30 protein-coding genes are annotated in these 40,585 nt (G+C 63.1%); 20 read left to right on the plus strand and 10 right to left on the minus strand.

Annotation, left to right across the window (positions count from 1 at the left end; all coding sequences use genetic code 11):
- Positions 1-212 precede the first annotated feature (212 nt).
- The 4 genes from PMI02_RS25805 to rpoD all read right to left on the minus strand — a co-directional run bounded on the left by PMI02_RS25805 (position 213) and on the right by rpoD (position 7,527).
- Positions 213-422: a hypothetical protein gene (locus tag PMI02_RS25805; RefSeq protein ID WP_007680759.1), complete on the minus strand. Its 210-nt coding sequence runs from the start codon at positions 420-422 to the stop codon at positions 213-215.
- 690 nt (positions 423-1,112) lie between these two features.
- A complete protein-coding gene (locus PMI02_RS07060; protein ID WP_007680762.1) occupies positions 1,113-3,734 on the minus strand; it encodes an AAA family ATPase in 2,622 nt (873 codons plus the stop codon).
- Positions 3,731-4,864 carry a DNA repair exonuclease gene (locus PMI02_RS07065; protein WP_007680764.1) on the minus strand — a complete coding sequence of 378 codons (1,134 nt, stop codon included), beginning with the start codon at positions 4,862-4,864 and terminating at the stop codon, positions 3,731-3,733. The genes PMI02_RS07060 and PMI02_RS07065 overlap by 4 nt, the downstream gene beginning before the upstream one ends.
- Before the next feature lie 635 nt (positions 4,865-5,499).
- The gene (rpoD, locus tag PMI02_RS07070; RefSeq protein WP_036502726.1) at positions 5,500-7,527 is read right to left on the minus strand and encodes an RNA polymerase sigma factor RpoD; all 2,028 of its coding nucleotides are present in this window, start codon (positions 7,525-7,527) and stop codon (positions 5,500-5,502) included.
- Between the two features lie 452 nt (positions 7,528-7,979).
- Here rpoD and PMI02_RS07075 point away from each other — a divergent pair, with 452 nt between their 5' ends.
- Positions 7,980-8,393, plus strand: coding sequence for a hypothetical protein (locus PMI02_RS07075; protein ID WP_007680772.1), 414 nt, complete (start codon positions 7,980-7,982; stop codon positions 8,391-8,393).
- A gap of 1,108 nt (positions 8,394-9,501) precedes the next feature.
- Here PMI02_RS07075 and PMI02_RS26975 read toward each other — a convergent pair.
- Positions 9,502-9,675, minus strand: a complete 174-nt coding sequence (locus PMI02_RS26975) for a hypothetical protein (RefSeq protein WP_007680773.1) — start codon at positions 9,673-9,675, stop codon at positions 9,502-9,504.
- A gap of 129 nt (positions 9,676-9,804) precedes the next feature.
- Entirely contained in the window at positions 9,805-9,960 is a 156-nt protein-coding gene (locus tag PMI02_RS26980) for a hypothetical protein (protein WP_157222415.1), read from the minus strand.
- A gap of 432 nt (positions 9,961-10,392) precedes the next feature.
- On the opposite strand from PMI02_RS26980, the gene PMI02_RS07080 reads away from it, so the two are divergent.
- The 4 genes from PMI02_RS07080 to PMI02_RS07095 all read left to right on the plus strand — a co-directional run bounded on the left by PMI02_RS07080 (position 10,393) and on the right by PMI02_RS07095 (position 16,496).
- A complete protein-coding gene (locus tag PMI02_RS07080) occupies positions 10,393-11,703 on the plus strand; it encodes a surface lipoprotein assembly modifier (protein WP_007680777.1) in 1,311 nt (436 codons plus the stop codon).
- 305 nt (positions 11,704-12,008) lie between these two features.
- Positions 12,009-13,598, plus strand: coding sequence for a transferrin-binding protein-like solute binding protein (locus PMI02_RS07085; RefSeq protein ID WP_007680780.1), 1,590 nt, complete (start codon positions 12,009-12,011; stop codon positions 13,596-13,598).
- Between the two features lie 576 nt (positions 13,599-14,174).
- Positions 14,175-16,001 (plus strand): bifunctional diguanylate cyclase/phosphodiesterase, encoded by a 1,827-nt coding sequence (locus PMI02_RS07090; protein WP_007680781.1) that lies wholly within the window; start codon positions 14,175-14,177, stop codon positions 15,999-16,001.
- A gap of 255 nt (positions 16,002-16,256) precedes the next feature.
- Positions 16,257-16,496, plus strand: a complete 240-nt coding sequence (locus PMI02_RS07095) for a hypothetical protein (protein ID WP_007680783.1) — start codon at positions 16,257-16,259, stop codon at positions 16,494-16,496.
- Positions 16,497-16,869: 373 nt separating this feature from the next.
- Here PMI02_RS07095 and PMI02_RS26985 read toward each other — a convergent pair whose 3' ends face one another.
- A complete protein-coding gene (locus PMI02_RS26985) occupies positions 16,870-17,013 on the minus strand; it encodes a hypothetical protein (protein WP_157222416.1) in 144 nt (47 codons plus the stop codon).
- Between the two features lie 69 nt (positions 17,014-17,082).
- Between PMI02_RS26985 and PMI02_RS07100 the strand changes: the two genes are divergently transcribed.
- Positions 17,083-17,328: a BrnT family toxin gene (locus PMI02_RS07100; RefSeq protein ID WP_036502731.1), complete on the plus strand. Its 246-nt coding sequence runs from the start codon at positions 17,083-17,085 to the stop codon at positions 17,326-17,328.
- A gap of 360 nt (positions 17,329-17,688) precedes the next feature.
- Here PMI02_RS07100 and PMI02_RS07110 read toward each other — a convergent pair whose 3' ends face one another.
- Together PMI02_RS07110 and PMI02_RS07115 are read right to left on the minus strand one after the other, a co-directional pair.
- On the minus strand, positions 17,689-18,411 hold the full coding sequence (locus PMI02_RS07110) for a Crp/Fnr family transcriptional regulator (protein WP_036502734.1): 723 nt from the start codon (positions 18,409-18,411) through the stop codon (positions 17,689-17,691).
- Between the two features lie 1,745 nt (positions 18,412-20,156).
- The gene (locus PMI02_RS07115; RefSeq protein ID WP_081496646.1) at positions 20,157-20,732 is read right to left on the minus strand and encodes a hypothetical protein; all 576 of its coding nucleotides are present in this window, start codon (positions 20,730-20,732) and stop codon (positions 20,157-20,159) included.
- A gap of 841 nt (positions 20,733-21,573) precedes the next feature.
- Between PMI02_RS07115 and PMI02_RS07120 the strand changes: the two genes are divergently transcribed.
- The 13 genes from PMI02_RS07120 (at position 21,574) to PMI02_RS07180 (ending at position 38,111) form a co-directional block, all read left to right on the plus strand.
- Positions 21,574-22,617, plus strand: a complete 1,044-nt coding sequence (locus PMI02_RS07120; RefSeq protein ID WP_007680794.1) for a mannose-1-phosphate guanylyltransferase — start codon at positions 21,574-21,576, stop codon at positions 22,615-22,617.
- A gap of 9 nt (positions 22,618-22,626) precedes the next feature.
- Entirely contained in the window at positions 22,627-23,448 is an 822-nt protein-coding gene (locus PMI02_RS07125; RefSeq protein ID WP_007680796.1) for a class I mannose-6-phosphate isomerase, read from the plus strand.
- 1,660 nt (positions 23,449-25,108) lie between these two features.
- Positions 25,109-26,275: a nucleotide sugar dehydrogenase gene (locus PMI02_RS07135; protein WP_007680803.1), complete on the plus strand. Its 1,167-nt coding sequence runs from the start codon at positions 25,109-25,111 to the stop codon at positions 26,273-26,275.
- A 40-nt stretch (positions 26,276-26,315) separates the two neighbouring features.
- Complete coding sequence (gene gmd / locus PMI02_RS07140; RefSeq protein WP_007680805.1) at positions 26,316-27,443, plus strand: GDP-mannose 4,6-dehydratase; 1,128 nt, start codon at positions 26,316-26,318, stop codon at positions 27,441-27,443.
- 15 nt (positions 27,444-27,458) lie between these two features.
- Positions 27,459-28,430 (plus strand): GDP-L-fucose synthase, encoded by a 972-nt coding sequence (locus PMI02_RS07145; RefSeq protein ID WP_007680807.1) that lies wholly within the window; start codon positions 27,459-27,461, stop codon positions 28,428-28,430.
- Positions 28,431-28,445: 15 nt separating this feature from the next.
- Positions 28,446-29,672 carry a WcaI family glycosyltransferase gene (locus PMI02_RS26285; RefSeq protein WP_081496647.1) on the plus strand — a complete coding sequence of 409 codons (1,227 nt, stop codon included), beginning with the start codon at positions 28,446-28,448 and terminating at the stop codon, positions 29,670-29,672.
- A 296-nt stretch (positions 29,673-29,968) separates the two neighbouring features.
- Positions 29,969-31,027, plus strand: a complete 1,059-nt coding sequence (locus tag PMI02_RS07150; protein WP_036502756.1) for a glycosyltransferase family 4 protein — start codon at positions 29,969-29,971, stop codon at positions 31,025-31,027.
- 5 nt (positions 31,028-31,032) lie between these two features.
- Positions 31,033-32,226, plus strand: coding sequence for a glycosyltransferase (locus PMI02_RS07155; RefSeq protein ID WP_007680813.1), 1,194 nt, complete (start codon positions 31,033-31,035; stop codon positions 32,224-32,226).
- Positions 32,226-32,810 carry an acetyltransferase gene (locus PMI02_RS07160; RefSeq protein ID WP_007680815.1) on the plus strand — a complete coding sequence of 195 codons (585 nt, stop codon included), beginning with the start codon at positions 32,226-32,228 and terminating at the stop codon, positions 32,808-32,810. The genes PMI02_RS07155 and PMI02_RS07160 overlap by 1 nt, the downstream gene beginning before the upstream one ends.
- Positions 32,811-32,903: 93 nt before the next feature.
- The gene (locus tag PMI02_RS07165; RefSeq protein ID WP_007680817.1) at positions 32,904-34,268 is read left to right on the plus strand and encodes a hypothetical protein; all 1,365 of its coding nucleotides are present in this window, start codon (positions 32,904-32,906) and stop codon (positions 34,266-34,268) included.
- Positions 34,269-34,279: 11 nt separating this feature from the next.
- Complete coding sequence (locus PMI02_RS07170; RefSeq protein ID WP_007680819.1) at positions 34,280-35,626, plus strand: lipopolysaccharide biosynthesis protein; 1,347 nt, start codon at positions 34,280-34,282, stop codon at positions 35,624-35,626.
- Positions 35,626-37,197: an FAD-dependent oxidoreductase gene (locus tag PMI02_RS07175; protein ID WP_007680821.1), complete on the plus strand. Its 1,572-nt coding sequence runs from the start codon at positions 35,626-35,628 to the stop codon at positions 37,195-37,197. The genes PMI02_RS07170 and PMI02_RS07175 overlap by 1 nt, the downstream gene beginning before the upstream one ends.
- An 11-nt stretch (positions 37,198-37,208) precedes the next feature.
- Positions 37,209-38,111 (plus strand): aldo/keto reductase, encoded by a 903-nt coding sequence (locus tag PMI02_RS07180; protein WP_255348708.1) that lies wholly within the window; start codon positions 37,209-37,211, stop codon positions 38,109-38,111.
- Between the two features lie 7 nt (positions 38,112-38,118).
- Here the strand turns inward: PMI02_RS07180 and PMI02_RS26990 are convergent, their stop codons facing one another.
- A complete protein-coding gene (locus PMI02_RS26990; RefSeq protein ID WP_157222418.1) occupies positions 38,119-39,429 on the minus strand; it encodes a hypothetical protein in 1,311 nt (436 codons plus the stop codon).
- 680 nt (positions 39,430-40,109) lie between these two features.
- On the opposite strand from PMI02_RS26990, the gene PMI02_RS27895 reads away from it, so the two are divergent.
- Positions 40,110-40,292 (plus strand): replication initiator protein A, encoded by a 183-nt coding sequence (locus PMI02_RS27895; protein ID WP_238539015.1) that lies wholly within the window; start codon positions 40,110-40,112, stop codon positions 40,290-40,292.
- The last annotated feature ends 293 nt before the right edge of the window (positions 40,293-40,585 follow it).

Consider the following 40,585-nt stretch of genomic DNA (forward strand, 5'->3'; position numbering starts at 1 on the left):
ACCTGGGCGACGAGGTTCGCGCCATGGCCAAGAAGATGCTGGGCTGATGTTGCTGACGGCTGTTCGCAGAACCGGCCGACAATACCGACGGGTAGTGGCGCGACAATGCGGTTCTCATCCGCGTCGTGCCACCGCTTGCGGCGATAGCGGACCACGCCAACGCTGATCCGAAGATTCCGAACCAGAACGTTTTCATAACCTTTGAAACGTGATCAGCCGGGAGGCGCTGCCTTGAGCGTCACTTCCCGGCCCATCGTCAGCTTCGACTTTACCGCACCTCGCGTGCGTTTGCGCCGCGTTTTGCCACTCGGCGCGGTAGCCTTCTTCATCCCGGACGGCTTCGTCTTGTTGAACTTTGGCCTGGGCGGGTGCCCTTTGAGCTGGGCAATCTTGACCTTCAGCGCCTGGTTCTCGCGCTTCAAAGCCGCATTCTCGGCAGTGAGGTATTCGACTTTTTCCTCAAGTCAGTCACAGCGCTCGACCAGCGCCGCCACAACACGGCGCAGATCCAAATCCGCCATCTCAGCGCTGATGTCGTCGCCTTGTGCCACCCGTAGCGTGAATCACACTGCTGCGACTTTGCATAGCCTGACCGCCCGGGAGTTTCCCTCGGTTACCATTCTCGTCCCTAGGATCGATCAGCGGCCGGACTTTTCCCGTTGTGCTAGCAGGGCGCATTGCCTTGGCTTGGGAATCTGCCCCGACGTGAGCACGTGAACACGTGAGCAACGCATCGTCCGCCGCCGCCTTTCGATCGGCGGCACCGCTCGTTTTGATCGGGTCCCCCGCCGGTAAGACGCACCAAGGCGCAGCATATGCGCGGGATCTCAAGAGGGCGACGACCACGCGACTGCTCATAATCACCCACACGGTTGCGGCGTGCGGTGTCTTCGCCACGCGCACCGCGGCTCCCGGCCGGCATGTGGAAATTTGCAAGATGGACAGCGGGATTGCGCAGATCGGCGCGGCCTAGCATGGCGGCCTCGGCCTCCCAGCTGACATTGCGACCTGGCCCCGGCGCCCGAAGGATAGCCACAAAATCCTGGCGACCGGCCAAAGGTCGTCTACCGATTTTCCGTCGAGTAGCAGCATCTTCCGGCAGCCGGCTGCGCTTACAGCCTGATGCGGTTCCCCTCCACGTGCCGGAACGCCCGTTCCCGGCAGGTCAGCAGGATCACCTGCATGCGCTCCGAAGCTTCGGCGATGAGGTCGATCATGGCGTCGAGGCGGATGTCGTCGGCGTAGACGAGCGGGTCATCGAGGATCAGCGAGACGGGGCGGCCTTCTTCCAGCAGCATGTCGGCGAAGGCGAGGCGGGTCAGGACGGCGAGCTGTTCCTGGGTGCCGCGCGAGAGGTGTTCGCAGGCTTCCTCGAGGCCGCCGCGACGGATCGAGGCGAGGCCGAGGTCTTCCCCGAAGGCGGGCTCGGCGCCGTGGAGAATGCGGCCCACGTATCGGGCCGCTCGGGTGGCGACGGGACCGGTGATGGTGCGCGCGGTCTCGGCCTGGGCTTGCGACAGGGTAGTGCGCAGCAGGCGCAGCGTTTCGCCTTCCTCCTCGATGCGCATGAGCGCGGTCTGCGCTGCTGCCGCTTCGTCCCGCGCGGCTTCGGCGTGCTCGGCCAGGCCCTTGCCGCCTTCGCTCTCCACCCGCGCCTCCAGTCCGGCGATGCGCAAGGTGACGTCGGAGCGGGCCTGTTCGGCGGCCTTTCGCCTAGCATCGAGGGTGGCGATTTGGCGGCGCAAGGCTTCCTCGTTGAACGCGGCGACGGCGGTGCGCGCCTCCTCCAGCGCGACGGTGCCGGCGGCGGCCTGTTCTCGAGCAGCGGGTAGGGCGGCAGCGAGGTCGGCGAAGTCGGCGTGGGCGGCGAGGCGCTCCAGGTCCTGCGCGAGGCTGGCGCAGTCGTTAGCGGCGGTCTGCTCGGCGACCGCGAGCGGGGTGTCGGCCTTCTCCGCCTCGCGCAGGTCCGCGGCCGCCTGCGCGTGGACAGCTTCGGCGCGGGCGAAGGCGGTTTCTGCTTCCTCGCGCTGTGCTTCAATTTGCGCGATCGGCAAGGTTTCCTCGGCGGCGACCGGGGCAAGGGGATTAATGGCGACGAAGGCTTTCAGCGCGTCGGCGCCGGCTGCCAGGGCGAGATCGCGGTCGGCGGGAGCGGCAGCGAGGATGTGCGCGGCGAGCGTGTCGGCCTGGCGCTGGGCCTCGCGCGCGGCTTCGTTGCGGGCGCGCGCTTCAGCGGGGCTAGCGAGGGCCCACTCGTCGAGCAGCGCAGCGCGGCGGGCACTGGCGGCGTCGAGCGCGGCCTTGGCGCCGGCGATGGCCAGGGGCGGGCGCAGCACGAGTTCGCCGCCACCGGGCAGGCCGATGCGGGTCTCGCGGGTCAGCGTCCATGCGCCGGGGGCGAGGGGGGCGCCGTCGCGGGTCAGGTCAGCGGCGCCGATGAGTTCGACGCGGGTGCCGTCGGCTTCCAGCAAGGTGCGGTGGCGCACCACTTCGCGCTCGGCGGCGTCAAGGTCATCGAGGACCTGCGCCGGTACGCTGCGCGCGGCCTCGGCGGCGAGGGCTTCGCGCCGGATTTCGAGGGCGAGGACTTCGGTGTGGCGGCTGTGAGCGGCGGCGACGCCTTCGTGGCGGCGGCGCGCGGTCTCGCGCTCATGGGCGGCGGCGAGGGCGGTGCGGGCGGCGTCGCGCTCGGTCCGCGCGGTGTCGAGGCGCTGCGCCGCGTCGGCGACCTTGGTGCGCGCGGTGTCGAGAGTGTCCGCCAGCGCGGCCCGTTCGGCCCGGGCGGCATCGCGCCGCGCTTCCGCCCCGCTGCGCCGTTCCAGCGTCTGCGCGTGGCGGTCGGACAGGTCTTGCAGGCCCGAGAGCCGGCCCGCAGCGCCCGCCGCCTCGGCCTGGCGGCGGGCGAGGATCTGCGCGGCGCCGCGCGCGGTTTCCAGCCTCTTCTCGAGGTCGGCGCGGGTCTCGGCGTCGTGGTCGTCGTCGAGGTCCCGGCGCAGGGTTGCCAGCTGGCGGCGGGCTTGGTCGAGATCGGCAAAAGCGGCTTCCAGGGCCCGCTCGCGGCTCTCGGCCTCGGCCAGCGCCTCGGTGGCGGCGGCGAGGCGCTGCTGCGCGAGGCCGAGGCGGCCCAGCTTAGCGACCTGGCCTTTGTCGGTGAAGAACTGGCGGAACTGGCCTTCGACGCGGCCTTGCACCCGCTCGAACGCGGCGCTGCCAAGGATCGTCCCGGCCTCGCCCTCGAGCGTCGCGCCGATAAGGTCGCGCACGCGCCCGCCCGGCGCGGTGACCGACAGGCCGTCGGCCTGCGCCACCCATAGCATGCCGAGCACGCCGGCGAGGTCGGTATCGAAATTGCGGCCCTGCGCCTCGAAGCCGAGCAGGCGCTGCAGGCGCTCCTCGGCCTCGGCGTTCTGGCTGCGCCCGTCGGGGCCGGAAAGCTCCGCCATGGCGCGGCCGATGAAGCGCTTCTTCAAGGAGTACTCCGCGCCGCCGACCGCGAAATCGAGCTCGACTTCAGGCGCCACCTCGTCGCCGTGGGGCTGGAACGAGGAGATGAGCTGGGTCTTCGAACCGTACTTGAGGAACAGCGCGGCGCGCACCGCCTCGAGCATGGTGGACTTGCCCGCCTCGTTGCACTCGATGACGATGTTGAGGCCGGAGGTCAGCCCGGCGATCTCGCGGCGCTCGCGGAACTTGCGGAAGTTCTCGAGCGCGATGCGGCGGATGAGCAGGCTCATGCGGCGGACTCCCCCCCAATGCTGTTATGGCGAAGGACTTCGACGAAGAGGCGCTCCAGCGCGCGGCGGGCGCGGGGGGCATCGGGGCCGTCGGCGTCGATCTTGGCCCGCAGCAGGGCGCCGGCGCGGCCGATCATGCCTTCGGTGGAAAGCGCGGCGAGGTCTTCCTCGGTGGGTTTGGCGACCACGTCGGCGTCGCGGACGTCGAGGTTGCGCAGGCGGTGCGCCATGTCGTCCTCGGTGCGGCTCAGGATCGCGACGCGGTCGGTCAGCGGGACGATGCCCGAGAGGCTGAGGCGCAGCAGCGTGGCGGCGGGCTCGCAGGCGGCGAGGAGGTCGTCGCAGAGCGCCGCAAAGCCCTCAGCATCGGCGATCGGCCAGTCGCGCTGGAGCCACTGGTAGCGCCCGGTGCGCAGCGGGGTGACGACGGGCAGGACGTCGGGCTCGAGGTCGACGATCAGGCACTGGCCCGGCAGGTCGCGCCCGGCCTGGAAACCGTCGGTCTCGGGCGTGCCGGAGTACCAGGTGCGCGCATCGACCGAGAGCGTGCCGTGCCAGTCGCCGAGCGCCAGGTAGTCAAGCTTTGACAGCTGCGCGCGGCCCGGCGGGATGAGATTGGGCGCCTCGCCCTGCGACCCGAAATCGCGGATCGATCCATGCGCGAGGCCGATCCGCAGCCGCGCGCCGGGGGTCTCCATGCGCTCGAAGGCTTCGGTCGGATCGTCGCGCGTGTGGCGGTGGAGCAGGGGGGCGGGGAGCAGCCAGACGCCGTCCTCGATCTCGCGGGGCGTGGGCTCGGCCAGCACCGCGACGCGCGGCCCCGCGCGCCGCCGCACACGGTCCCAAAGCCCGCCGTTGCGCGCGAAATCATGGTTGCCGGGCAGCAGCCACCAGCGGCAGCCATGGCGCTCCATGCGGGTGACCGCCTGGACGACAGTGCGCTCGTCCGGCCCCTCGGTGTCGAACACATCGCCGGCTACCAGCACATGGCCGGCGCCGTGCTCGGCGGCGGCCCGCCCTAACGCGTCGATCGCATCGAAGCGCGCTTCGGTAAGCGCGGTGCGGGTGGCGGCCTCGAAGCGGCCGAAGGGCTTGCCGAGCTGCCAGTCGGCGGTGTGGATGAAGCGCATGGCTACGGCCTTAGCAGGTGAGGGGACTTGGGTGCGAGAGCCCGAGGGAAGGATGTGTAATTTGGGAGTGGTAACTGCACCGCTTGCCGCGCAAATGATCCCCGGAGACACACCTGCGGGCGGAGTATCGACCATGCTGCGCGGCACTTAAACGTCGCGCCAGCCAGGCATTTTGGGGGGATCGATAGATCGCGCGGTGCCCATTGCCTGTGTTCCCGGTTAGCCGGGCGCCCTTGCAGACCTGCGCGAGGCGGCAAGATATCCGATCGAAGCGTCTCACCGTGACAGTCCCGGTACGTCCAGTGCGCGCTTGAGCGACAAACTGGACGATGCGCGAGGGATTGGAAGGCGGGCCTGGCTGCAAGGCACAGCCGTCTGCCCATGTCAGCCATCCGTGTGCCGGGCGAGCGTCGGGGTGCCGGGTCTCGATGACAGCCCCTATCGCCGCGGTGGACCCGCGGGCGAGTTGGGCTTCTCGCAATCATCGGCATGTTCGATGAAACGCTGTCGCTGTTCCTTGGCTATCCGCAGTCCCCCGCGGGTCACATCCCATTCGCAATCAACAGTATTGCAGCGCATTGCATTCTACCGGCGCGCCGGATGATAGGTTGCGCGCGCGGATCCCGGCTTGATGCCTAGTCCAGGAATGCGCGCATGGCCCGCGACCGGCTCGGATGCTTGAGTTTCCTCAGCGCCTTGGCTTCGATCTGGCGGATACGTTCGCGGGTAACCGAGAACTGCTGGCCGACTTCCTCGAGGGTGTGGTCGGTGTTCATGCCGATACCGAAACGCATGCGCAGCACGCGCTCTTCACGCGGGGTCAGCGAGGCCAGCGTGCGAGTGATCATTTCCTTGAGGTTCGACTGGATCGCCGCGTCGACGGGAATGACGGCATTCGCGTCCTGGATGAAATCGCCAAGGTGGCTATCGTCTTCATCGCCAACGGGGGATTCCAGAGAGATCGGTTCCTTGGCGATCTTCAGGACCCGTTTAACCTTCTCCAGCGGCATCGACAGGCTCTCTGCCATTTCCTCGGGCGTGGGCTCGCGGCCGTGATCATGAAGGAAGCGACGGTTGGTGCGGACCAGCTTGTTGATCGTCTCGATCATGTGGACGGGGATACGGATCGTGCGGGCCTGGTCGGCGATTGAGCGGGTGATCGCCTGCCTGATCCACCAGGTGGCGTACGTCGAGAACTTGTAGCCGCGGCGGTACTCGAACTTGTCGACGGCCTTCATCAGGCCGATGTTGCCCTCCTGGATGAGATCCAGGAACTGCAGGCCGCGGTTCGTGTACTTCTTGGCGATCGAGATCACCAGGCGCAGGTTCGCCTCGACCATCTCCTTCTTGGCGATGCGCGCCTCGCGCTCCGCCTTCTGGACCATGTTCACGATACGGCGAAATTCGGGCAGCGCCATGCCGGCGGCCGCGGCGATGTCCGAGACTTCGAGGCGGATGCGCTCGGCCGGATCGGCCTCGGCTTCGGCGAAGGCCGCCCACTTCTTGTCCGTCCCGGCCATTTGCGCCAGCCACGCGTCGTCCAGCTCGCGTCCGACATAGCTATCGAGGAAGTCCGCGCGCTTGACCTTGTGACGCTCGGCCAGACGCAGCATCTGCCCGCCCAGCGCGGTCAGCCGGCGGTTGAAGGCATAGAGGTTGTCGACCAGGTATTCGATCTTGGCCGCGTGGAATTTGACCGATTCCATCTGCGCGGTGAGTTCCTCGCGAAGCTGCTGGTACTGCTCTTCCTTGGCGGCCGGGAAATCGATGCTCAGCGCCAGCGCGTCTAGGCGCTCGGACTGCAGGCGCTCGAAGGTCCGGAACAGCTCGGTGATCAGCCGGAACTTCTCGAGCGCTTCGGGCTTCAGCGCGGCTTCCAGCTGCGCGATGCTGATGGTGTTGTCTTCTTCCTCGTCGACGGCCACCCGCCTGGTGACCGGGTTGCCGTCCTCGTCGAGCTCTTCGGAATTGTCTTCCTCGACGTCGTCCTCGTCCTTGAACGAGGGGCCGGCAGTCTTCTCGCTGATCTCGCCCGCATCGCCCTCGCCGTCTTCACCGAGAGCTTCCGGCGCAGGCTCCTTCGAGACCATCGCGTCGAGATCGAGGATCTCGCGCAGTTGCATCTCGCCGGCATTGAGCGCTTCGGACCACTGGATGATGGCGTGGAAGGTGAGCGGGCTTTCGCACAGGCCCTGGATCATCATGTCCCGGCCTGCTTCGATGCGCTTGGAAATGGCCGCTTCGCCTTCGCGGCTGAGCATTTCTACAGCGCCCATCTCGCGCAGGTACATGCGCACAGGATCATCGGTACGGCCGAGACTGTCCGCGTTGCGGCTGTCGGTCGTCCGCCGCGGGGACGCTTCGCCGTCATCGTCAACTGCAGCCTGACGGTCGTCATCGTCTTCGGTCTGCGTGTCAGCTTCGTCTTGCGCGTCCTCAGCGTCCTCGTCGTTTTCGACGATGTTGATGCCCATCTCCGACATTGCGGACATGATGTCCTCGATCTGGTCGGTGGTCATCTGGTCCTGCGGCAAAGCCGCGTTCAGTTCGCTGACGGTCACGACGCCGCGGCGCTTTGCGCGCGCGATGAACTGTGCCACCGAGCCTTTGTTGGCCCCCATCAACGGTTCGTCGATATCCGCGCTGTGTTCGATGTTGCTCATACTTCCGCCGTTTTCCGTGTGTCGAGGCGGCGACCGCACCGTCATGACATTTACCTGGAGTGGTGGGCGCCCTTGCCCGACAACGTCGATGAGTGCCAGTGGTCTTGTGGTCTCACGTCTGGTTGAGATCGGGCGGGCCGGGCACGCGATGAACTCAACGATCAGCGTAAGCAGGATCGCCTGATTGACAACAAAGACGGTCTGCAGTCGGTGAGCGCGAGACGGATCATGCCTGGCAGCGGCCAAACGGAGCCTTCGTCCCGTTTCTACGCCGCAACGCGTGGTCCGGGTTTCGGCGGGAGAAATTTCGGACACGCGTGCTATTTTCACGAGCCGGCCGGCGGCGGCGCCGAGCCGCGTACGCTAAAAAGGGCGATCATCCGGGAAACCCGGCTGCGCTTGCCGGCGTTTCCCCGGTCATGACTTACCAGCCATCGACCCGGAGAATTGCAATGCGCACCATACCGACCTTGGCGGCAGTGCTTGCTGCCATCGCCATCGCATCGCCCGCCGTTTCCAGCGCCGAGGCGCCGCAGCAGCCCGAAGCGGCAGCAAGGTCCAGCGTTCCCGAGCCGGGCGATCCCGAGGCCCGCCGCCAGATGCTCAATGCCCAGCAGGCACAAGCCGCGCGTAAGCAGGTCGAGGCCAATAGCGCCAGCGAAGCCCATCACGATGCCGCCGTCGCGCTGAATGAAATGGCAACACAGCACAACGATGTGCTCTACTCCGATGCGCTGACGCGCAACTCCGAGGCCCGGCAGGACTACCGCGCCGAGCGCAAGGAGTGGGAGCGTACCAATCCCTATTGCTGGGACGGCGACGCGGCGAAGTGCCCGGCCGATCCGGTCGCGCCCCCCGCGTACTGACGGACAGGATCGCCGTGCGATGCGCGGGCGGAACCCGGTCACGGCGGCATGAATCGCGTGCTCGCCCGCCCGCCGCGCTATTGAAAGCGCCGCGCCAATCTGTGCCGCTGCGGCCTTATTATTGGCGCGGTGTGGCGCTCCAGTTGTGCCGCGACCGCCGGCGAATGTTGGCTCGGCAGCAACGGCAGTTCGCCACATAGCCGTGATCGCCTCGAGCGATCGTGCTGTTCGATGGAGCATGCCAGCCCAATCGGCATCGGATGATTTGAGGCAGGAAAATGAACATGGAGAGGGGCCCGATCCTCGGCTGCGCGGCGGGCATATTTTCAGCACCGCTTAGCTGTAGAGAAGCAGTCCGCGGGATTAACTTTCCGTCATTTGCTTCGGCAAAGTGGCGGGAAGTTGGCAGCGGCGGTCGGCGTTAAGGGGAAGAAGGGCCGAGCTGAACACCTTCGCGGTACCAGCCTTGAGGCTAAGAGGTCCTTTCAAGGACGGGCGCATTGCGGGACGGTGTCATGACGCGGGCACCCGCGTAACCTGGGCGGGCGCTATACGTGACCTTCTGGTTTCGGCAGGGAAAGAGGCGGGCGGTGACAGCCTGGCAGACCTCACTGGCGGCACGACTGCGCGGATCAGGCCGTCGCTTGCGCGCCAACCGTTCGCGGGACAGGTAACGGGGTTCGTGGGGCCGGTTTCCCGAACTGACCGGGTCGGCGGACTGCTACGACGCCGGGCAGGAGAAAGGGCAGGTTAGAGCTGGCCGTCGCTGCGATTTTCCGGAATGTCGCCGTTCGGGCCTGCTCATGCTCGGCGCAGCCGTGCGCAAGGCCGCGTGCAACCAGGACGCAAGGGCCGGAGAGGCGCCTTTGTCCCTGGTCCCGGAGGATTCTGGAGCGAATGCCTCGGAGAGCGTGCTGCCAAAGGATGCGGGCGTCGTTGCTGCCGCGACTGCGGCAGATGCCGGCAAGGAAACGCGTGTCCCAGAGATGAACGATTCTCATCGCGCTGACAGTGACAGGTCATCGGCCGGCCCCCGAACTGGTTGCCGATGAAGCGTTGTTACCAGCGAGAAGGCTTTATCTATGGTTGGGCTGTTTGGGTGCATGGATCAGCCGCGGACCTTTGCTGCGTCTTCGTGCAGGGGATGCGGCTCTCGCCCGCCCAGGTTGATCAATGCTGGTCGATACCGCGCCGTGAAAAAGCCACCCGCGATGAGGGCCCAGATGAGCAGGACAAATCCTACCGCCAAACTCATTTTCGTGGAATAGAACACGTCGGGCATCACAGACCTCCGGACCCATTTTGCGCTTAGCGGTTTTGACCACAATCCAGATTTCCATGCCGTAGAAAACGGGTGGCGGCGACTTCCTTCCGGTTCTTCGAGAAAGCAGTTGCCCCTCGCTGCGGGCAGTTATGCGATCAGGGCGACCAGGCAGGTCGTTGCGACACCGAGCGCAAGTCGGTCGACCATCGTTCGCTCCTCGTAATCCTGCGAGCGATGGCGCGGCCTCTCATAAATCAAATATTTGCCCCATGGTGATCCATAGAAAGGTGCCTCATCGATCATGCGTTGGAACTGGCAACTTGCCGATTGGCTTAGTTGTGACTTCAACCCGGCTCGCCTGCGAGCAGCCGGGGAGCGGTTCCTGAGAGGCTCATCGGCCGTGGACGGCAGGTGTGGAAACGCACAATTGGAACCGTCGTTGATTTAAGAATCTTGACTTTGTCATCTGCCAAAATCAGCCGCAGCAAGACATTCGCGCCGACCGTGTCTTATTTATATTGGGTGTCATCGCTGCCTTGTGGCGTGGCGTCATGACGTATCCACTCGATCGAGCAGAGCGGGCATATCACTGGGAGATTGGCACGCTGCTGCAATCGTCGATTAATTTATTGAAACAAGGTGTACGATCCATCTAGACATTGATTGCATCTCTACGATAATCCGGTGTGCAAACGGGGGCATGCCATTTTCATTCTTCGACTGCTGGTTGCGGCGATGCTGGCCGGCATCGCGGCCGGTGCGGGTGCGCAGGATCAGGGGGTCCCGCCTGCGCCGGTTCCCGCGCAAATTAAACTCTCGGCCGCGCAGATCTTTGCGTTGGCCGAGCAAGCGGGTCGGGCAGGCGATTTCGCCACCGCCGAGACCGCCTATCGGGCCCTCACACGGGACGCCGACCTCGAGGTTCGCACCGAGGCCCGGTTCCGTCTCGGCCTGATGCTGGCCGACGATCTCAAGCGCTACAGCGATGCCGCGCTCGAGTTTCGCCGTATCCTCGACGACAAGCCCGGCGCCGCGCGGGTGCGCTTGGAACTAGCGCGCATGCAAGCAATGCTCGGCAACATGGCCGGCGCCCGCAAGGAACTACGCGCGGCGCAGGCCGCGGGGCTTCCTTCGTCTGTGGAACAGCTGGTGCGCTTCTATTCGCGCTCGCTCAATGCCCGCAAGCCGCTGGGCGGCTCGATCGAAGTGGCGCTTGCGCCGGACAGCAACATCAATCGCGCCACCCGTTCGGATACGCTGGGCACGGTGATCGGCGACTTCTCGCTCGACGACGATGCCCGCGCCAAATCGGGTGTAGGCCTCGACCTGCAGGGACAGGGCTATTTTCGCCTTGGCATCGAGCCGGGGACCGACCTCCTGGTGCGTGCCTCGACCGACGCGACGCTCTACCGCGAGAAGGATTTCAGCGACATCAGCTTGGCGCTCCAGGCCGGGCCGCAATACACTTGGGGCGGCAACCAGCTGACCTTCTCGGCAGGCCCGGCGCGTCGCTGGTACGGCGGCCGACTGTTCAGCACCACCATGGGGGGCGGGGTGAGTTGGCAGCGACCGGTGGGCAAGCGGGGGCAGGTGCGCCTCGACGGCAACATCGCCCATGTGACCAACCGGCGCAATGCGCTGCAGACGGCGGATGACTTCACGCTCTCCGCCAGCTTCGATCGGGCTTTCAGCGCGCGTTTCGGCGGCGGCGTGCAGGCTTTCGGTTTCCGCGAAGCAGCACGCGACCCGGGTTACTCGCTGGCGATGGGCGGAACGTCCGCCTACCTTTTCCTCGAACTGGGTCGCACCACGCTGGTGGGTACTGTCGGTTACAGCCACCTCGAAGCGGATGCCCGCCTGTTCCTCTACCCGAACCGCCGCATCGAAGACCGCTACAGTGCCAGCATGGCAGCGACTTTGCGCGCGTTGCACCTGGGCAGCTTCGCGCCGCTGGTGCGCCTCAAGTGGGAGCGTAACCGTTCCTCAATCGAGATTTACGACTACCGCCGCGTCGTCGCCGAGTTCGGCGTCACGTCGGCATTCTGAATGGGGGAATGTTCATGACTTCGATGCGTATTGCACGACTTTCGGTCAGCGCCTCGCTGATGGCGCTCGGCCTCGCGCTGTCGGCCTGTGGCGGCGGCGGGGGCAGCACCAACAGCACGCCGGTGCCTCCTGCACCGACACCAACGCCGGCCCCGAGCCCTTCGCCGACGCCTACGCCTACGCCTACGCCTACGCCGGCCCCTACCCCTTCGCCCACTCCAACACCCACTCCAACGCCAACGCCAACGCCAACGCCCACTCCTCCCCCTACTCCTACTCCCTCACCGCCAGCGGGGAATACTTCGTTGATCAATCCGAGCATCAGCGAAGTCTTCACCGCCGACGCCGGAACCGTTTCGGCGCTCTATCCCGGCGGGGGCACGAGCCCGGAGGTCGAGGGACGCACCACCCTGACGATCGCCTACGATGCGACCAACGGCAGCTATACGATCACGGCTCCGCAGGCCTCTCAGGTCTTCCGGGCGGCGGATAGGGATACCGCCAGCAGCGATCGAAGAATAACGCGTTACGTGCGAACGCAAGGGACCGTCACAGATAGTCTCGTCCTCACCAAGGCAGGTGAGAGCGGCATCTTGACCAATCGCTATGTCGGCGGTGGCATTCAGCGACGCACCGACACGGCGGGGGGAATCCAGAACAATCGCCTGAACGTGTTCACCTATGGCGTACAGACAGCCAATGGCGCGGTTCCGATCACGGGAACCGGGACCTTCGCTTTCGGCATCATCGGCATGGAGGCAGGGGACGACGTCCTCGCCGATTTCGATGGCCGCGGGACCATGCAAGTAAACTTCGCGTCTGCCACGCTGACAGGGGTGGGGTTGAAGATAACGCGCCGCTTCAACGATAACGGCTACGCGGCATTAGACCAGTCGGTCTTCACGCTCGAGGGCGTTTTGGGAGTGGGTGGAAACGCCTTGTCCGGTTCGATCCGCTTCAGCGATGCTGCTGCTACCTTGGAAGGCCGCTTCTATGGTTCCGCTGCGGAAGAGGTCGGCGCCACGTTCTACGGCGCCAATACGCGCAACCAGATGATTTCCGGTGTACTGCTCGGTCGCTCACGCAGCACACCTGGATATGAAACGCTCACCGATCTGGTGATGCCTATCGAACTCCAGGCCTATACGGCGGCGATTTTCGCCACACGCAATGCCGGCACGAACGACTACGGCGACACCTCTCTGGGCAGTGGGGGGCAGACGTCATTTCTTGTCGCCACCGATCCTCGTTCGTACAAGTACTTCTACGACTTGAACGACGGCAACCGCGTAGCAGCGCAATCGGATAGCCGTTTCACGACGTATGTGCCGGCGTCTGGACAGATGTATCGTATCTACAATCCCGGGCCGGGTAACGACGAACTCGCGCTCACGTACACAGGCTTCGGTCTCAGGGAAATGCGCGTAGCGGGAGCCCGTGCAATGAACGAGACCTTCGTGTTCGGCCTCGAAACAGGCTTCTCACAGTTACCCCTTAGTGGCCAGGCCAGCTACCGGGGAGTGGTCTACGGCAGCGCCATAGGGGCCGGCAGCAACGCCGACCTCTTCGCGCTGCATGGCTCTGCTGCCTTCGACTTCGATTTCGGTCGTAATGCATTCACCGGATCCATGCAGCCCGCAGCCACGAATACGCGTACCCAGGTCACGACCGACCTTGGCACTTTGACCTTCATCAACCCATGGATGCCAGGGGCAGCTATGATGACGAGCGCCTTCGCCGCCGACATCGGCGGTCCGTCTGGCACAACGGGCCGCATAACTGGCCGGTTCTACGGGCCCCAGGGGCAGGAAGTGGGAGGAAGCTTCTCGCTGGTTACCCCGGCCGCTGGAACCGTTCTGACTGGGGTCGGGGTTGTGGCCGCCGTTCGGAGATAGTCCGCCGCCCAACCCCCTCATAGCAGGGAAACTCCCTTTCGACCCGATTGCAAACGGCTGCTCGTTCCGGGGCAGTCGTTTGTGCACCATGTGCGGCATGGTTTGAACTGCAAGCGCTGTTTTCAGGCCATGGCGCTTCAGAGTATAAGCTGGCCGGCGGCTGCCTCTCGGACTCCAACATGTGGTCTGCGAATTCACACCGCCCCAATCCACGCAAGGCCGGTTTTCGTCGGCACTTACGTTGATTCCATGCGATTTGCTTGAGCGTCAGAATAGAGAACTGGCGCATTTCCCCAAGGAGAGCATGCCCTGCTCACCGAAGGTCAGCGGGCGTAGTGGACATACGACCCCCCTCATGCCGCCCCTTTGCAGTTGCAGGTTCACCCGGACCGGCTGCCCTGGCGGTCGGCGCAGCGGCGATGATGCGGGCCCCGGTCCTCTCGGGCCATTTGACGGCGGCTTTTTTTGGGGCCACTTACAGTCGATCAGGTTCTTTCTCCGGGCCCGGCGGCCGCGCGCTTATGGGTTTGTTAGGCGGGATCCGTAAATACTGGGGGCCACCATGAGAGAAGCCCCGTGACGCAACTGCAGAACATCATACTCGAGATGATCGCCAGAGGGGAACCGCTGGCCGATACGGTGGGCCGTCTCTGCCAGGAGGTCGAAAGCCTTGTTCCGGGGGCGATCTGTTCGGTGCTGGGCGTCGACGCGGCGGGGCACTTGCGCTCGCTGGCGGCGCCGAGCCTGCCGGCGCAGTACTGCGATGCGATCGACGGCCTGGCGATCGGCCCCGGCGTGGGCGCCTGCGGAACGGCGGCCTATCTGGGCCGTGAGGTCGTCTCGAGCGACGTGGCAACCGATCCGTTATGGGATGACTTCAGGCACCTGGTCCTGGCGCTGGGCCTGCAGGCGTGCTGGTCGAGCCCGGTCCTGGACTCTGAGGGCCGGGTGATCGCGACTTTCGCGTTCTATTACCAGGAAAAGCGGGGCCCGTCGGCGCTCGAACGCGACATCGTGGCCCAGTGCGTCAACCTGTGCACGATTGCCTTCGACAGGGAGCGCCGGGTGACCGAATACGAACGGCGGGCCAACACCGACGGGCTGACCGGCCTGCCGAACCGCGCGGCATTCGAAACCGAACTGGCGGGGCTCAGCTGCGCGGTTCCCGGGGCATGGGCGCTGTGCATGATCGACCTCGACAATCTCAAGGTCGCGAACGACACCTTCGGCCACGCTGCGGGGGACGCGCTGCTGCGACAGGTCGGGATGCGCCTGGGCACGGCGGCGGCGCCTGACCGGGTGTTTCGTTTGGGCGGCGACGAATTTGCCGTCGTCATGACCTCCGGCGCGGCGCTGGCCGATCCGGACGCTGCGGCGGGCCGCTACCTCGATGTTCTGGTTCCGCCACTCGAGGGAGACGACTGGGTCATCGTGCCTAGGGCGACGCTGGGTTTCGCTGTCCTTTCGCCCGGCGACTGCACATCGCAGCGGGTGCGCCAGAACGCGGATTTCGCGCTCTATCATGCGAAGGAGACCGCGCGGGGAAGCGCAGTGCGTTATTGGCCCGGCATCGGCACGCGCATGACCCGCCGCCTGACAGCGATCCGCGAAGTGGACGCGGCGCTGAGGGAAGGCCGCATGGAAGCCCACTACCAGCCGATCTTCAAGCTGGAGACCGGAGAAATCATCGGCCTGGAGGCCCTGTCGCGCATGCGCCTCGGCGCTTCGCTGGTGCCGGCCTCGTCATTTTACGAGGCGACCACGGATGCGAGTGTGGCGGGCGCGCTCACAGAGCGGATGATTGCCCAGGTCGCCCGCGACCTGCGCGGCTGGCTCGACATGGGGATCCCGTTCCAGCATGTCGGGATCAACGTCTCGTCCACTGATTTTCGCAAAGGAAACCTCTTCGCAGTCTTGTCGCAGGCGTTCGGCGAGGCAGGCGTTCCGCTTGGGCATGTCGTGCTGGAAGTCACCGAATCGGTCTATATGGACGACGATGCAGGCTTTGTGCGCGACGCGATCGCGGGCCTGCGCGCCAGCGGGCTGAAAATCGCGCTCGATGATTTCGGGACCGGGTTCGCGTCGCTGACGCACCTGCTGACGGTCCCGGTCGACATCATCAAGATCGACAAGTCGTTCGTCGACGGCGTGGGCGCTGCGGGCGCCAGCGACGTGATCGTCGGCGGCCTTATGAGGATCGCGGCGGAGCTTGGCGTGAAAGTCGTTGCCGAGGGGATCGAGACCGCGGTCCAGGTGGCAGGCCTCAGGAGCCTGGGCTGCAACCTGGGACAGGGCTTTTTCTTTTCGAAAGCGATCAGTGCCCGCGAGGCCGGCGTCATGATGCTCGGACGCGCGCAGGGTCTCGCCGCCGGCGCCGACTGGCCGGGACGGGCCAGAGCGTAGCGCCAGAGCCCAGTTCCAGGGTCCGGCACCGGCGAAAAGCGCCACAGGGCAATGACGGCGCTGCAGGTTCGGCTCGGCCCACCTTGGCGGAGCGCCTCGCTTGTCTGGCCGATTAATCCGGGCTGGATGCGGCCCGAAATCGGCCCGCCGGCCCCGCAGAGCGGCTTATAGTACTCCCGGCACCGAAACATGACCCATGTTAAGGTTTATCTTCGCCAGGTCGGTCATGGGAAGGGGGCACAAGGGGGTAACAGGATGCGGCGTAACCCGGCGGACCGGAGAAAAATGCGGCTGCGCGGCGGTGAAGCGCATGTCGAGTGGCCGACGTACCGCGCGGCGCGCGAGGAGGCGATCAGATATGCCGGCGAGATGATGCAGTCGCGGCCCGAGGTGCTGAACGATGGCCAGGATTTTCGTGTCACCGTCACCGATGACAACAATCAACCCCTGTTCAGCGTGATCTGCATCGCGCTGGAAACCGGCAGGCTGCACTAGGCCGCATGGTGGGTGCCTTCAGCGCCGGCGGCCTCCCCGCGCCGCCGGCGGCGCGAAGACTTAGCTGCGGGACTGCGCGGACCGGGGCGGATGCGGCGGCCGGAACGCCCGGCGCCGCAGGCAGCCGATCCCCGGCCCGGGCGGCCTTACCTGCGGCGCGCAGCATCGCCGCCTCGCGGTCAGGGGTGGGCCACTGCCGGGATAATCACGGCGGGCCGGACCGGCGCTTAAACACAGGATGGCTGGCGCCGTCATTTGCGGGAATGCCCGCGCCTCGCCAGAGAGCTCCTATCTTCATGCGGCGCACCCTCCTCCACGCTTCGGTCGGCATCGACGCGCGCGGTCCGCAAGGGGTCAAAGCCGTGCGCTGGGATCAGGCGAAGGCAGCGTTCATCGGCGCTGCGTTGCCGTGCAACCGATTGTCGCTGCGCAGACAGCCCGGCAAGATGACCGCGCAGGCTTTACCGAAAAGGCTAGCGGTATCCGGCGCAAAGCCGTCTTGGCGCAGATGGTTCATGGCGCGTTCGGCAGGCGTGGCACCAAGTTACCTGGTCCGCACGCGCTTGGGCGGTAACTCCCGCCGGCCATGAAAATCCTTTGGGACGAGCAGCGCAGGCTTGCCAATATCCACGAGCACGACGTGGATTTCGCTCGGGTTGGCGAGAGATACTTCTCGGCGGCGCTGGTCAGGCGATCGCGGTGCGGGGCCTGGGCTGTCATTGGCTGGGTCGACGGCTTTGTCGCGGTGATTGTGATGACGTGCAGCGACGAGAGCGTGACTATCGTCTCGGCGCGTGCGGCCACCTGTAACGAGCGAAAGCTGTTCGAATGACCTGGCCCGGCAGGACGCCAGCTGACAGGACGCCGCCTGACAGGACGCAGGATGACTGGACAATGGAGGATTTCGCCGAAGCGGTGCCTTTCGCTGTCGCGTTTCCGCGCTTGGCCCGGACCCTGGCGGATCGCTGCGGGCGGGAAGCCGAGAACGTTGGTGCTGGGGCTCCCTGACCCCAGCGGGGTGCGCGCGGGAGCGCCTGCTCCGGCGGCGGCGAGGCTGGTTCCGTGGTCCTGCGGTACTCACTGGAGCCGTCTGTGATCCTGGTTTCGCGGCGTTCCGCAGCATCGCTCCGTCCAGGCGGATGGCGCCCGCAGGGCCGGTCAGCAGAAACGGCGACATCCGGCGAGCGGCAGGTCACAGGTGGATGGCGGGCTGGCTCTGGTCCAGATGGAGGTACAGAGCATTGAAATCGCCGATGCCGGCCATGGCGTCCCAGTCGGAGAAGCTGACATAGCGGCGGTTGCGATGGACGACGCCTTCTTTCTGCAGCGCCTTCAGGGTCCGGTTCACATGGACCGGCGTCAGACCGACGACATCGGCGAGCTGTTCCTGGGTCAGGGGAAGCTCGAACCCGTCCTCGACCGGGTAGCCGGCGGCTTTCATGCGGAGCCACACTTCGCACAGGACGTGGGCTATGCGCGCGCGGGCGTCGCGCCGGCCCACGTTCATGACCCATTCGCGGTAGATCGACGAGTCGACCAGCGCGTCGATCCACATCGCGCGGCCCACAGCAGGGCGATCGAGTGCGAGCGCCTGAAGCGCCTCGCGCTCGATCGCTACCACCTTGAGTTCGGTCAGCGCCTGGACGTTGTGATCGGCGATGTTGAGGAAGAGGCTCTGCAGGTCGATGAAATCGCCCTGCAGGTGGATCGAAACAATCTGCCTGGCGCCATTGGCGGTCAATTTCTGGCGGTATGCGAAGCCCGTCTGGATGAAATCGCAGTGGCGGCGCGGCGGCTCTCCCTCCCTGACGGCGTAAGCGGCGGCATGATAGGTGCGCAGGAGATAGGGCAGTCCACGGATGGCGCGGTGATCGCTCTCGCTCAGGGTAGTCCTGGTGCCGAGTTTGCGAATCATCAAATTCAGAGGCGAGTCTGCCACGTGTCACTCCCATCAGGCGGGAGCACGCTCATCTCTCAGTCGCCGAGAGCCCTTATAGAGTAGTGGCGATCGGTCACCTTAACATGACCCGTCGCAAGATACCCAACCTATCATACAACAAACCGCATAACATAAGTCAATTCAGGCATGGTGGGCGCGGTAGTCGGGGCGCGCGCGCGAGATGCGAGCACGGCCGCCGTGCCCTGAAAAGGCGGGCAGGGCCCCGGGGGGAAGGTCTCTGTCCGCTCTGGTTTCAGCGGCGAGGCTGCAGGATCCTGAAGGCCTGGCGAATTCTCGATGCGCGTAGGAGGCGCTGCTATCGCGGCGCGCGGCGACTTCGTAGTCCAGGTCCCTCAAAGCACATGGCGAGAAAGATCTCGCGTAACAGGGGCGTCATCGTGCGCAGCGCCTTGCGGCCCCGGCGCATGGAGCTGCGGCGCCGACGGGGGCGCATGACGCCCCCTGCCAGCCAGGAGCCGAGATCAGCGCCGCCGCACCGATGCGGCGTCCGCCTGACCGGGCCGAGCGCTGCGCGGGAGAGCGTGAGCGATCGTAGCGGCTTTGCCGACGAGACGGCGCAAGGCGGCTCGGCCGCTGCGCAGGCTGCGGCGAAGCGCAGCCATGGGTGCAAAGCCTGGCACGCTCCTGCAAATGCTCACGGGTTCACCATCCGTCATTTCCGGCCCTCTTAATCAGCGCAAGGACACAGGAGACACATGAAGACGGGCAGACTGAAGCCGGCCAACCGGTCCCGGCACGGGGCCGGTTGGCCGACCCCCAGGGTGGGCGGGTGGGTCTCCCCTCTACCGCCTTTCCCTTCTTCCTTCCTTCCTTCCTTCCTTTCTTCCTTTCTTCCTTCTCTCCCTCCTGAGGGGCAGGCGGCCGGGTCCTTGTTTCCCCTTCCCGCGCTTTTCCTGCGGGCTTCCTTCTGCGGCTCCAGCCCGTGGCCCACTGGCCGGACGCCGGCTGGCAGCGGGAAGACAAATCCCTTTTGCGGTGCGCAGAGGCGCCGGCGCGGGGGGACCCGGCGGTAGCCGCGCGCCGCCGGAAAAACCGCACCGGCGGCTACGTGGCCGCGGCGCGAGCCGACGCGGCGATGCCCTGACCGCTGGGCATGATTGTGCACTTCTGTTATGCGGAGTCCAGAACATCGGGTGAGCGGAAAGGCCTATGATGGACCGAAAAAACTCCAGTGCATCACCGACTTCGCGGCAAAACCGTGCCTTCCACCATCAGCGAAAATGCAGCCATCATAGTCGTAGCGACATCGCAGCCATGGATTCCAGGGACTCTGTCCGGGTATCCTGCCAGCTTCGCCGCGGGCCAACCAGGAGCCAGGCATCGATTTCGAAGATCTGGGCCTCGCTCTCCTCATATTCGAGCTTGTAGTCCTTGCCCTCGGTCCGCACCCAGCTCGGGTCGGCGTCCGTCAGGGGACGCTTGACCTGTCACAACTCGATGCGGCGCTGAAACTCAATCTTCGCCCGGCCAAGTGCGACGGCAAGGTCTCGCTTTGCCGAGCAGCACGGCATCAGCGGGGCGGAAGTGATGGAGCACTTCGCGCAAACGCTGCTGATCCTGTCACGCGACCGTGGCCGACGCCCAGCCATGGCTGCGCCATTTTTGGCCGGGGTGACTTTCCTGCCGACCATTGCCCCGGCATCTGTCGGCAGGTCTTGGACCAACTGCGGCGCTGCCGGGCGGGCAGCGCCGCATCTCCTTCACGCCGCCGAGGGGGCGTGGCCAGTCACGTGATAAACATGCTCCATCAGATTGAGCAGGATCACTTCGATTTCACGGGCGGTGAACCCGCCATCGTCGGGACAGGGATTATCAAACAGGCTGCGCTTGTTCCATTTCCAGTAGGGGCTCAGCACCTGCGCCAGGCGGGCCGTCTCGGCGCACCCATAACCGAAACCGGTTGCGTTGGCATAGGCCAGCGATCGGCCCACCTGGTACCCCACGTGCCGGGCACACCAGTCGTCCGGAAAACCGACATCGAGCAGATGGGACGATAAGGCGAGCTGGGCGGTGATGCCGGCAGAGTAGAGCACGTTCGGAAGGCCGCCCAGCGCATCGGGATCGCAGCAGGGCATGAACTCCTCAGCCCCCCGGCAGCGTTCGCGGCTGAGCTCGCGCCCTTCGCGTGTGCGCACGAGCAGGACAGGCTCTGCGCCATGACTTCGCCACAGGGCTGCCAGCGTTTGAGTTGGAGAGGCGCTTGCCGACCGGGCAAGCGATCGCGCTGTGACGCCCGCGGGAGCGCGCGGCGGAGTGACAGGGGCAAAGTTATCCATAAGCACCTCCGATCCGCATCGATGCGGTTGTACGGAAGGAACGAGACGGATGCGGAAAAAAGAGGTCCCGAACTCCCGCACGCTAGCGCGCGGGAGCCGCCGGAGCTGGTAACACGCAAACACATGCGCCGCCGCCTTTCACCCGAAGGTTTGGACATGCGCGACGGCACCCCGGAAAACCGCGTTTTCCGAGTTATTTTGTTTGCAGGATTACCAGTCCCGGCGCCGCCTTTTGCGCAGCGCAACGGGTTTGTAGCACAAGCGGATGTGGCCTCCAAGGACCGGCAACGGGGTGGCCTTGCTCGAAGCGGCCTAGGGCGATCCTTTTCCATGGTGTGATCGCGAGGCGCAGGCGGTGTTTGGCCACGGAAGGCATCGAAGTGCTGTCTGGGCCATTGATAGCCACCAGGAGCGGTGTGAGGTGCACCTCGAGGGTCCGCAGCCTGTTTTAGCGCGTGGGGCTGGTCGACCTCATGGCCGGAGAATCCCTGCCGGAAGCCCGTGGCCTTTCCGGGTACAATCATTGCGCGGCAAGGACAACATGGGAGGGGTATCGAATGATACACACCCGACGCACCCTTTGCCCCCCGCTGGCACGCCAGCGCGTCTGAGACAAACGCACTGCAACAAACTCGGCCAAGATCCGCCGTCATTTTCATGGCGAGGATCGGCGCCTTCCTGGAACGAAGCCGCAGGCGGTTCGGTCGGCTCAAATCCTAGAGCACTTCAAGGGGCGTGCGCGAGGCAACCAGTGCCGCACCGCGCGCACTCGACGTTGCATCGCAACAAATACGCGGTACTACTTAATTTCGCTTGCAACATTTGATGAGGCAAATCCGCCATGCCCACTATCGTGCCTGTCATTTTATGCGGTGGCAGCGGCACCCGGTTGTGGCCGCGCAGTCGCGTCGCGAAGCCGAAGCCGTTCCTGCCGCTGGTCGGTGACAATACGCTGTTCGAGGCGGCACTTGCGCGTTGCCCGGCTTCAGGCGGCTTCGCAGCACCGTTCGTGGTTACCGGTCGTCAACATGTCGATCATGTCGAGGCCCAGCTGGGCGAAGCATCCGAAGGCCAGGTGATCGTCGAACCCTCGGCGCGCAACACCGCCGCTGCGATTGCACTGGCGGCGAACCGGCTTCCTGAAGATGCAGTGATGCTCGTCTGCCCGAGCGATCACCACATAGGTAATGCAGAGGCCTTTACGGAGGCCGCGTGCGCTGCCGCCGACCTTGCTGCCGAAGGTTGGCTGGTGTCCTTCGGGATCGAGGCGACCGCGCCGGAGACCGGTTTTGGCTATCTCAAGCGCGGTGATGCGATTTCACAAGGTGCCTATCGCACCGCCCAGTTCGTCGAGAAGCCCGATCTTGAACGCGCCAAGGCTTTCCTTGCCGAGGGCATCTATGCCTGGAACGGGGGCATCTTCGCCTTTCGAGTCAAGGAGTTCCTGGAAGAACTGGCCACGCACCGCCCGCAGATCGCCGCCGGTGTCGCCGCAGCGGTGGCGAAAGGGACGGAAGACGGTCGCCGCTTCCACCCTGATGCAGATATTTTCGCCGCTGTTCCCAGCGATTCCGTCGACTACGCGGTTATGGAGAACACCGCGCGCGCGGCCATGGTGCCCGTTGACATGAGCTGGTCGGACATCGGCAACTGGCATGCCCTGCACGAGGCGCTCGATCGCGATGCCGATGGCAACTCCATACGCGGCTCGGCTTCCGTCGATATGGTGGACTGCCGCAATGTGCTAGTGGACAGTGACGGCCCGCGCGTCTCAGTCATCGGGCTCGAGGACGTGATCGTCGTCGTCGATGGTGACGACATCATGATCACCACCATTGCTGGGGTGCAGAAGGTTGGCAAGCTCTCGGGCGCTGTGAATCAGTAAGGATTAGTGATGACCGCTGCACTGCCGATCCGTCAGGTCGAGAAGCCTTGGGGTAGGGAAATCTTGCCTGCGCCGTTCGCCGCGCCCGCGGGTAAGCGCATCGGTGAGATCTGGTTCGAACCGCCCGCTGCGCTGTCCGAGCTGTTGGTCAAGTATATCTTTACCAGTGAGGCGCTGTCGGTCCAGGTCCACCCTTCCGACATGCAAACGATCGCGAAAGGCATCGGCCGGCAGGGCAAGGAAGAATGTTGGCTGATCGTTGACGCTGAGCCGGGCGCGACGCTGGGCATCGGCTTCAATGTAGAGCTCGACGAGGAAGCGATGCGCGCCGCTGCACTCGACGGCTCGATCGAGCACCTGATGACCTGGCACAAGGTCGTGCCCGGGGACTTCTTCTACATCCCCGCTAATACCGTCCACGCCATCGGTGCCGGTGTTAGCCTGATCGAAGTGCAGCAGAACAGCGACGTCACCTATCGGCTCTATGATTACGGTCGTCCACGCGAGTTGCATTTGGAGGATGGTATCGGGGTGTCGCGGGGTGAACTCTACGCGCTTGACCGCTGGCATCAGCAGGTGCTGAGCCAAGCTACGCAGACCTTGGTCAACGGGCCGCTGTTCATGCTTGATCAGATCGTGGGCGCACCGACAGAGGTCATCGCTGCGCGCTATCCCACAGCGCTGTTGGTTATCCCGCGCGAAGGGGAGGTGGAAGTAGCCGGCGAGACAATCGCACCGGGAGACTGTGCCTTGGCGACGAGGCTCGCGGACGTGCGTTTCTTGGATAGTGGCGTGTGCCTGCTGGCTAGGTCGCTGGCGGCAGAAACGTAACGCAGGTACCGCGCCACTACGGCTTGCCCTTATCTGTAGCGACGTCAGTGCAAGCAAATGGAATGCCAGGGTCAATGCCGAAGACTGTCTCTGTTTCCGAATTGATGGTGACTCGGGGGGGGCGCTTTTGGCGCCAGCGGTGCGCGAGGCTTGGTGACGGCGGTAACCGACGAAGTCCGCGTCACTATACCTCCGCTTTCCCCCAGCAACTTGAAGCCGCCGGGCAGTTCACGCGCGGGACGCATGTAGCGATCGCCGGGGACTTGCGGCCTTCCACGCCGCGTATCATTTGGCGCTTGCGCTGCGGCCATCGCAACAAGCGTGGCGAAGTGGACCACTCCGGGTTTGTGCCTTCACATGCTGTGGCTGCCTACGGATTCGAGCGAGGCATTCCATCCATGATCGTGACGGACAGTCATATTCCCGACGGCGGTTACGGCATCAAATTTAATCGCGCGGACGGCGAAGTCCTAAAGTGGACGAGATGGCGATGAGCGCGCAGGCCGTGGTTCTTCCCGACGTGTTCGGGCACAGGCGCTTCGGAGCTGACCTTTGGTGTCTATGAGCATTCGGCGGTCCGCCACGATCTGCTGGGTGTGATCGTAGAAGCGCTTGGCGGAAAGGCGACACGCCTGGCGCATTCCGACACCTTCGTTCCGGATGATACGGAAGCCGTTCGGCGGGAAGATCAGGCTTTGGGCCGCGAATGGGCCGAGAAGTTCGACTTAGATGCAATCGCTTTTACTGATCGGGATTCCGATCGTCCATTGCTGGCCGACGAGAACGAGGCTTGGATGCGTCGTGACGTGCTGGGCATCCTGCGCGCTAGGCTCTGGGGATCGAGGCAGTGGCTACGCCAGTCAGCTCCAACTCGGCGCTGGAGCTTTCGGGAGATTTCCATGGCACACGGCGCACCAACATCGGCTCGCCTTGTGTCATCGCGGCGATTAACGCGTTAATTGACAATGAGAATACAGCTTGATGCTACGAAACCAACGGCGGCTTCATCCTCGACACCAAACTAGCCTCCGAGGGGCGCAATTTGTCTGCTTTCCCAACGCGAGATGCAGTGCTGCCTCTGCTCGCGGCGCTGACCGAAGGCCGGCGGAGAGGCGTCACGTCATCCGCGCTGCAAGCCCAGCTGCCTTTCCGCTACACGTTCGGCGAAAAGATCGAGGAGTATCCGACTCGCCAGAGCGAAAATCTGCTAACGCACCCCGGCTAGCGCCAAACCAGAGGTCCTGACCCGGTTGCCCGGTGTTTGGGGGGAACTCGCCGGAAAGGCTGCGCAGATTGATCTCAGTGACGGGCGGCGCATCACTTTCAAGGACCGCGATATCATCCATCTAGGCCCGGACGGCAACGCGCTTGTGCTGCGATGCTATACCGAAAGCGCCACGGGGACCATGTCGGGGCGCGCAAAACGCTACGGTGTCGGCAATGATTGTGGAGGGTGCGCTTGTCGGCCAGAACCGGACGGTGTGCAGTGCAGCATAAATTCGTTGACTGTTTCTGCCGCAGGTTGGAAAAGGCAACATTAGGAGAAATCATTAGCAGAAGTCCCCAGGCCGGGGATGGGCCTCTTAAAGCGGACGGGCAAGTGCATTCCGTATATTGTTTTGTTATAAGACCTTAGGATAACTTCGCGAGTGATCCAAGAATGAAGATTGCCGTTTTTGGCCTCGGCTATGTGGGGCTTTCCAACGCCGTACTGCTTGCGCAGCATAACGAGGTCCTGGCGGTCGATATCTCGGCCGACCGGGTAAAACTGCTCAATGCCCGCAAGTCGCCGATTGTTGACAAGGAATTGCAAGAGCTCCTTGCCACCGCTGAGCTCAATCTTACTGCTACGCTCGATGCGGAGCAGGCACTCGCTGGCGCAGACTATGTGATTATCGCCACGCCGACAAATTACGATGCGAACACCAACAAGTTCGATACGTCCTCGGTCGAGGAAGTGATCCGCACGGCGGTTGCTGCCAACGCAAATGCGACGATCGTCGTCAAATCGACCATCCCGGTCGGCTTCGTCGAGGACGTGCGCGAACGTCTGGCAGCTCCGCAGGTCATCTTCAGTCCCGAGTTCCTTCGCGAGGGACGGGCGCTCTACGATAATCTGCACCCGTCTCGCATCATCGTCGGTGAACGCTCCGAGCGGGCCCGAATCTTCGCAGATTTGCTGCTTCGGGGGGCGGAGAAGAAAGACGTCGAGATCCTCTTCACCGACCCGAACGAGGCCGAGGCGATCAAGCTTTTCGCCAACACCTATCTCGCCATGCGCGTGGCTTTCTTTAATGAGCTCGACAGCTACGCAATTGCCGGCGGCATGGACACGCGCCAGATCATTGACGGCATCGGCCTCGATCCGCGTATCGGCCGTCACTACAACAACCCCAGCTTCGGTTATGGCGGCTACTGTTTACCTAAGGATACCAAGCAGTTGCTGGCAAACTATTCCGAGGTTCCTCAAAACCTTATCCGCGCGATCGTTGACGCCAACCGCACGCGCAAAGACTTTTTGGCCGATCAAATCATCGCCAAGCAGCCCCGGAAGGTTGGCGTTTTCCGTCTCGTGATGAAAGCGGGATCCGACAATTTCCGGCAGTCTTCGATCCAGGGAATCATGAAGCGGATCAAGGCCAAGGGCATCGAAGTCGTGATCTATGAGCCGGCGATGGCCGAGGATGAGTTTTACGGGTCCAGGGTTGTGCGTGATCTAGAAACGTTCAAGGAGGACTGTGACGTCATCATCGCCAACCGCATGACTGCGGCCATCCAAGACGTGCAGGACAAGGTTTTCACACGCGATTTGTTCGGGTCGGATTGAACCACGAACGCAATCGAATTCGCTTTGAAGGGGACGAACATTGAGCGGTAAGAAGGTCGCATTGATCACCGGTGTGACGGGTCAGGATGGCTCATATCTGGCGGAGTTCCTGCTGGAGAAAGGGTACGAGGTTCACGGCATCAAGCGCCGCGCCTCGCTCTTCAACACGCAGCGTATCGATCATATCTACCAGGATCCGCATGCCCCTTCGCCGGACCTGAAGCTGCATTACGGCGATCTTTCGGACACGTCGAACCTGACACGCATTATCCAGGAAACTCAGCCTGACGAGATTTACAATCTCGGCGCGCAGAGCCACGTTGCGGTCAGTTTCGAAGCTCCCGAATACACTGCTGATGTCGATGGCCTGGGTACCCTGCGTCTGCTCGAAGCAATCCGTTTCCTCGGCCTCGAGAAAAAGACCAAGTTCTACCAGGCCTCGACTTCCGAGCTCTACGGCCTGGTTCAGGAAATTCCGCAGCGCGAGACGACGCCGTTCTATCCGCGCTCTCCTTATGCGGTGGCGAAGCTCTACGCTTATTGGATCACGGTGAACTACCGCGAAGCCTACGGCATGTATGCCTGCAACGGTGTGCTGTTCAACCATGAGAGCCCGCGCCGCGGCGAGACCTTCGTGACGCGCAAGATCACGCGCGGTCTAGCCAATATCGCTCAGGGCCTCGAGCCATGCCTGTACATGGGCAACATCGACTCTCTCCGCGACTGGGGGCATGCCAAGGACTACGTGCGCATGCAGTGGATGATGCTGCAGCAGGAGCAGGCTGAGGATTTCGTGATCGCCACGGGCGTGCAGTACTCAGTACGCGAGTTTATCACCTGGTCGGCGGCGCATCTCGGCATCACCCTGCGCTTTGAAGGCGAAGGCGTGGACGAAGTGGGCATTGTTGATGCGGTGAACGGGGACAATGCGCCTTCGGTCGCGGTTGGAGATGTGCTTGTACGGATTGATCCGCGCTATTTCCGTCCGGCCGAAGTCGAAACTCTGCTGGGTGATCCGGCCAAGGCCAAAGAGCGCCTGGGTTGGGTGCCCGAGATCACCGTGCAATCCATGTGTGAGGAAATGGTGAGCGAAGACCTCAAGGTCGCCAAGCGACACGCGCTGCTCAAGCAGCACGGCTACGACATTCCCGTCTCGCTGGAATCCTAAGGGGAATACGAGAACATGCGCGTTTACGTCGCAGGCCACCGGGGTATGGTGGGCGGAGCCATCAGTCGTAAGCTGACCGAACGCGGGGCCGAGGTCGTGACGCGCACTCACGCCGAGCTGGACCTGAGCGATCAGGTAGCGGTGCGGGACTTCTTTGCCGCCGAGAAAGTCGATGCCGTCGTTCTGGCGGCGGCAAAGGTGGGGGGCATTCATGCCAACAACACCTATCCCGCAGAGTTCATCTACGAAAACCTGATGATCGAATGCAACGTCGTTCATCAGGCCTTCAAAGCGGACGTGCGCAAGCTGCTGTTCCTTGGCTCCTCCTGCATCTACCCTCGGGCAGTGGCCCAGCCTATGCGAGAAGATGCATTGCTGACCGGTGTTTTGGAGCCCACGAACGAACCTTACGCAATCGCCAAGATTGCTGGGATCAAGCTGTGTGAAAGCTATAATCGGCAGTACGGCACCGATTATCGCAGTGTCATGCCGACCAACCTCTACGGCCCAGGAGACAATTTCCACCCCGAGAACAGCCATGTGATGCCCGCGTTGATCCGCCGGTTCCACGAGGCTGCGCGAGATGGCGTAAGCGAAGTCGCGATCTGGGGCAGCGGGACCCCGCGCCGCGAGTTTCTGCACGTAGACGACATGGCCGAAGCCTCGCTGTTCGTGCTCGATCTGCCCCTTGACGTGTACGAGTCGAACACCGAGCCGATGCTGAGCCATATCAATGTGGGCTACGGCGAGGATGTGACGATCCGCGAACTGGCCCAGCTTGTTGCGACGGTGACCGGGTTTACCGGCGAGATCGTTTTCGATGCCAGCAAGCCCGACGGAACGATGCGCAAGCTGATGGACTCAAGCCGCCTCAACGCGATGGGCTGGAAGCCATCGGTTGTTCTGGAAAACGGGGTCAAGGAAACGTACCAGTGGTTTCTGGAACAGGTGGCAGCGCCAGGGCAACCCGCCATGGCGGGGCACTGATCCCATATGAATCAAATGAACATTCTGATTCTTGGCATCAACTATGCCCCTGAAATGGTGGGCATCGGCCCATACACGGCAGGCATGGCTGAATTCCTAGCGGCACAGGGGCACTCCGTCACCGTCGTCTGCGCCAAACCTTATTACCCACAGTGGAAGGTCGACCCGGCCTATGCTGGGGGGGGCAAGCGTACAACGATAGAGAACGGTGTGCGCGTAGTACGCGTGCCAACTTATGTTCCCTTCAATCCTGACGGAAAGCGGCGTCTTGCACATCACTTAAGTTTTGCTGCGCAGGCGCAGATAGCGATGACAGCGGAAACTCGCAAGAAAAAGCCCGATATTGTAATAGCCATTGCTCCTTCACTCGTGTCAATTATTGCTGCACGTGATGCTGCTCGCCGTACTGGCGCCAAGCTGTGGCTGCACATCCAAGATTTTGAAGTCGAAGCGGCCTTTGCTACTGGCCTTCTTAAAGAAGAAGGAGCATTAGCAAACGCTGCGCGACGATTTGAAAAGTGGGCGATTGAAGCTGATCAACTAAGTACAATCTCTCCTCAGATGTGCGCGAAGCTGGTCGAAAAAGGCGTCTCTCCCGAGCGAGTGTTCGAGTTCCGCAACTGGGCAAATATTGATGAAGTAATTCCATTGGATGGTGAATCTCCATACCGTAAAAGGTGGAAAATTCTGCGCCAGAATGTGGCGGTGTACTCTGGGAATATTGCTAATAAGCAAGGAATAGAGATAGTTGTTGAAGCTGCGAAGTTGCTTCAGCGACGCAAAGATTTGATGTTTGTGGTTTGTGGGAATGGACCGAATAGAGCTCAATTACACAAACAGGCTGACGGACTAGACAATATCCAATTCCACGACCTTCAGCCACGTGAATTCCTCTCTGACTTGCTCGGACTCGCGACAATTCATCTGCTGCCGCAGATTGCCAGTGCGGCAGATCTAGTATTGCCTTCAAAACTGACCAATATGCTGGCTTCGGGCCGCCCCATCGTCGCCACTACGTTACCGGGCACTGGTTTGGCGGACGAGGTCGAGGGATGCGCTTTGGCAACTCAACCCGGCGACGCGCACGCATTCGCCACAGCGATTGAGAAGCTGCTAGATGATGAAGATTTGCGGTTCTCCATGGGGCGAGAAGCTCGTCAGCGCGCCCTTCAGCGATGGAGCCGAACCAGCATTCTAGACAAGTTTGATAACAAACTTCGTGGGTTTGGGAAGGTCGGTTGAGTAGTGGCGAAGCAAAGATGTCGGTCAGAATTGTCTAGGGTAAGTGCACTGCCGAAGATTGATTGATTTCGAATTTTTTACACAGGCAAACGCATCCTAGTGGTGCCGGCCGCGGCTATCGGCCGCTTTCGCGCCAAGACCGCGCCTGCGAAGCTGACGGCCATGCTGATGTAAGCAGTTACCGACCTGTACATTCGTTCGCAGTCGCCGCATAAACTTGCACGAGTTTGGAACCGAGGGATTTTATGTCGCATGGACGTCTAAACCGGAGGGGGGAAGCGAAGCAGCCGCGCTTCGTGATCGCCGTTGCATCTCTCGGTGATTATAGAGGAAACGTAGTCAAAGCACTAAAGCGCCGGTTGGGTGATAAGCTCACCATTTACGCGGGCGGACCTGCTTATAGCGAGTCAATCCGCCTCCTCGACTATGAACAGGCGGGCGTTCGGCGACTTCGAAATTACTATCTCAAGGGCGATGTTCTGCTGCAGCAACTGCCATGGTCGGCTCTGCTGTGCGCAGAATCGCTAATCCTCGACCTAAATCCACGGGTACCGCATGTCTGGCTGATCACCGGGGTGCGACGGCTGCTGGGACGGCGGACGATGCTTTGGGGGCATGCCTGGCCGCATGCCGGACCTGGCGCGCGCAGCGATCGCCTACGCGGGCTGCTCCGGCGCCTAGCGAGCGGCCTTGTCGCTTACACTGAGACGCAGGCGCAGGCGCTGCGCGACACGCTGCCCGGCCGACCGATCCAGGCAGCGCCAAATGCGCTCTATCCAGCTCACGACATGCGTTTCGAATTAACGCAGCAGCGCTTCCGGATTCTGTATGTCGGCCGGATCGTGGCTGAGAAGAAGGCCGACCTCCTTATCGAAGCCTTCGTGCGGGTGGCGGATCGAATGTCTGGCGTCGTGCTAACGATCGTAGGAGATGGACCAGAGCGAGCGGCGTTGATGGAGAGAGCGCAGGCCAGCGCGGTCGCGGACCGGATCGAGTTTCCCGGCTACATTTCAGAGCACGAACGGCTGAGGCCGATCTATGCCGAGACGATCGTCAGCGTCTCGCCAGGCTACGTCGGTCTGTCGGTGACTCAAAGCCTCTCCTTCGGTGTGCCGATGCTAATCTCACGCGACGAGAGGCATTCACCGGAAATCGAGGCGGTGCGACCGGACTTTAATGCCGAGTTTTTCGAAACTAATGACGCGGATGCGCTGGGCGCGGGGTTGCTGCGGTTTGTGGAACATGCCCACGTTTGGCGCCATCGAGGGCCGGCTATCGTCGAGGACTGCGCCGCGCGCTACTCGGTGGAGCGGATGGCCGAAGGCCTAGCGCTGGCTTTGACCGGCGAGCAGTGAAGGCCATGCGGATTGCCTATGTCGTCTCCGACTTAACCTTTCCGCCACAGGAAGGTTTGCACGAGCAGACCCTACTAACCGCGCAGTTAATCGGCGGCACAGATCGGACCGTCGATATCTACGGCTTCGTTCGACGGCCCGAAATGCTTGACCTGAGCGCAATGGAGAAGGCTACCGGGTTGCGCTTCGCTGCCCCGCCCATACCGTCCAGGCTCCCGAACCTTCTTTTGGGTCTTCAGAACTCGTTGCAGCCAAGCCGTAATGCTAGCGCGCTGCTTGACAAGCTTAAGCATTATGATGTGATCCACCTAGAAAATCTGGCAGCTTGCGGTTTGGTCCGGGCTCATTCCGCTGCAAGAACGGTGGCCGGTGTGATTGATCCCGGCAGCCTCAGATGGCAGCGTATGAAGGCCAGCGCGACGACCTTGCGAGGGCGCGCGTCGGCTACCGCGCAGCAGGCGCTACACACACGCCTCGAAAATCGGATCGCACAGCCCGGCGTTACCATTCACGTGGTGTCGGAACCCGACGCACTCTACCTCACCTCCCGTGTTCGGCGGACGGACGTGGTTGCGATACCGGTCGCACTCGCACTCGAAAGCGGTGCACCGCTTTCGAGTGTGCCATCTAAATGTGAAGTTATCGTGTTCATTGACTTGCGCCGGGAGCATTTACGGCAAAGCTTCTTATGGGCTGCAAAAACCGTCCTGCCAGCCCTCGTGCAAAAGGGGGGCGGCGACATCTCCATTAAGGTTCTTGGCCGAATTGCGGCAGATCCCGAACTCTTCGCAGCAACTGCAGCACTGCCGCTTTCATTCGTCCCTTATGTGGACGATCTTGCTGGTGCATTGCAGCGAGCGGCACTCGTGCTAGTGCCGGACCGGACCGGGACTGGCCTCAAAAACCGGGTAATTCAGGCGATGGCGCTTGGCTGCCCGGTCGCCGGAACCTCCGTTGCGTTCGAAGGCATCCCGGCCACTGACGGCGCCGAAGCGATCATAGAAGAGGATGGCGCCCGCTTGGCCACACGATCAGCCGCGCTCCTCCGCGATGAGCGGGCACGTCTTGCGGTTGGACGTGCCGGTGCGGAATTTGCAGTCGCGCGTTACGGCCGCCAAGCCAATGCTCAACGGTGGCACCAGGTGTATGACAGGATTGCGGGACGGACACTGGCCCCGTCAACTGGAGGCCCGGAGTGATGACGGAACAGACGGACGAGGCTGGCGGACTGCTGGTCATGGGAAAGGCCGGCGCGACAATGGACAGGCCCAGCTTCTCGCTACGCAACCGCATCGAGCGCACGCTGTTCATGCTGGTCTGGGTGCTGGGTGCCAGTTGGACGCCGCCGCCACTTCATGCTTGGCGTTGCCTGCTGCTGCGGTGGTGTGGCGCGCGGATCGGCAGCCGCGTGAAGCTATATGGCAGTACCGCAATCTGGCATCCGGCGAACCTCGATATCGAAGACGGCGCTACGGTCGGCCCGCGCGTACGTATCTACAACCAGGGCGCAATCAGTATCGGCGCGGGGGCGGTCGTCTCACAAGACGTGCACTTGTGCGCAAGCAGCCATAACGTGTCAGACCCGAACTTTCAGCTGGTTCTGCGGCCGATTCGCATCGGCCCGCGCGCCTGGATCGCGGCGGACGCATTCGTTGGGCCTGGGGTAACGGTGGGCGAGGGAGCGGTGCTAGGGGCGCGAGGCGTCGCGATCCGCGATCTCGAACCTTGGAGCATCTATCGCGGAAACCCGGCCGCAATTGTAAAGAAGCGAAAGCTGCTCTAAGCAGCGCCAGTGATGACAACCCGGCCATTGCTGGCGCGCCATTCCGGGCGGCGGCGCGCGACGGGGCGATCCACGGCGTAAGGGAACTGCACGTTGGAACTTCAGATCATCCTTACGTATGTGCTAGCTGCCTGCCTGAATGTGGCGGCTCTTTGGCGCGTACGGCTGGCGCGGCTGACCTTTATCGACGGACTAATCCTCGGCATGACCTATTACGTCAGCGTGCCGATGGTAGCAGTGCTGGCCGCCGGGCGGATCGGTCCCGAATTTGTACCGATCTCTGATTATCGGCCTTATGTAGACACAACCACCAGTTACTTGATCATCGGCGGAATAGCAGCGCTGTCGCTTGTGCGACTGCTCATTCCCGGTCAGAAAACAATGCCGCTGCGTAGCCAAGCATACTCGCTGCGCTACCTGCTGCGTGCACTGCTGCTCCTCTACTTTGCGACCACAATTATCTCCTTTTTTGTCAGCGGCGTCGCTTCGGGCGGGCATTGGTTCCGCGCGAGCCACGAGCTGATGGAGACCAGCCCTGGCTATGTGGCCCTGAAGCAGATCAGCAACATCACGCGCACTATCGTGTTTGGCGCTTTGGCAACGGTGGCGGTGCGCGACCGGAGCGCTGCGCGGCGGGCGCTGGTGATTGGCGCGACCATTGTGCTGGTCGACCTGTTCGCCACGTTCAACCGTATCACAATTGTCTACTTTCTAGTGCTGGTTTTGGTCTGCTTCCGCCGCCGCGCACTTCTAACCTGCGGCGCACTTGGAGGGCTGCTGCTGTCGGGAGCGTATGTGTCAAGCGGGTTCACCGAATTTCGCGGCTTGGTTGGCATGTACGGCTACAGCCCATCGGGTTTCAGCCAAGCACTGGATGGCGCAGTGCGCCGGATGACCGAGGAAGAGAAGCCGTTCGTGGACCAGATGAACGGGGTGTTTGAATCGATCAACATCACTGTGTTCAACTATGTCGTCCAGTATCGGGGGCAGTTGGGCGTGTCGACCAGCGATGTAATCGTTCGCCCGCTCACTACAGTGATCCCGCGCGCTGCGCTGCCTTCGCGCCCGCCGCCATTTGCGTCGGTATTGGGCAAGGCGATCACAGGCAGCGATGCCGCGGCACTCAATTCGACGCTATGGGGCGAGTTCTACGCCGGTGCGGCGGTGCCAGGACTGTTGATCTGGTTGCTGTTTCTGCCGCCGCTACACCTCCTTTACGTCTGTCTGGCGCGCGCCAACCCCGCTTACGGCCCGATCGGCGCGCTGGTCGCATTCGCCTGGTGGCGGTTTGACACTTCCTTCTTGATGAACGCCGGAATCTTCGCTGTCCTCATCCACTTCCTCCTCCTCCTGTCTGTCCGGGCGGGCCGTGATCTGTTCGGTAAGCCGCGACGTCGGCTGCCCCCGCCGCGACCGCCTTTGCCCGCCGCTGCAGATTTGAAGGGGAGCATCCTTTGATCAGGCGGGTGATGAGTGGTGTCGGCGCTAACATCGTCGATAAGCTGATTGTCAGCGGCACGCAGCTCCTGCTCGTGCCGGTCCTGGCGAATGCTTGGGGCCTCCACCTTTACGGGCTCTGGGTGATGATGTTTACCGCACCTTCTTTCCTGGCGATGGGCGATTTCGGCTTCGCACAGGCGGCCGGAACCAAGATGACTATGGCAGTGGCGCGCGGCGAGCACGAGGAAGCGGTGAACATCTTCCAGAGCGCTTGGGTAGCGATCCTCACCTCGTCCGCCGGCCTTGTCGCGCTCGCCGCGCTTCTGGTGTGGCTGCTGCCCGAAAGTCTGCTCCAGGGGGGCGCTGGCATGGCTGCAGGCGACATCCGCTCGACTCTGTTTCTGCTAATCCTTTATGGGATTGCTGCAATCCAAGGCAGCATCTTCTTCGCTGGTTTCCGCTGCGCGGGGCTATTCGCGGTAGGCGCGTTCTGGAACGCGCTTATCATCCTTGTCGAAAGTAGCGCCGTGATCGCGGTAGTGTGGCTTGGCGGCGCTGGGCCGCTCACGGCGGCCGCTGCATTTCTGGGCGGCCGATTGGTCGGGCTTGCGGGGCAGTTTCTGTTGCTGCGTCAGCGGGTGCCATGGTTGCGCGTCGGCCTGACGCGTGCGCGGTGGGAGGAAACGCGCCGGCTATTCGCGCCTGCTGGCGCGGTCATGCTGGTACCGATTGCGCAGGCGCTCTCGCTGCAGGGTACGGCGCTGGCGCTGGGCGCGGTGGCAGGCGAGGCAGCAGTGCCTGCATTCACTGCGGCGCGCACGTTGTCACGCGTTGGCATGCAAATGTGTTGGTTACTTAACACACCTCTGATGCCGGAATTCACCGCCGCCTCCGCGCGCAAGGACCGTGGCGCTATGGCGACGATGGTGCTGGCCACGTTGGCGATGACCGTGCTGCTCGTCCTTCCCTATGCGGGCATATTCGCCCTGTTAGGTCAGGAAGCGATCCTGCTCTGGACGGGCGGTGCGATTCACGCCCCCGAGCCGCTGCTACTCGCCATGGCAGGCAGCATGGTGTTCGGCGGCTTTTGGTATCCTGTTTCGAACCTGATCCTCGCGCTGAACCGACATGCTAGCTACACCTTCTACTATGTACTGTTCGCCGCGCTCAGCTTGCCCGCAACCTATCTGCTTGCTGAACGCTTCGGGGCGACTGGGGCGGGGCTAGCGATGATGACGATGGATGCGGCAATGCTGGTGCTGATCGTGCTGATCGCGCGGCGTCTTTTGGTGAGCGGCGACGAACTGCGCCGAGCCGTCCCGCTGGCACGGAAGCGGCTGGCGGAGCTTTTCACGCGAAAGGTGGCTAAAACCTGATGATTCTCGATTTCGACAAGTTTGATGGCGCGCTCGCAAGTCCACGCGTGCTTGTCGTGGGTGCAGGGGCCGCAGGCATCGTGCTGGCGGTGGCGCTTGCGAGGCGCGGCGTGGACGTTTTGCTGTGCGAAGCCGGTGGGCGTAGCGTGGAGCCGGCTTCGCAGGCGTTGAACGATGCGGTGTTAAGGGGCCGTCGCCACGCCGGCATCGCTGAGGGGCGCGGCCGCCTGCTGGGCGGCACCACGACGCTGTGGGGCGGTCAACTCATATCCTTTCGCGAGATCGACTTTCGCGCCCGTCCATGGCTGGGGCTGGACGCATGGCCGATCACGCGCGGCGACGTGGCGCCCTATTACGAGGCGGTAGCAACGATGCTCGGCCTACCAGTGCGCGGCGACGATGACGCGCTGGTTTGGGAGGCGCTAGGCCTCACGCGACCCGAGCTTGGTACCGATGTCGAGTTTGTGCTGACCCGCTGGCTGAAGGAGGCGAATCTCGCTCGCGCCTTCCGCAGCGATCTCGAGATGAATCCCAAGCTGACAGTGCTGCTGCATGCCACCGCCACCAGCTTTGTGCCCGGCGCGGACAGTGCCATCCGTGCGGTCACGCTTCGCTCCCCCGGTGGACGCAGCGTTGCGGTGGAGGCGGACCATGTTGTTGTCGCCACCGGCACGATCGAGGCAAGTAGGTTGATGTTGGCGGCGGCGCAGCAGGACACTACCTTGCCCTGGGCTAACAACCCCCATGTCGGCGCCGCCTTCCAGGACCATCTTGACGTTCGCGCGGCAGAGGTGACCGTGCTCGACCGGAAGCGGTTCTCCAACACGTTCGACAACATTTTCTTGAAAGGGTTCAAGTATAACCCCAAGGTAGTGCTGGCTCCCCACGTCCAGGAAGCGGCGGGGATCACCAATGTCGGAGCGGTGTTCACCTTTGAATCATCGCTTACGGAGCATTTGTCTAACCTAAAAATCTTCCTGCGCGCGATGCGCAATGGCGCAGTGCCGCCGAACTTGCGCGCGATGCCGGCTCATCTGAAGGCACTGGCGAAGATTTGGTGGCCGCTGATCCGCCGCTACTTGCGGGACAACCGCGCCTTTAATCCCGCAGATCTCGGCATTAGCCTGCGCTTACATTGCGAGCAAAAGCCGATAGCGCGTAGTCGCATTACGCTGGATTCTGCGAGGACGGATGCTAACGGGATGCCGCTGGCGGTGCTCGATTGGCAGATCGACGGGATCGAGGTTGAGGCGATGGCGATCTGCTGCGAGCGAGTGGCGACTGCGTTAGCGGAGCGCGGCCTCGCTCGGTTGGAGATTGATCCACGTATCCTAGCACGCGATCCCGCCATTCTAGACGATGCCCGCGACACGAACCATCATTGTGGCGGCTTGCGCATGGCGGCCAGTCCAAGGGACGGCGTTGTCGATGCGGACTGCCGTGTGCACGGCACTAAAAACCTGTACGTCGCCGGGGCTGCGGTTTATCCCAGTTCAAGCTTCGCCAACCCTACGTTCACCGCCATGGCACTGGCGCTGCGGCTTGCAGATCGAATTGCAGGACAAGCATGATGCGGACGACAATGCTGGGGGGGAGAGAAACCTCGCGCATCGGTCTTGGTTGCGGCCGGCTGCAGGGCGGCGCGGGTGCAAAGGCAGGACGGCGCTTGGTCGAGGAGGCGCGCAAACTAGGGATCGCGCATTTCGACGTGGCGCCATCCTATGGGCTCGGCCTGGCAGAAGACGTGCTAGGCGACGTTTTAGCCGGTGATTCGAGTGTGACAATCGCCACAAAGGTAGGGATTGCGCGGCCCAGCAATGCCGGGCTGAAATCGCTGGCGCGACAGCTACTCCGCCCACTGCTCGTCGCCACGCCTGCGTTGAAGCAACGGCTAGCGAGCGAGGCGCAGAAATCGGTGCCGCGAAACCAGTTCGGGCCTGATCAGATTGAGACCAGCTTTGCGGAGAGCCTGCGCCGACTGCGGCGTGAGCACGTAGACGCGCTACTGCTCCATCAACCCGAACCTGGCAGCATCGGCGCTGAGACGGCAGCGGCGATGGAACGGTTGGTGGCGGACGGACGGGCAGGCGCAGTTGGGTCCGGCACCGGCAACGACTTGGCGGCATTGGTGCCGTTTGGAACGGTGCGGCAATATCGTTGGTCGCCTGCTGTCACCCCACAGGCAGGGACCACGGACATCGTCCACGGCCTGCTCCGCCGTTATCCCCGTTTCGCCGACCCATCAACGGACTTCTCGCAACGGCTCGCTGTTTTAGGCTTTGATGCGGCCGACCCGGCGGCATGGCCCGGCCTGTTACTGACCGTAGCACTCGCCAGCGCGCCGGATCTGATCGTACTCGTCTCATCAAGCACGCCAACCCGGCTGCACCAGGCCGTAGCGGCGATCGACTGGACAGCAGTGGAGGGCGGCAAACCCGGCTTCATCGAAGACGCTTCGGCGCTTCTGGACACGCTGACCGTCTGAAGTGAGGTCAACGCCAGCTCACCCCATTATCGGACGAGACGAGGGTGCGCGGCGTTAGTTCGGGTGCGTCCGCATACCAGCACAGGCCGCCCTTGTCACAATCCTTGCGCGGCCCTCCCGCTACGCCCAGCGTCCGTGCTTCCGCATCGGTCAGCATGTTGGGATAATAGCGGAAGTTCAGGTAGAGCTGGCCTGCAAGGTCCATCGTCATGCGCTGACGCCAGGCGGCATAATGCGCGCGGTTCGGTTCCGCCAGGACGCGGCGGATGGAGCCGTTCGGCCAGCGTGTCCACGGTTTGCCCCATGGCTTGCGCAGCTGCACCAGCGAATAGCGCGCGCGCCCGTCCTCGCCGCGCGCCACTACGTTCATCGTGCCGTCGCGCGAAGTGGCTAGGCTAATATAGCTGTAGGTGCCGGTGGCCGAGCCTTCCTTCCCAACCGGCCCCTCCGGTATCCATCCGCCCGCGGTCGTGCCGGGCTGGCGTGATCGAAACATTAGGAACCACGCATGATGCGCGCCAATCATCACGACAAGGTGGCCGTCCGGTCCGGCGGTGATCGCCGGTATGTCGTGCATATCGGGCGCCTGCGCAGTCGTGCTGCGGCCGACCTGACGCTCCGGTCCGAGGCGGCCGGTGGTGCGATCTACCTCCCTTGCGACTGACAGTGTACCCTGCCCCAAGCCGTCGTCGACATCGTAGACTGCGATGATGCGGTCGCGCGTGGTGAAAGTGGAATTAGCGGCCCCCGAATGATTTCCGACCAGCAGTGATCGATCGCTCAGCAAGAGCGGTGGGCCAGCTGGAACGATCCTGTCCTCCGAAACGGTTAAACGCTCCAGCCACAACCGCCGTTCGGTGCGGCCACCATAGCGTTCGAAACTGAGGATAGTCGGGGGGGCGCCGTGATCGTTGTAACTATCGGGCCTCTCCATTGTCGCGTTGCGCCCTGCGAGCGCGACCGCGTGCCAAGTCCGCCCGCGGTCGGCCGACCAAAGTAGTACTGCGCTGCGCAGCTTGGAATAGCGTGGAATGATAAGTGTGTAGACACGCCCCTCCGCATCCCCAACCACCGACGTGTCGACCATAGTCCCTTTGTCCCAAAGGCCATCCCATCGCTCGCCCTTCAGCACGTCGCGCTCAATTGCGGCGCGCGCGATCTCGTCAAGGTCAAGCGTCCGCACCGCTCGGCGGGGACGCACAATCGTTAGCACCCCGCCGCTACGGACATAGGCGCTACCTGAATTGTCAAAACCGGGGCTGCCCGCATCGAGCAGCGTAGCCCGATGGCGCTCCGCCGCTTCCAGCGTATAGGACATGTCCTGTCTCGGCCCCACCGCCGCCACGAGGAGGGCGCAGCATAGCAGGATCGGTGATAGTCTGCGTGTCACTTGTCCTCCTTCTAATTTCAAAGCGATTGGTAGCATACCATATAATCTTCGAGTGAGGCACCGAAGCGGCGGTCGCGCAACTGACTTTAGCAAAATCAGCGTCTACGTCACCGCCACTGTCATATCGAGCTTTGCCGATCCGCTCGATTGCGGCCCGCATCGAATTGTTCGGTGCCCGCTGCGGATCGCTAGCGCGCGAGCCGCCCGATAGCATAGAGCCGGGCATCCGTTTAGTCTCGGCATCCGCTCGCTGCGGGCGTATCTGTATCACAGCTACCACGTCAGCTTCGAGCGACTGTCGCTCATTACCGGGCGGTGCTTAGCCTCATGATCTACCAAACGGGGGGCGCCAACGCCTTCCGGCCCAGCTTGGGTTTTGTCCATCTCAGAATCAGTATAAATGGTCCAGCGGACGTCGCCATGAAATGCAAACGAAGGTGGTCTCCTAGTGGACCCGGTGCTGACTTTCGGCTAATCGCAGGGCAATTCTGGCCCCGAATGCCAACCTCAAAACGCTCGCGCCTTTTGGTTGATGTTGAGATCGGCGGTATCTCGCCGCCGACAAAGTTTCGCAAGACTTCACGTTCACTGCGCAAGACCTATTCAGTGTGGCCGGCTCGAACCATTCGTCGCGCATTTACACGCGTCTGGCTGACGTGCTGGAGAGTCTGCAGGGCACTCAGATCCGCACCAATATCGAGGCGGGGGGCAGAGGGAGGAAGGCTTGTCTCGTCGCTGTCCGAGGCGGGGCGGCAATTTGCGCGCAACGGCACGAGGCGAGACGCGGCTGAAGGCGGTGATGCGCGCCATCCTGCTCGACCGGCAAGTGCTGGGCTATGGCGGGCCCCACTTTCAGCTGGGTCCGATCGAGAGGCGCATCATGAAGTTACGCACTCGACCTGCGAGGGGGTGCTGCTCGAGATCGACCTAGCGACCTCCCGGCTGCAGATCGGCTTTCAGAACGAAAGAGCACGGCTCACACGGCATAAAATGAAGCTATTTTGCCATTCAGGAATAGTACAGAAGTAATTCGTCCTTTCGCTAAACCATGTGCTAAAGACAGAGTGGTCTTAATATTACGAAT

This window comes from Novosphingobium sp. AP12 (genome assembly GCF_000281975.1).
GTDB lineage: Bacteria > Pseudomonadota > Alphaproteobacteria > Sphingomonadales > Sphingomonadaceae > Novosphingobium.

Bases quoted from the DNA above. Each gene is read 5' to 3' on its own strand.
- PMI02_RS07060 (WP_007680762.1), bottom strand. From the start codon at position 3,734: ATGAGCCTGCTCATCCGCCGCATCGCGCTCGAGAACTTCCGCAAGTTC.
- PMI02_RS07065 (WP_007680764.1), bottom strand. From the start codon at position 4,864: ATGCGCTTCATCCACACCGCCGACTGGCAGCTCGGCAAGCCCTTCGGC.
- rpoD (WP_036502726.1), bottom strand. From the start codon at position 7,527: ATGAGCAACATCGAACACAGCGCGGATATCGACGAACCGTTGATGGGG.
- PMI02_RS07075 (WP_007680772.1), top strand. From the start codon at position 7,980: ATGCGCACCATACCGACCTTGGCGGCAGTGCTTGCTGCCATCGCCATC.
- PMI02_RS26975 (WP_007680773.1), bottom strand. From the start codon at position 9,675: ATGCCCGACGTGTTCTATTCCACGAAAATGAGTTTGGCGGTAGGATTT.
- PMI02_RS26980 (WP_157222415.1), bottom strand. From the start codon at position 9,960: ATGATCGATGAGGCACCTTTCTATGGATCACCATGGGGCAAATATTTG.
- PMI02_RS07080 (WP_007680777.1), top strand. From the start codon at position 10,393: ATGCTGGCCGGCATCGCGGCCGGTGCGGGTGCGCAGGATCAGGGGGTC.
- PMI02_RS07095 (WP_007680783.1), top strand. From the start codon at position 16,257: ATGCGGCGTAACCCGGCGGACCGGAGAAAAATGCGGCTGCGCGGCGGT.
- PMI02_RS26985 (WP_157222416.1), bottom strand. From the start codon at position 17,013: ATGAACCATCTGCGCCAAGACGGCTTTGCGCCGGATACCGCTAGCCTT.
- PMI02_RS07100 (WP_036502731.1), top strand. From the start codon at position 17,083: ATGAAAATCCTTTGGGACGAGCAGCGCAGGCTTGCCAATATCCACGAG.
- PMI02_RS07110 (WP_036502734.1), bottom strand. From the start codon at position 18,411: ATGATTCGCAAACTCGGCACCAGGACTACCCTGAGCGAGAGCGATCAC.
- PMI02_RS07115 (WP_081496646.1), bottom strand. From the start codon at position 20,732: ATGGATAACTTTGCCCCTGTCACTCCGCCGCGCGCTCCCGCGGGCGTC.
- PMI02_RS07120 (WP_007680794.1), top strand. From the start codon at position 21,574: ATGCCCACTATCGTGCCTGTCATTTTATGCGGTGGCAGCGGCACCCGG.
- PMI02_RS07125 (WP_007680796.1), top strand. From the start codon at position 22,627: ATGACCGCTGCACTGCCGATCCGTCAGGTCGAGAAGCCTTGGGGTAGG.
- PMI02_RS07135 (WP_007680803.1), top strand. From the start codon at position 25,109: ATGAAGATTGCCGTTTTTGGCCTCGGCTATGTGGGGCTTTCCAACGCC.
- PMI02_RS07145 (WP_007680807.1), top strand. From the start codon at position 27,459: ATGCGCGTTTACGTCGCAGGCCACCGGGGTATGGTGGGCGGAGCCATC.
- PMI02_RS26285 (WP_081496647.1), top strand. From the start codon at position 28,446: ATGAACATTCTGATTCTTGGCATCAACTATGCCCCTGAAATGGTGGGC.
- PMI02_RS07155 (WP_007680813.1), top strand. From the start codon at position 31,033: ATGCGGATTGCCTATGTCGTCTCCGACTTAACCTTTCCGCCACAGGAA.
- PMI02_RS07160 (WP_007680815.1), top strand. From the start codon at position 32,226: ATGACGGAACAGACGGACGAGGCTGGCGGACTGCTGGTCATGGGAAAG.
- PMI02_RS07170 (WP_007680819.1), top strand. From the start codon at position 34,280: ATGAGTGGTGTCGGCGCTAACATCGTCGATAAGCTGATTGTCAGCGGC.
- PMI02_RS07175 (WP_007680821.1), top strand. From the start codon at position 35,626: ATGATTCTCGATTTCGACAAGTTTGATGGCGCGCTCGCAAGTCCACGC.
- PMI02_RS07180 (WP_255348708.1), top strand. From the start codon at position 37,209: ATGCTGGGGGGGAGAGAAACCTCGCGCATCGGTCTTGGTTGCGGCCGG.
- PMI02_RS26990 (WP_157222418.1), bottom strand. From the start codon at position 39,429: ATGTCCTATACGCTGGAAGCGGCGGAGCGCCATCGGGCTACGCTGCTC.